At 68.7% G+C, this 57,275-nt stretch carries 46 protein-coding genes, 1 pseudogene and 1 riboswitch; of the genes and pseudogenes, 21 read left to right on the top strand and 26 right to left on the bottom strand.

All coding sequences use genetic code 11. From position 1 onward, the window contains the following. The 4 genes and pseudogenes from BN1056_RS10255 to holA form a co-directional block, all read left to right on the top strand. Positions 1-224 (top strand): annotated as a pseudogene (locus tag BN1056_RS10255) (DegV family protein); the annotation flags it as partial. Positions 225-327: 103 nt separating this feature from the next. After that, positions 328-1,098: a helix-hairpin-helix domain-containing protein gene (locus BN1056_RS10260; RefSeq protein WP_244671648.1), complete on the top strand. Its 771-nt coding sequence runs from the start codon at positions 328-330 to the stop codon at positions 1,096-1,098. An 11-nt stretch (positions 1,099-1,109) separates the two neighbouring features. Next, on the top strand, positions 1,110-2,831 hold the full coding sequence (locus BN1056_RS10265; protein ID WP_244671649.1) for a ComEC/Rec2 family competence protein: 1,722 nt from the start codon (positions 1,110-1,112) through the stop codon (positions 2,829-2,831). 3 nt (positions 2,832-2,834) lie between these two features. After that, positions 2,835-3,869, top strand: coding sequence for a DNA polymerase III subunit delta (gene holA / locus BN1056_RS10270; protein ID WP_210580930.1), 1,035 nt, complete (start codon positions 2,835-2,837; stop codon positions 3,867-3,869). A gap of 37 nt (positions 3,870-3,906) precedes the next feature. Here holA and ribH read toward each other — a convergent pair whose 3' ends face one another. The 7 genes from ribH to BN1056_RS10305 form a co-directional block, all read right to left on the bottom strand. After that, entirely contained in the window at positions 3,907-4,383 is a 477-nt protein-coding gene (ribH, locus tag BN1056_RS10275; RefSeq protein ID WP_210580932.1) for a 6,7-dimethyl-8-ribityllumazine synthase, read from the bottom strand. Further along, a complete protein-coding gene (locus BN1056_RS10280) occupies positions 4,380-5,771 on the bottom strand; it encodes a bifunctional 3,4-dihydroxy-2-butanone-4-phosphate synthase/GTP cyclohydrolase II (protein ID WP_210581018.1) in 1,392 nt (463 codons plus the stop codon). The genes ribH and BN1056_RS10280 overlap by 4 nt, the downstream gene beginning before the upstream one ends. Before the next feature lie 23 nt (positions 5,772-5,794). After that, complete coding sequence (locus BN1056_RS10285) at positions 5,795-6,439, bottom strand: riboflavin synthase (protein ID WP_210580933.1); 645 nt, start codon at positions 6,437-6,439, stop codon at positions 5,795-5,797. Further along, positions 6,439-7,560 (bottom strand): bifunctional diaminohydroxyphosphoribosylaminopyrimidine deaminase/5-amino-6-(5-phosphoribosylamino)uracil reductase RibD, encoded by a 1,122-nt coding sequence (gene ribD, locus BN1056_RS10290; protein ID WP_210580935.1) that lies wholly within the window; start codon positions 7,558-7,560, stop codon positions 6,439-6,441. Before ribD ends, BN1056_RS10285 begins: the two co-directional genes overlap by 1 nt. An 82-nt stretch (positions 7,561-7,642) precedes the next feature. Beyond that, a riboswitch (FMN riboswitch) is annotated at positions 7,643-7,771 on the bottom strand. 79 nt (positions 7,772-7,850) lie between these two features. Further along, positions 7,851-9,338: a DUF1846 domain-containing protein gene (locus BN1056_RS10295; RefSeq protein WP_210580937.1), complete on the bottom strand. Its 1,488-nt coding sequence runs from the start codon at positions 9,336-9,338 to the stop codon at positions 7,851-7,853. A gap of 169 nt (positions 9,339-9,507) precedes the next feature. Beyond that, the gene (gene rpsT / locus BN1056_RS10300) at positions 9,508-9,768 is read right to left on the bottom strand and encodes a 30S ribosomal protein S20 (RefSeq protein WP_073328083.1); all 261 of its coding nucleotides are present in this window, start codon (positions 9,766-9,768) and stop codon (positions 9,508-9,510) included. 228 nt (positions 9,769-9,996) lie between these two features. Further along, complete coding sequence (locus BN1056_RS10305; protein WP_210580939.1) at positions 9,997-10,617, bottom strand: type II toxin-antitoxin system PemK/MazF family toxin; 621 nt, start codon at positions 10,615-10,617, stop codon at positions 9,997-9,999. A 178-nt stretch (positions 10,618-10,795) separates the two neighbouring features. Here BN1056_RS10305 and BN1056_RS10310 point away from each other — a divergent pair, with 178 nt between their 5' ends. The 3 genes from BN1056_RS10310 to BN1056_RS10320 all read left to right on the top strand — a co-directional run bounded on the left by BN1056_RS10310 (position 10,796) and on the right by BN1056_RS10320 (position 12,990). Next, a complete protein-coding gene (locus BN1056_RS10310) occupies positions 10,796-11,182 on the top strand; it encodes a GntR family transcriptional regulator (RefSeq protein WP_210580941.1) in 387 nt (128 codons plus the stop codon). Next, entirely contained in the window at positions 11,183-12,070 is an 888-nt protein-coding gene (locus BN1056_RS10315; protein WP_210580943.1) for an ATP-binding cassette domain-containing protein, read from the top strand. A 743-nt stretch (positions 12,071-12,813) separates the two neighbouring features. Beyond that, positions 12,814-12,990 (top strand): hypothetical protein, encoded by a 177-nt coding sequence (locus BN1056_RS10320; protein ID WP_210580945.1) that lies wholly within the window; start codon positions 12,814-12,816, stop codon positions 12,988-12,990. 66 nt (positions 12,991-13,056) lie between these two features. Here the strand turns inward: BN1056_RS10320 and BN1056_RS10325 are convergent, their stop codons facing one another. Genes BN1056_RS10325 through BN1056_RS10335 form a run of 3 tightly spaced genes read right to left on the bottom strand, consistent with a single transcriptional unit; the run spans position 13,057 to position 15,751 of the window. Then, positions 13,057-13,887 carry an ABC transporter permease gene (locus BN1056_RS10325; RefSeq protein ID WP_210580947.1) on the bottom strand — a complete coding sequence of 277 codons (831 nt, stop codon included), beginning with the start codon at positions 13,885-13,887 and terminating at the stop codon, positions 13,057-13,059. A gap of 5 nt (positions 13,888-13,892) precedes the next feature. Continuing rightward, complete coding sequence (locus BN1056_RS10330) at positions 13,893-14,729, bottom strand: ABC transporter permease (RefSeq protein ID WP_244671651.1); 837 nt, start codon at positions 14,727-14,729, stop codon at positions 13,893-13,895. After that, positions 14,729-15,751: an ABC transporter ATP-binding protein gene (locus BN1056_RS10335; protein WP_244671652.1), complete on the bottom strand. Its 1,023-nt coding sequence runs from the start codon at positions 15,749-15,751 to the stop codon at positions 14,729-14,731. Before BN1056_RS10335 ends, BN1056_RS10330 begins: the two co-directional genes overlap by 1 nt. Positions 15,752-16,041: 290 nt before the next feature. Between BN1056_RS10335 and BN1056_RS10340 the strand changes: the two genes are divergently transcribed. Next, positions 16,042-17,286, top strand: coding sequence for a sensor histidine kinase (locus tag BN1056_RS10340; RefSeq protein WP_244671656.1), 1,245 nt, complete (start codon positions 16,042-16,044; stop codon positions 17,284-17,286). A 5-nt stretch (positions 17,287-17,291) separates the two neighbouring features. Further along, on the top strand, positions 17,292-17,975 hold the full coding sequence (locus BN1056_RS10345; RefSeq protein ID WP_210581022.1) for a response regulator: 684 nt from the start codon (positions 17,292-17,294) through the stop codon (positions 17,973-17,975). 99 nt (positions 17,976-18,074) lie between these two features. On the opposite strand, the gene BN1056_RS10350 is transcribed toward BN1056_RS10345, so the two are convergent. The 7 genes from BN1056_RS10350 to BN1056_RS10380 all read right to left on the bottom strand — a co-directional run bounded on the left by BN1056_RS10350 (position 18,075) and on the right by BN1056_RS10380 (position 27,002). After that, the gene (locus tag BN1056_RS10350; protein ID WP_210580951.1) at positions 18,075-19,280 is read right to left on the bottom strand and encodes a YeiH family protein; all 1,206 of its coding nucleotides are present in this window, start codon (positions 19,278-19,280) and stop codon (positions 18,075-18,077) included. Then, positions 19,280-19,477, bottom strand: coding sequence for a hypothetical protein (locus BN1056_RS10355; RefSeq protein ID WP_210580953.1), 198 nt, complete (start codon positions 19,475-19,477; stop codon positions 19,280-19,282). The genes BN1056_RS10350 and BN1056_RS10355 overlap by 1 nt, the downstream gene beginning before the upstream one ends. Positions 19,478-20,380: 903 nt before the next feature. Further along, positions 20,381-21,250: a tryptophan synthase subunit alpha gene (gene trpA, locus BN1056_RS10360; RefSeq protein WP_210580955.1), complete on the bottom strand. Its 870-nt coding sequence runs from the start codon at positions 21,248-21,250 to the stop codon at positions 20,381-20,383. Between the two features lies 1 nt (position 21,251). Beyond that, positions 21,252-23,531 carry a tryptophan synthase subunit beta gene (trpB, locus tag BN1056_RS10365; RefSeq protein WP_210580957.1) on the bottom strand — a complete coding sequence of 760 codons (2,280 nt, stop codon included), beginning with the start codon at positions 23,529-23,531 and terminating at the stop codon, positions 21,252-21,254. After that, complete coding sequence (trpD, locus tag BN1056_RS10370) at positions 23,528-24,610, bottom strand: anthranilate phosphoribosyltransferase (RefSeq protein WP_108967524.1); 1,083 nt, start codon at positions 24,608-24,610, stop codon at positions 23,528-23,530. Before trpD ends, trpB (BN1056_RS10365) begins: the two co-directional genes overlap by 4 nt. A 75-nt stretch (positions 24,611-24,685) precedes the next feature. Next, the gene (locus BN1056_RS10375; protein WP_210580959.1) at positions 24,686-25,345 is read right to left on the bottom strand and encodes an anthranilate synthase component II; all 660 of its coding nucleotides are present in this window, start codon (positions 25,343-25,345) and stop codon (positions 24,686-24,688) included. 1 nt (position 25,346) lies between these two features. After that, positions 25,347-27,002: an anthranilate synthase component 1 gene (locus tag BN1056_RS10380; protein WP_210580961.1), complete on the bottom strand. Its 1,656-nt coding sequence runs from the start codon at positions 27,000-27,002 to the stop codon at positions 25,347-25,349. A 422-nt stretch (positions 27,003-27,424) separates the two neighbouring features. Here BN1056_RS10380 and BN1056_RS10385 point away from each other — a divergent pair, with 422 nt between their 5' ends. Beyond that, on the top strand, positions 27,425-29,278 hold the full coding sequence (locus BN1056_RS10385) for a glycoside hydrolase family 3 C-terminal domain-containing protein (protein WP_210580964.1): 1,854 nt from the start codon (positions 27,425-27,427) through the stop codon (positions 29,276-29,278). Positions 29,279-29,315: 37 nt separating this feature from the next. Continuing rightward, a complete protein-coding gene (locus BN1056_RS10390; RefSeq protein WP_210580966.1) occupies positions 29,316-30,467 on the top strand; it encodes a glycoside hydrolase family 3 N-terminal domain-containing protein in 1,152 nt (383 codons plus the stop codon). Positions 30,468-30,508: 41 nt separating this feature from the next. On the opposite strand, the gene trpB (BN1056_RS10395) is transcribed toward BN1056_RS10390, so the two are convergent. Both trpB (BN1056_RS10395) and BN1056_RS10400 read right to left on the bottom strand, forming a co-directional pair. Beyond that, a complete protein-coding gene (gene trpB / locus BN1056_RS10395; RefSeq protein WP_210580968.1) occupies positions 30,509-31,834 on the bottom strand; it encodes a tryptophan synthase subunit beta in 1,326 nt (441 codons plus the stop codon). 153 nt (positions 31,835-31,987) lie between these two features. Then, entirely contained in the window at positions 31,988-32,773 is a 786-nt protein-coding gene (locus BN1056_RS10400; RefSeq protein WP_210580971.1) for a hypothetical protein, read from the bottom strand. A gap of 252 nt (positions 32,774-33,025) precedes the next feature. Between BN1056_RS10400 and BN1056_RS10405 the strand changes: the two genes are divergently transcribed. The 4 genes from BN1056_RS10405 (at position 33,026) to BN1056_RS10420 (ending at position 40,414) form a co-directional block, all read left to right on the top strand. Next, positions 33,026-35,938, top strand: a complete 2,913-nt coding sequence (locus BN1056_RS10405; protein WP_210580973.1) for a glycoside hydrolase family 3 protein — start codon at positions 33,026-33,028, stop codon at positions 35,936-35,938. Positions 35,939-36,060: 122 nt separating this feature from the next. Beyond that, positions 36,061-38,514, top strand: a complete 2,454-nt coding sequence (locus BN1056_RS10410; RefSeq protein WP_244671653.1) for a glycoside hydrolase family 3 C-terminal domain-containing protein — start codon at positions 36,061-36,063, stop codon at positions 38,512-38,514. A gap of 49 nt (positions 38,515-38,563) precedes the next feature. Beyond that, entirely contained in the window at positions 38,564-39,205 is a 642-nt protein-coding gene (locus BN1056_RS10415) for a hypothetical protein (RefSeq protein WP_210580975.1), read from the top strand. 120 nt (positions 39,206-39,325) lie between these two features. Then, the gene (locus BN1056_RS10420) at positions 39,326-40,414 is read left to right on the top strand and encodes a glycosyltransferase family 2 protein (RefSeq protein ID WP_210580977.1); all 1,089 of its coding nucleotides are present in this window, start codon (positions 39,326-39,328) and stop codon (positions 40,412-40,414) included. 225 nt (positions 40,415-40,639) lie between these two features. Here BN1056_RS10420 and BN1056_RS10425 read toward each other — a convergent pair whose 3' ends face one another. After that, positions 40,640-41,977, bottom strand: coding sequence for a GHKL domain-containing protein (locus BN1056_RS10425; RefSeq protein WP_210580979.1), 1,338 nt, complete (start codon positions 41,975-41,977; stop codon positions 40,640-40,642). Continuing rightward, positions 41,974-42,708: a LytR/AlgR family response regulator transcription factor gene (locus tag BN1056_RS10430; RefSeq protein ID WP_210580981.1), complete on the bottom strand. Its 735-nt coding sequence runs from the start codon at positions 42,706-42,708 to the stop codon at positions 41,974-41,976. Before BN1056_RS10430 ends, BN1056_RS10425 begins: the two co-directional genes overlap by 4 nt. 274 nt (positions 42,709-42,982) lie before the next feature. Between BN1056_RS10430 and glf the strand changes: the two genes are divergently transcribed. The 4 genes from glf (at position 42,983) to hemW (ending at position 48,381) form a co-directional block, all read left to right on the top strand. Beyond that, complete coding sequence (gene glf / locus BN1056_RS10435) at positions 42,983-44,137, top strand: UDP-galactopyranose mutase (RefSeq protein ID WP_210580983.1); 1,155 nt, start codon at positions 42,983-42,985, stop codon at positions 44,135-44,137. A 145-nt stretch (positions 44,138-44,282) separates the two neighbouring features. Next, positions 44,283-46,154 (top strand): translation elongation factor 4, encoded by a 1,872-nt coding sequence (gene lepA / locus BN1056_RS10440; RefSeq protein WP_210580985.1) that lies wholly within the window; start codon positions 44,283-44,285, stop codon positions 46,152-46,154. 47 nt (positions 46,155-46,201) lie between these two features. After that, positions 46,202-47,110: a tRNA (guanosine(46)-N7)-methyltransferase TrmB gene (gene trmB, locus BN1056_RS10445; RefSeq protein WP_210580987.1), complete on the top strand. Its 909-nt coding sequence runs from the start codon at positions 46,202-46,204 to the stop codon at positions 47,108-47,110. Continuing rightward, positions 47,107-48,381 (top strand): radical SAM family heme chaperone HemW, encoded by a 1,275-nt coding sequence (gene hemW, locus BN1056_RS10450; RefSeq protein WP_210580990.1) that lies wholly within the window; start codon positions 47,107-47,109, stop codon positions 48,379-48,381. The genes trmB and hemW overlap by 4 nt, the downstream gene beginning before the upstream one ends. Positions 48,382-48,394: 13 nt before the next feature. Here the strand turns inward: hemW and BN1056_RS10455 are convergent, their stop codons facing one another. From BN1056_RS10455 to BN1056_RS10465, 3 genes are all read right to left on the bottom strand, one after another. Next, entirely contained in the window at positions 48,395-49,096 is a 702-nt protein-coding gene (locus BN1056_RS10455) for an ABC transporter ATP-binding protein (protein ID WP_210580992.1), read from the bottom strand. Position 49,097: 1 nt separating this feature from the next. Further along, a complete protein-coding gene (locus tag BN1056_RS10460) occupies positions 49,098-50,342 on the bottom strand; it encodes a hypothetical protein (protein ID WP_210580994.1) in 1,245 nt (414 codons plus the stop codon). 110 nt (positions 50,343-50,452) lie between these two features. Next, positions 50,453-51,439 (bottom strand): hypothetical protein, encoded by a 987-nt coding sequence (locus BN1056_RS10465; protein ID WP_210580996.1) that lies wholly within the window; start codon positions 51,437-51,439, stop codon positions 50,453-50,455. Between the two features lie 666 nt (positions 51,440-52,105). On the opposite strand from BN1056_RS10465, the gene BN1056_RS10470 reads away from it, so the two are divergent. Both BN1056_RS10470 and BN1056_RS10475 read left to right on the top strand, forming a co-directional pair. After that, a complete protein-coding gene (locus BN1056_RS10470) occupies positions 52,106-52,873 on the top strand; it encodes a DUF2189 domain-containing protein (protein WP_210580998.1) in 768 nt (255 codons plus the stop codon). A gap of 195 nt (positions 52,874-53,068) precedes the next feature. After that, positions 53,069-54,472, top strand: coding sequence for a sodium:proton antiporter (locus BN1056_RS10475; RefSeq protein ID WP_210581000.1), 1,404 nt, complete (start codon positions 53,069-53,071; stop codon positions 54,470-54,472). An 81-nt stretch (positions 54,473-54,553) separates the two neighbouring features. Here BN1056_RS10475 and BN1056_RS10480 read toward each other — a convergent pair whose 3' ends face one another. Continuing rightward, the gene (locus BN1056_RS10480; protein ID WP_210581002.1) at positions 54,554-56,464 is read right to left on the bottom strand and encodes a subtype A tannase; all 1,911 of its coding nucleotides are present in this window, start codon (positions 56,462-56,464) and stop codon (positions 54,554-54,556) included. Positions 56,465-56,573: 109 nt separating this feature from the next. Continuing rightward, positions 56,574-57,275: DUF3097 family protein (locus BN1056_RS10485; RefSeq protein WP_210581004.1), on the bottom strand; the 702-nt coding region annotated here is incomplete at its 5' end.

A 57,275-nucleotide genomic window follows, 5' to 3' on the forward strand; every position in this document is an offset into this window, starting at 1 on the left:
CCGGCCCGCGGCCACCCGCCGCGCCGGTGCGACTGGCCGTTCACTACGGCGACGATCCGGCCGACGGACGCGCCCTGGAGAACGATCTGGCAGATGCCATGGTCGAGGCCGGAGCCGTCGTCGAGTCCATCATGCGTTCACCCGCCGACCCGGCCAGCCGCGTCCACCTGGGCCCCGGCGCCCTGGGCATCGTCGTCGCCCCGCACCTGGAGCCGCCGCGCTAGTACACGCGCCGCCAGGGTCCACAGGCACCGTTCGCCGCACCCACCGCCGACGCCGTCCACAGTCCCAAAGACGGGGCGACCCCAGTCGCCCTACCGTCGGCGCATGAGCGGCAAACGGGTGGCGGACCGGGTGGGCAAACGCCCCCTGGCGGACTTCGTGCGCATCGCCTGCTCCACCGACCCGATCGAACCGGTGCGGCGCCCGCGGCGACTCGCCCTCGCCCCCAGGGCCGCCATCGGCATCGGCGTCGCCCTGGTGACACTGGCACTCGTTCTCGCCCTGCGCACGGTGCTGGTCGCCCCCAAGCCCCAGAGCCGCGAGGCCGCCACCACTTCGGCTGCCCCCGCGGCGACCGTCCCGGCTACCGATCCACTGGGAACCGTCGCGCCGGCCGGCGCTGAGGCGGGTGGGGAGGTGGTGGTGCACGTCGCCGGCGCCGTCACCAGCCCCGGCGTGGTCGTGCTGCCAGCGGGTGCCCGCGTCGTCGACGCGATCGCCGCCGCGGACGGCGCCCTGCCCGACGCGGACACCGACCAGCTCAACCTCGCCCGCATCCTCTCCGACGGCGAGCAGGTGCGTGTGCCGCACCAGGGAGAGGACGCCTCCAACTGGAACCTGGACGACGCCACCGCGGCGGGAACGAGCGCCGCGGGGAATGGCGGCGGCGCCGAAGCCACCGGCGGCCGCGTCAACATCAACACCGCCACCGCCGCCGAACTGGAAGGCCTGACCGGCATCGGGCCCGCCCTGGCCCAGCGCATCGTCGACTACCGCGCCGAACACGGCCCCTTCACCGCCGTCTCCGAACTCACCGACGTCTCCGGTATCGGCGCCGCCAAGCTCGAGGCACTCCGAGACGAGGCGACCGTATGAACAGCGATCGCATGAGCGCCAGGCCGGCCGGCGCGCGTCGGCACCGCGCCCACCGCAGCGAGACCGCGCCCTGGGACGATCCCGCCACCCTGCGCCGCCTGTCCCCGAACCGGCGTGCGCGGCACGCCATCAGCGACAGTGCCCCACCGCCACTCGACCTGCGGCTGGCCCCCGCCGCGGTCGCTGCCTGGGCCGGCGCCTTCTGGGCGATCGGCCTCGGCGGAGAACGGCCCTGGCTGCCTGCGGCGGTGGGGGCGGCCGGTGCCGTGCTGGCAGCAATCCCCCTGGCCGCGGCCGGTGCCCGCTTCCGTCCTCCCCGGCACCGCCGCGACCCCAGGCCCGGCGCCAACGCCCCCGACGGCTCCGCGATCGGATCGGTGTCCGCCTCACTGCTCGTACTGGTGCTGGCGGTCGCAGCGGTGCTCGCGGCCACCGCGGCCGGCTCCTGGGCTCGCAGCCGCGATCCACTCACCCTTGCCGCCGCGCAGGAGCGCACCGTCATCCTGACCGGCACGGTCACCCGTACGCCGCGCGCCACCGCCACCGCACGCTGGACGACCGTCTTGACCACGCTCGCCGTCGACACCGTCGACGGCGCCCCCTCTCGCCTTACGGCAACCGTCCTGGGAGACGCCGACTGGTTGAAGGTGCCCATGGGCGCACCGGTGCGCGTACAGGCGCGGCTGCGCCCCGCTGACCCCGGCGGCGCCGAGGCCGCCATCATCGGCGCCAACGCCGCAGTGACCACCACCGGCCCCGCTACCGGGGTGCTCGGCACCGTCGCCTCCCTGCGTGACGGGCTCATCACCGCCGTCGGGGCGGAGCCCGCCCGGACGAACCCCGGGAGCGGGACCCGGATGACCTGGCCGCCCGGCGCCCGCGCCCTCGTGCCCGGCGTCGCCCTCGGGGATGACCATGCGCTGCCCACCGAGGTGCGCGAGGACATGCGCACCGTGTCCATGACCCACTTGACGGCGGTCTCCGGTGAGCACGTAGCCATCGTCCTGGGCCTGGCGCTGACCGGACTGGGCATCCTGCCCCGGTGGGCGCGTGCCGGCGTCGGCGCCCTGGTCCTGGTCGGGCTGGTGGTGCTGGTGCGTCCGGACGGCTCCGTGCTGCGGGCGGCCACCATGGGCGCGGTCATGCTGCTGGGCGTGGCGGCGGGAAGACGCTCCGCCTCTCTGCCCGCCCTGTGCACCGGGGTGATCGTCCTGCTGCTGGTCGACCCGTGGCAGGCCCGCGACTACGGCTTCGCCCTGTCCGTGCTGGCCACCGCCGGCATCCTGCTTGGCGCCGCCCCGCTGACCACCGCCCTGTCCCGCCGCCTGCCGCGCCCGCTGGCCGCCGGCCTGGCGCTGCCGGTGGTCGCACAACTCGCCTGCGCCCCGGTGCTGGTACTCCTGCGTCCGAGCGTCGGTATCTGGTCGGTGGCGGCCAATGTGCTCGCCGCCCCGCCCGTGCCCGTAGCCACCGTCTGCGGCATCCTCGCCGCCCTGGTGGCGCCGTGGTGGCCGCAGGCCGCAGCGGTGATCGCGTGGCCGGCGACGGCCTCTTGCGCCTGGCTGGCGCTGGTGGCCCGGGTGTGCGCCCGCCTTCCGGGCGCTGCGCTCGCCTGGCCGGGGCAGTTGGGCGGGGCGCTGTTGCTGGCCGGCATAGAGGCGGCGGCGATCGCGGCCCTGTATCGGCGTGGCCGGCGGCGCGAACATGGCACCGGCCGCCGTGGCAGGCTATGAGCCATGGCAACCTCCCGAACCTCCCGCGGCAGCCGCCGCGCCCCCGCCGGACCCGCCTGGGACGAGGTCGAGCTCGCGCCGATCGTGCTGATCCGGGCGGGGGAGGAGCTGCTCGCCGACCGGGCCGTATCGCGGCTCGAGGCCCAGGCGCGCCGACGGGACCCGGCCACCGAGGTCACCACCGTCCAGGCCGCCACCTACGAGGCCCACCAGCTGGACACGCTGGTGTCGCCATCCCTGTTCGGCGAGCCCAAGCTCGTGCTCATACCCGCCCTGGAGCAGATGACCGACGCGCTGCTGACGGACCTGCTCGCCTACGTGCCCGCGCCCGCCCCGGATGTCACCGTGATCCTGCGGCACAACGGCGGCCAGCGCGGCAAGAGGCTACTGGACGCGCTCGCCAAGTCCCCCTACCCGGTCTGCACGATCCAGGCCGTGAAGTCTCCCAAGGACAAGGCCGCCCTGGTGAGCGCGGACGTACGGCGGGCCGGGCGCCGCATGGAGCCCGACGCCGTCGGGGCGCTGGTTGACGCGCTCGGAAACGACCTGCGGGAACTGTGTGCGGCCGCCGAGCAACTCATATCCGACACGCAGGGCACCATCACCGTTGACATCGTCAACACCTACTACGCCGGTCGCTTCGAGGCCACCGGCTTCACCGTCGCCGACGCCGCCGCGGCCGGGAACGTCGCCCAGGCCGTCACCGCCCTGCGGCACGCCCTGGCCACCGGCACCGACCCGGTGCCCATCGTCGCCGCCCTGGCCATGAAGATCCGCCAACTCGCCCGGGTCGCCGCCATGGGTGGTCGCCGTGGCATGACCGCTCGCGACCTGGGCATGGCGCCGTGGCAGGCAGACCGCGCCCGCCGCGAGCTGGCCGGCTGGTCCGACGACGCCCTCGCCGTGGCGATCCAGGCGGTAGCCCGCGCCGACGCCGAGGTCAAGGGCGCCTCCCGCGACCCCGTCTACGCCGTCGAGCGGGCCGTTATCACCATCTGCGACGCCCGCCGCGGAAGAGTGCCGGGGCGCTCCTCCTAGCGCCGGACCCAACGCCGGGTGGCGGGCCGCCCGCTGCTCAGGACTGCGCGATGGCGGCCAGAGTCAGCGCGGTGCGCATTGCCGCGCACGCCGCCTCGTAACCCTTGTCCTCGTCAGAGCCGGGGCCACCGCAGCGGGCGAGCGCCTGGGCCTCGTCGTCGCAGGTGAGCAGGCCGAAACCCACCGGCACCTCCGTGTCGAGGGCAACCCTGCTCAGCCCGTCGGTGGCGGCTCGGCACACGTAGTCGAAGTGCGGAGTGCCGCCGCGGATGACCACCCCCAGTGCCACGACGGCATCGGCCCCGCCTCGCGCCGCGGCGGCGGCGAGGATCGGCAACTCGAAGGAGCCGACGGCCCGCACAACGTCCGCCCGCGCTCCGGCGTCCTCGATAGCGCGCAGGGCCCCCGCGAGCAGACCGTCCATGACCTGCTCGTGCCACTGGGCGGCGACAACCGTCACCTTCATTCCATGCGCGCGCGGTGCACTCTGCTCCGGTGCCCCGGTTCCACTCATCGTGCTGCTCCTTCGGTCTCGTTGATGCTGCTGTTGCCGGTGCGGTCGCCGCTGTCGTCCAGCGCCGGTCGGTCACTGGAGGCCGTCTCCTCGGAGGGCGGTGCAGCCGACGGGGGAGGTGTCCCGCCGGCGTCGAGCCCCGTGAACAGGTGCCCCATGCGATCACGTTTGGTACGCAGGTAGGTGAGGTTCTCCCCGTTGGCGAAGGTCGGCGTCGCCCGCCGGGCCGACACGCTCACCCCGTAGCGCTCCAGGCCCGCGACCTTGTCCGGGTTGTTCGTCATGAGCTCGACCGAGCGCACGCCGAGGAATCTCAGCACCTGGGCGGCGGTGGCATAGCTGCGCGCATCGGCCGGCAGCCCCAGTGCGACGTTGGCGTCGAGGGTGTCCATGCCCTCCTCCTGGAGCGCGTAGGCGCGCAGCTTGTCGATGAGCCCGATGCCGCGCCCCTCATGATCGGAGGCATAGACGAGCACGCCGCGTCCGCGGGCGCTGATCGTCTCCATGGCGGCGCGCAGCTGCGGCCCGCAGTCGCAGCGCAGGGAGGAGAGGACGTCGCCGGTCAGGCAGGCGGAATGCACCCTGGTGAGGACGTCCTCGCCGTCGCCGATGCTGCCGCACACGAGCGCGAGGTACTCGGCGCCGTCGACCCGGCTGCGCAGGGCATGAGCGGTGAACTCTCCGTGGGCGGTGGGCAGGTGCGCCGTGACGACCTCCTCGACGAGCTCCTCGTGCAGCCACCGGAAGTGTTCGAGCTCGCCTACCGAGATCATGGGTATGGAGTGCGCGTCGGCCATCTGGCGCAGCTCGTGGCGGCGCGCCATGGTTCCGTCGTCGTTGACGACCTCGACGAGGACCCCGACCGGGCGGTGACCGGACAGGCGCATGAGGTCGATGGCGGCCTCGGTGTGCCCGCGGCGCGCAAGAATCCCTCCCCGGCGGGCGCGCAGCGGGAAGACGTGGCCGGGGTGGACGAGGTCGGTCGGTACGGAGTCCGGGTCTGCCAGGACGCGGATGGTGCGTGCCCGGTCGGCGGCGCTCACGCCGGTCGTAACCCCGTTGCGGGCGTCTGCGCTCAGCGTGAAGGCCGTTCGCTTGGGGTCGGTATTGCGCTCAGTCATCATGGGGATGTCCAGGCGTTCGAGCTCCTCTGCGGTCGTGGGCACGCAGATGATTCCCGTTGAGTGGCGGACGGCGAAGGCCAGTTGCTCGGCGGTGGCCGTCTGTGCCGGGAAAATGAGGTCCCCCTCGTTCTCCCGGGCCTCGTCGTCGACGACGATCACCATGCGGCCTGCGCGGAGCGCGCCGAGGGCCTGCTCGACGGTGTCGAAGCGGATGCCGGCAGACGTGTCCGCGGGACCGGCAGTCGGATCGTCCCGGTGCTCCATGGGGCGGGTGCTGTCGGGCATGCTCACGCCTTCTCCCGATCCGACCCGGCGGCGAGGAGCCGTTCGACGTACTTCGACATGACATCGACTTCCAGGTTCACCCGATCGCCCGGCGCTCTGATGCCGAGGGTCGTGCGGCGCAGAGTCTCTGGAATGAGGCCGACGGTGAAGGACGGCCCGCCCCGGTCCGGGGCCTTGCCATTCCCGGTACCGTCGTCGACCTCGACCACGGTCAGGGAGACCCCGTCGAGGGCGACGGAGCCCTTGCCGGTGACGTAGCGGGCGAGATGCCGGGGCAGGCCGAGGCGCACGAGGTCCCAGTGCTCCCTGTGCCGGCGGTCAAGGATGTTGACGGTTGCGTCGACATGTCCCTGGACGACGTGCCCGCCCAGGCGGTCACCCGCGCGCAGCGCCCGTTCGAGGTTGACGTGGTGGTCGGGGGCCAGGTCGCCCAGGTTGGTACGGGCGAGCGTCTCCGCCATGAGGTCCGCGGTGAAGGCGCCGTCGTGCAGTTCGGTGACGGTCAGGCAGCAGCCGTTGACGGCGATGGAGTCGCCCTCCCGCGCGTCCCGGGTGACCGTCGGCGCATCGACCGTGAGCCGGGCGGAGTCCGCCATGGTCTCGAGCCGGACGACCCGTCCGAGCTCCTCAACGATTCCCGTGAACATCAGTGATTCTCCTCAGCGTGTTGTGGGGTAGTGGGTGTAGTCATGGATGAGGGGACGGTTGTGGTGGCGCGGTCTGTGCCGCCGAGATCACCGGTCACGCGGATCGCAGGATCGCCGCCCGCGTCTAGAACCTCGACGTGAACCTGCCCGAGGCGCAGGATGTCGGCGATCGTCGACACTCCGAAGTCAGCTGTGGCGGCGGGCCCGGCGCCGAGCAGCGCGGGGGCGATGTAGGCGACCACCTCGTCGATTACGCCCGCGCGCAGGAAGGCGGCCGCGAGGGTGGGGCCGCCCTCCAGGAGGACGTGGCGGATCTCGCGGGCCGCGAGGGCGGCGAGTACGGCGTGCGGGTCGCGCTCCGACAGCAGGAGGTGATTGTCGTCGGCGAGCACCTGCGCGGTCGGTGGGACGGGACGCGAGCCGACGACGACGCGCAGCGGCTGGAGTCGGGCCGGAGCCGGCTCGCCCGCGTCGTCACGGATGGTGAGTGCCGGGTCGTCGGCGAGTACGGTGCCGGTGCCCACCATGATGGCATCACAGTCGCGGCGCAGGCGGTGTGCGTCGTGTCGGGCCGCCGGAGGGGTGATCCAACGGCTTGTCGCATCGGCAGCGGCGATGCGGCCGTCGAGGGTCGCCGCGAGCTTCCAGGTCACCATGGGACGGCCGGTCCTGACGGCGAAGAGCCAGGGGCGCATGAGCCGTGCGGCCTGCTCGGCGCACAGGCCGCGCTGGACGCGGACCCCGGCGGCTGCGAGGGCGGCCGCACCGCCCCGAGCCTGCGCGGTGGGATCGTCCAGGGCGTAGACGACCTTGGCGACCCCCGCGTCGAGGAGTGCCTGAGAGCAGGGGCCGGTGCGGCCCTGGTGATTACAGGGCTCAAGCGTGACGACAGCGGTGGTGCCGCGCGCGCTGAACCCCGACGCCGTCAGGTTCTTCAGGGCATCGACCTCGGCGTGGGCGGTGCCGGCGCCGCGGTGGTGGCCCTCGGCCAGGACGTCTCCCGTGCGGGAGAGAATGACGCAACCGACCCGGGGATTGGGACCGGCGGGGACGTCGGGGGAGGCGGCTGCGTCGAGGGCGCGGTGCATCGCGGCCGTCTCCGCAATCGAGAACGCGGTCATGTGGTCCTCTCCCTCGGGTGCACTGGGGGAGAGGACGCGCGGGCGCGTCGGCCAACGGCCACATGACGCGACACCACGTGTCCCGTGTGCGCTTCCCATCCGGACTTTTACCGTCGGTCCAGGAGTTCCACCTGGTCAGCCGACCGCAGAAGCGGACGGGTCGCGGACTGTCACCGCCGGTTCGGACTTACACCGACCCCAGAGCACACGAGAATGTCTCGTTGCGGCGAATATACCGAGACATGGCGATTGAAACCAGCGGTTTCGGTGGGGAGAGGGAACAGGCCGTGCTACTTCTTGCGATATAGGGACTTCGTGGCGAAGACCGGCTCGTTGGTCACCTGAATCCCCAGGGAGCGGAAGATGCCCTCGTCCACCGGTCCCAGGATGGTCGAGGTGTGCACGTCGCAGCCGCGCAGGCTGCCCAGCTCGTCCAGTGCGCGGGCGGCGTTGGCATCCCCGTTGGCTGACACCGCCAGCGCGATCAGTACCTCGTCGGTGTGTAGGCGCGGGTTGCGGCTGCCCAGGTGGCGGGTCTTGAGCGTCTGGATCGGTTCGATCGACTCCTTGGCGAGCAAGTCGACCGTCGGGTCTATGCCGGCCAGGCGCTTGAGGGCGTTGAGCAGCATGGCGGAGGAGCATCCCAGCAGCGGAGAGGTCTTGCCCAGCTCGATGGATCCGTCAGGCAGCTCAATGGCCGCGGCCGGCGCATCGGTCGCAGCGGCCAACTCCAATGCCGGTTTGACGACGGGACGGTCCTCCTTGGCAATGCCGAGCTTGCTCATCAGCAGGGCGATCCGCCCGGACTGGACCGGCTCGAGCATGTCCCGCTTCTCCGCCACCAGTGCCTTGTAGTAGCGGCGGATCACCTCCTGTTTGGAGGCCTCCCGGCACACGTCGTCGTCGCTGATGCAGTAGCCGGCCATGTTCACCCCCATGTCGGTGGGGGAGGCGTACGGGGAGCTGCCCATGATCTGCTCGAACAGGCGCGAGAGCACCGGGAACACTTCGACGTCGCGGTTGTAGTTGACGGTCTGCACGCCGTGGGCGGCCAGGTGGTAGGGGTCGATCATGTTCACGTCGTCAAGGTCGGCGGTGGCGGCCTCGTAGGCGATGTTGACCGGGTGGTCCAGCGGCAGATTCCAGATGGGGAAGGTCTCGAACTTGGCGTAGCCGGAGGAGATGCCGCGCACGTGGTCGTGGTAGATCTGCGACAGGCAGGTGGCCATCTTTCCCGATCCCGGCCCCGGCGCGGTGACCACCACCAGGTCGCGGGACGTCTTGATGTACTCATTGCGCCCGTACCCCTGGTCGGAGACGATGCGCGCCACGTCGTTGGGGTAACCGGGGATCGGGAAGTGGCGGTAGACGGTGATGCCGAGCTTCTCCAGTTTGCGCTTGAACTCGGCGGCCTGCTGGTTGTCGTCGGTCCACTGGGTGATCACCACGCTGCCCACATACAGCCCGTAGTCGCGGAAGGCATCCACATGGCGGAGTACCTCGTCCTCGTAGGAGGTGCCGTGGTCGGCGCGGATCTTGTGGCGGGCGAAGTCCTTGGCGTTGACGGCGACGATGATCTCCACGTCGTCGGCCAACTCGGCGAGCATCACGATCTTGTTGTCGGGGGTGAAACCGGGCAGGACGCGGGAGGCGTGCATGTCGTCAATGAGCTTGCCGCCGAACTCCAGGTAGAGCTTGCCGCCGAACTGGGCCCGGCGTTGTGCGATTCGCTCGGACTGCAGTTTGAGGTATTTGTCCCGGTCGAACCCGATGCGCATGCGTTCTCCTCACGGTCGCCTGAATGTGCGGCCGGGCGGGAGGGCGCCGGCCTGAGGAATCGTAACGCCGTCGGAGCGGGCCACGAGCTCAGGTCCGGAAGACGGAAACCAGGAAGGGCGCCTCCCAGTTGGGAGACGCCCTTCCAGACGCATTCGTGCGCGCGCCGGGTCACATGGCGTTGACGCGCTTGGCCAGCTTCGACTTGCGGTTGCGGGCCTGGTTGCGGTGAATGACGCCCTTGGAGACGGCCTTGTCCAGCTTGCGGCAGGCCTTGCGCAGGTGCTCCTCGGCGGCCTGCTTGTCGCCGGCCTCGACGGCCTCGCGCGTCCGGCGCACGTAGGTCTTGAGCTCGGACTTGACGGACTTGTTGCGCAGGCGGGCCTTCTCGTTGGTCTTGATGCGCTTGATCTGAGACTTGATGTTCGCCACTGTGAGTGAAGCTTTCTGGTGTCTGAATGGTCAATGGCCGGAGAGAGGGTTGGCGCCGCGGGCGGACTTGAGGTGGTGGAAGCACCCGGCAGGCCCGATCGCCGGACCCCGAAGCCGGCCAGGCCAGAGGTCCAAGCGCACTTTAGCACCGGATACACCGGCAATACTCGGTCGAATACCGGCCGACGACGTGAAGTGCGTCGCGCCGCAGCCACCCGTGGCGGGTGATCAGGACCAGTGCGCCCGCAGAGCGGTAACGACGCCGTCGAAGGTTGACCGCTTCATGGTGGCGCCCTCGCGGCGCACCACATCCGGCTCGACGAGCAGCAGGCGGTCCAGGCGCACCTCGCTGGGGCGGCCCTTGGAGTCCCAGGGCCCGGTGCCGACGTCGTGCCAGTAGCGACCCCAGCGGGCCTCCTGGGCGGCGTCAAGGTCGTGGTCCTTGCTGGTCAACTGGGCGGCGACGAGCCGCTTGCCGTGGTGGGCCAGGACGAGCACGGGACGGTCCTTGCCCTGGGTGGCGTCCTCCTCGAAGGGCACCCAGGTCCACACCACCTCGCCGGGATCGGCGTCGCCGTCGGGATCGGGGGAGTAGGTGAAGTCCGGAAGTCCCAGGGAGGCGACGTCGTAGACCCCGACGCCGTCGTGCGCGCCCGTGCGGGGGCTGTGTGCCGGCGTCCGGGAGGCGGCACCCGCGGGCACGCCCTCCCGCTTCGTCTCAGGCCGGGACGAGCTGCGCTTGCGCGACTTCTCCCGGGTGCTCAGCTCCTCCTCGAGGGCGTCGGTTACGGTCCGTTTGGCGCTGGAGGTAAGAATCCGGGCGATCCGCTTGAGCAGTGGGGATGGCATGAGCCGACCCTACCGGCACGCATATGAGTCCGGGGCTTTTCTGGTCGGTAGGCGCGGGGAAGTCGCCACGATGCCCGCGTCAGAGAACCGTTGGGGCTCGGAGCGTAGCGAGACGGTTTGACACCCCTATGGTCATATGGTTCAGTAGTTGTGTAATGAACCGGCGAGGGGGTGTTCTGTGGAGCTTGATTCGACCACGCCGATCTACAAGCAGATAGCTGACGACATTCGCCACCAGATCCTCATTAGGGCGCTGACTGACGGGGATCGGGTGATGTCGACCACACAGTACGCCACCAGCTACCGGATCAACCCAGCCACTGCTGCCAAGGCGTTCGCTCAGCTGATCGAGGAAGGGCTTCTCGTCAAGCGCCGAGGCCTTGGCATGTTCGTAGCTGAAGGCGCCCGTGACCGTCTGATCGCCGCCGAGTACACCGGATTCATTGATCAGACCTTCTCCGCGGTCGTCCGTCAGGCGTTTGCACTCGGTATCGACGCGAACACCCTCATCGAACACATCCGCGCCATTTCTGCCGAAGGCGCAACGGACCAGACCAAGGAGTGAATGATGATACACATCGACTCCCTCACCCACACGTACCGGGGTTCGAAGGCTGCCGCCCTCGACAACGTCTCCATGGACATCGCCGAGGGCTCGATCACCGGAGTGCTCGGCCCCAACGGATCCGGCAAAACCACGCTATTCCACGCTCTTGTCGGTTACCTCGAGCCGGCCTCTGGCGCCATCATCATCGATGGTCAGGAAACATCGCGAGACCAACGGATCGCCCTGGGGGTATATGCCGGCAACTACGCGGATCCCGCTAGTGTTTCTACTAAGTCCTTGCTGCGTCTGGCCAGTTGTCGGCCCACCTGGGATGAGGGCAGATTCGCCCGGCTCAGTGATCGTTTCCAACTCGAGCTCGGCGGCAGTCTCGGCAAACGCTCTCAGGGTGAGCGCTCGCTCTTCGTGACGGCGATTGCTTTGGCCTGCGGCGCTCCGATCACAATGCTCGATGAGCCCACCGACGCGCTCGACGTTCCTACACGCATGGCGTTGACGGAGGAGATCATTCGCGCTTCGGCCGATGCTGCGGAGGCGGGGGCTCCGCGTACGTTATTGGTTGCCAGCCATCTGGTATCCGAGCTGGAGTCCCTGATTGAGAACGTCATCGTCCTCGCTGAGGGCAGGGTCGTCTGTGTGGATACCGCTGAGCACCTTCGTGCCTACGCGCTGGCGCTTGTCGGTCGGCCCGAGGTGATCCATCGGATCCTCGATGCCGACGCCGAGTCCCGCGTCCTCTCCGAGCGCCAACTCGGTCGCTTTGCTCGGATCGTCGCGACGGGGCTCACCGATGCCTGTCTGGAAGCCCTCGCCGCCGCCGACGTCGAGGTTCAGCCTCTGTCGTTCCAGGACAGTTTCGTATCACTCATAGACCACAACATGGCCTGATGACCTGCGCTGTCATGGTGTTGCGCGGCTGCGGTCGAGCAGCGGACAAATCGTGGTTGGCTCGGCGTTGTCGGGCTTGCGGCCGGGGCATTTGTCCCCCAGGTCCCCTTAGGTTCACCTAATTCCCAGATCAACTTAGGAGTATTCACATGACTATTGTTCCTCCTGGCTCAGGCCGTAGCGTTCTTGCAGATCAGGGGCTGCGGAGCAACTTGCTGCCGTTGCTCAAATATGCTCTCAGTGAGACGTGGTGGCTATGGCTTATGGCCGGCATTGGAACGTTGTGCAGCGGATTGTTCAATTATATGGTCCCGGCGTTGACCAATGGGGCTACTAGGCCCCTGGACGGTTTTGCTTTCGCGGCGAATTCAACTTGGTTCTTTGGGTGGATGCTCCTGCTGTTCGTGAACGGTATGCTGCAGGCCACGTCTGCGATACCGCGCATGTCGTTGGCGGGGGTCGGACTTAGTAGGATCCGTATCGTGCACGCCCTGAGCACCCTGATCACTGTTGCTGGAGCGCTTATAGTCTGGGCCATCGGCTTCCTGATCCTGCCGACTCAGCTGCATTTCACAGGCGGGATAACACTTGACTCGTTGAAGCTGGGTCCCGTGAGTGGGTGGACCTCCGGCACTTGGTGGCAGGTTCTCATTATGGCGTTCGTTTGGACCGTGTTCGCCGCTTTCGGGCAGGCAGTGGGACATGCGTACAGGCGAGGCCCTCGGCTCACGCTAGTGGTGGCCATGACATATGCAGTAATTCTCATGGCATGCGTCGGAGCCCTCATTCTCTTCCTCACGGACGGCGGCAGTGTTATCACCCTGGTCCTGTGCTTGGCTGCGCTGTCGTCGATCCTGCCGACGGCATGGGTGCTGGCGGGGGCGGGGCCGATCCGCTTCGCGCAGGTGGGGCGTGACTGACCCGCTGACGATGGCGCCACTGGTTGGTCTGCCCCGCTTCCTTGAACGACCGGCCAACCCATCCGGTCAGACCCGAGGCGTTGCAGAACCTGCCATGCGTGCCAGCAGCGTCCAGAAGACTGCGCCGCCCGCCACGGCCCAGGCCAGGACCGGACCGATGCCGGCCCAGTCCAGGCCGCCGGCGTCGGTGAGGGCGTTCGAGCCGAGCGTCAGCGCCCGCGTTACCAGCGAGTACGGCCACAGCCCCGCCACTGCCCGCGACTGGTAGGCCACGGCAATGCCGATGACCGTTCCCGCCAGCCCCAGGGCCACGGGAGCGGCGAAGGACCGCATCCGCATCGACAACAGGGACTGCAAGCCAACCAGCGGCACCGCTGCCACCACCGCCAGCAGTGCCGAGACCGCGAAGCCGACGGGCAGGCCCCCACCCAGGTGCAGGAACACAATGCCGGACAGCCAGGTGAGTGCGATCAGCAGCAACTGCATGGCGGCCACCGGCATCAGGATCACCCCCGTCTTCGCCAGGGCGACCGCGGCTGGAGAGTGCGGTGTCGTGGCCATGTAGTTCCAAGACGAACCCCGATGCTCCGGGCGCCACGCCGCCGCCAGCAGCAGGGCGACCGCGATCGAGAAGAAGAACAGGCCGTAGAACAGGGTGACTTGGCCGGCGAAGGTCTCCCAAGTAGGCGCCAGCACCTCCTGATTCATTGCGAAGTTGACCGATCCGGAGATGACGGTGAGCACCGGCAGTACCGCCACGACCCACCACACCAGGGACCTGCGCAGCTTGAGGGCCTCCACGGTCAGCAGGGCCGGCCAGGTGCCTTTTTTGGCGGTCGGCGTCTGGGTAACCGAAATGGGGGCGGGAGTGCCGCGTGAAACACTGGTTGCAGGCATGGGTCTCACCTTTCGATGCGGTCGAGGCGGGAAGTGATTGCGTAGAAACAGGCGGTGGCCAGCCCCAGAAATCCGGCTATCCAGCCCAGGGGTGGGCGGGCGACCATGAGGTCGCCGGGGCCGCCCTGGGAGATGGGGCAGATCATTGCCCAGTACCCCCACGGCAGCAGCCGCGCGAGCCAGGCCGGGGCGAGGAACATGTACACGCCGATGAAGGCACCCACCAGCCCGAGGCCCACACACGCAAGCTGGTTGTCGAGCACGGCCGCGAGCAGAACGTGCAGCGCGCACATGGCCAGGTCGACGCCGATCAACAGGGTGGTGTATCCGGCCCACATCCCGATTGACAGCGGCACGGTGGCACCGGCGGCGCAGGCCGCGACTATCAGTGCCAGCGTCTGCAACGCGAGCACCGGCACCAGCATGAGTGCCAGGGCGGCGAACTTGGCCCGACACAGCCGCCCGGGCGTCAGGCCGGCCGTTGCAGACAGGTACCAGCCGCCGGACGCGTGCTCAATGTCGGTCAGACGGCTGGCCAGCACCGCCACCAGAATCGGTGAGAACAGGGCATTGACCAGCGCATACTGCAGCAGGATCCCCTCCCACGGGTGGGCTGCCGGATCGGCCAGGCCCGCCCGGGAGGACGCGGACAGTGGCGCGGCGAACGCCACTGCGGTCACGCCCAGTACGATCACGATCGGCATGGTGCGTAGGCGCCGCAGCTTGGCCAGTTCCAGTCGCACGGCGACGCGGAAGGACCCGCCCGAGCGCAGCGGCGGTGCGTAACCACTGTAGCCGCGGCGCCCGCGGGAGGACCTGGCGACTGTCGGCTGTGTACCCATCACAGCGCCCCCGCTCCGCCGGTCAGGTTCATGAAGACGTCCTCCAGGCTTTGGGGCTCACGTCGCAGCTCATACACGGGGACCTCCGCGGCTACCAGCCGCCGCACCAGCTCGGCGGCGGCCCCGGGAGACAGGCCGGGAATTCGTACACCGGCTTCGGTCACGGCCACCGCCGTGGGCGGCTCCGGCGTAGGCCGGTTACCTGCGGCACCGTCCAGTCCGGCCAGCATCGTCGGGGTGAGGTCCTGGGGGCGGGGCGTGACCAGGAGCAGGTCCGGCACCGAACGGCGCATGAGCTCGGCACGCGTGCCCTGGAAGACGAGCCTGCCGGCCGACAGGATGCCGAGCACGCTCGCCATGCGGTCGATCTCGTCGAGCAGGTGACTGGAGACCATCACCGTCACGCCCTCACCCGCCAACGACACCAGCAGATTGCGCACCTCCTCGATGCCGGCCGGGTCAAGGCCGTTGGTCGGCTCATCCAGGATGAGCAGCTCCGGCTGCCGGGCCAGCGCCATGGCGATGCCCAGACGCTGCTTCATGCCCATTGAGTAGGTCTTCACCAGGCGGTCCCGATGGCCGGTCAAACGCACCAGGTCAAGGGCCCGGTTCACCTGGGCGTCGCTGAGCCCGAGCATGCGCTGCACCAGGCGCATGTTCTCAGCGCCGGTCAGGTGCCCGTAGCCGGGCGGCTGCTCGATCATGGAGCCGGTGCGCGCCATGAGCCCGCCGCGACTGCGCCGATCCAGCGGGACGCCGAACAGGTTCACACTTCCAGACGTCGGTGTCAGCAGGCCGAGCAACAGCTTCATGGTTGTGGACTTGCCGGAGCCATTGGGGCCCAGGAAGCCGTAGACGACGCCGCGGGGAATGACCAGGTCGAGGTGGTCGACAGCGGTGCGGGCGGCTGCGCCCCTGCCGAAGGTCTTGGTCAGGGCACTGGTGGTGACGACGGCGTCCGGGAACCGCGTTGCGGCCTCGCCCCCGGTGGGTCCGGGGCGGGTGAGGGTGACTGTGTTCATGCCTTGCAGCATTCCCGCGCCCGCGGTCGTCGGCATCGGGCCCGGGGCGGAAGTTCGGGCGCTCTCGGTCGCCGGACTCATACTCGGGTATGAAGACCCGGCTCGCGCCGTGCCGCTACCGTCGCATACCGGATAGCGCTCCGCGGAGGGCGGGCCCCTTACACAGGTGGGGAGAGGCGGGGATGAGGATGCGCGACGGCGAGGCGGCGGGGCGTGGCCGGCGGGCGCCGGCCGTGCCGGACAGCGGTGTGCGGCGGTGGCCGCCAAGGGGGCGTCCGGGTGTGGCCGACATGCTGCTGGCCGTCTCCCTGGCCTATGTGTGCGCATGGAATCCGCCCATGATCACGGAGCAGCCGGCCGGCGCTCTGCGCAACGCACTCGTCGACTCCGGTGCCTACATCATCATCCTCGCCGTGTGCTGCGTGGCCATCGCGCTGCGCCGCCTCGCCCCGACCGTCGCCGTCGTCGCCGTCGGAGTGGCGCTTGCCGCTCACGTACTGATCTTTGACGGGCTCTCCATCCTCGCCATCGTCGCCTGCCTGGTGGCGGTGGAGACCTGCACGAGTCGTGTCCCGCGCCCCCACGCCTGGCCGCTGGCGGCCCTGGGGTACCTCGGTGGCGCGGTCGGCGCCCTGCGCGCGGACAAGCTGATCGACCCGCCCACCCCGGGCGCCGAGCTGATCGTCCTCGCGGTGAGCTGGGCGTTCATCACCGTCGCCTTCCTGACCGGCCTGCTGCGCCGACGCGCTCGCGAGCGGATCGAGCAGGCCCTGGAGCGGGCAGAGGTACTGGCCGCCCAGCAGGAGGCCGAACGACGTCTGGCCGTGGTGGCCGAGAGGCAGCGCATCGCCCGGGACGTGCACGACCTGCTGGGGCACTCGCTGTCCGTCATCGGCATGCAGGCCGAGGGCGCCCGGGCCGTCCTGGCTACCAATCCCGCGGCCGCCGCCGAGGCGCTGGCGGTGATCGGGCGGACGAGCCGGCGCTCCGTCTCCGAAGTACACGCACTGGTCGACATGCTGCGCGCCGACGTCGACGAATCCCCCATGGCCCGGCCCTCGCCGCAGTCGGACGGGAGCGCGGCACCGGCCGGCTCGAGTCCGGGCCTCGACGACGTGCCACGGCTCGTTACGGGTGCGCGGCGGGCGGGCCTGCCGCTCACCCTCGACCTGCGCTGCGACGCCGAGCCGCCGGCCCCGGTGGGGGAGGCGGCGTACCGCTGCATACAGGAGGCCCTGACCAACGTGATGCGCCATGCCGCATCCGCGCCGACCAAGGTCCGGGTGCGGGGCGAGGACGGCGGAGTCGATATCGTCGTCGAGAATGCGGAGCCCATATCGGCCGGAGGCGGTGCCGCAGGCGCGCTGGACGACGACACCCGGCGGGGAACGGGGCTGCAGACCATGCGCGAACGAGTGGTGGCGCTCAACGGCCGGTTGTGGGCCGGGGAGCGGTCGGAGGGCGGCTGGCGCGTGCACGTCACCCTGCCGGCGCCGCCGCACCTCACCCAGGCGCAGCCGGGACAGGCCGCATGAACGGCATCATCAGGGTCGCGCTGGTGGACGACGAGCCGCTGTTCACCGCGGGGCTGGCCATGCTGCTGGGGGCGCAGCCGGACATCGAGGTCGCCTGGCAGGCCGGCGACGGTGGCCAGGCGCTGCGGTGTGCACAGAGCGATCCCGTGGACGTGATCCTGCTGGATGTGCAGATGCCGGGCCTTGACGGCCTGGCCACGACCCGCCGCCTGATTGAGGCGGGAGCCCAGGGCCGCATCGTCATACTCACCACCTTCGACACCGACGGCTACGTCATGGGTGCCATCGAGGCCGGCGCGGCCGGGTTCCTGTTGAAGAATACGGCCCCGGAGCGGCTGATCGAGGCGGTGCGCACCGTCCATGGCGGCGACTCGGTCATCTCGCCCGGACCGACGCGGCGGTTGTTGACCGCCGTACGCGCCGGCCAGGTGGAGCAAACCCGGCCCCAGCCGCCGCCGCTGCCCGGTGGGCTCACCGAGCGGGAGACGGAGGTACTCGCGCTGGTGGCCCGGGGGCTGACCAACCAGGAGATCTGCGACCGGCTGTGGCTGTCCATGGCGACGGTGAAGACGCACATCTCCCACCTGTTGGCCAAGACCGGGGCGCGCGACCGGGTGCAGCTGGTGCTGCTGGCGCTGCGCACCGGCGTCGTCGAGCTAGATGAGCTGCTGATCGAGACAGAGGCGTGAGCCAGTCCTGAGACAGCTCCGGCACGCGATGGGGCCTCGGGGAGGTCGCGCAGGCCGTCCTGATCTGCGTCGGCGGCTGCGGCCGAGCCGCCGACGGGCTTAGAACAGTCCTCCGAAGACCCAGCCGAACAGTGCCTGGGCGTAGAGCAGGCCGGCCACCAGGTTGCAGACTGTGCCGGCGAGGAACACCAGCACGGGCTTCCAGCCGGCCTCCCGCAGGGCACTGACCCGGAACTCCAGGCCGATCGACACGAAGGCCAGTGTGAAGAACAGGGTCTGGAGCGCCTTGGCGGAGGCCAGACCGGTGCTCAACCAGCTGCTCTCGTCCGCGACCAGGCCGGGCGCGGCGGCGGCAATGGCGGAGACCAGCACCGACGCGGCGATGAAGCCGAGAACGAACTTCGGGAAGCGCTGCCAGACCTCGCGCCAACCGGGGCGGGTAGCAGAGGCGGCGGTGCCGTCGGCGTCACGGCGGTCCACGCGCAGGGTGAACCAGAGGGACAGGCCCACGGCAACGAAGCCGATGAGAGCGTTCTGCGTCATCTTCACAATCGCGGCGAACTCGAGCACGTCCTCGCCGGCGACGGCCCCCGCGGCGGTGACCGCCGCCGTGGTGTCGATGTTTCCGCCGATCCAGGCCCCCGCCACCGGCGCGGACAGTCCCAGGAGGGCGGCGAGCCACGGCAGCAGGAAGATGCTCGGCAGGGCGAAGACCACGACGAGCCCGGCCGTGTAGGCGAGCTGCTCGCGCTTGGCGTTGACGGCACCTGCCGCCGCCACGGCGGCCGAGACCCCGCAGATCGACAGGGCCGTGGCCAACAGGGCCTTGAGGTGCGGTTCGACGCGCAGCAGGCCGGCGATCCACCAGGTGAACAGGAAGACCGTGGAGATCATGAGCAGGGCCTGAATGATCGCCGGCGCCGCCGCGGAGACGATTACGTTGATATTGACGGTCGACCCCAGGAGTACGAGCCCCGTCTTGATGAAGAACTCGGTGCGGAACGCCGCCGAGAGGCGGTCGATGATGCCGAGCGCCGACAGGAGGGCATTGGCGACGAATCCCAGGGCGATGGCGTAGACGGGGAACTCGATCGAACCGGCGATTCCGCCGAGCCAGGTCCCCTCGCTCCAGAGGGGGACGTGACTGTCCAGGTAGTCGACGGCGGCGGCCAGGCCGACGACGACGATGAGGCCGAACAGCGTCCAGCCCGGGGAGGCGGCCTCCGGGCGGGCGTCCGGGGCGGGCTCGGCGCCGGGGCCGGCAGCAGTGGGTGTGGGCGTGTTGACGCGGGCGGGAGCACTCATCACAACCACCCCGAGATGCTCGGGATGACGCCAAGCAGGGCCAGAACGAGCAGGCCGAGTCCGGTGATGGTGGCCACCCAGTCCTCGCTCAGGGAGAACTTTCCGTCCCCATCGGGCGGGATGACGGTGGTGGGTGGGACGTCCACGTGGCCGTCCGCGGCCTTGGTATTGCGGCCCGTGTTACTGGTAGGGGGCATGGGCAGACCTTTCGGGTACTGCTGCGTACACGTCAGGACCTGCCCCGACAAGTGGGGCCCGTTAGAGGGACAGACACAGGAGGAGTCGTCGGCAGGCACCTGCCGACGCAGCTCGTGTCAAGGGAAGGGCGTGTCAGTCGGCAGCGGTGATGCGGATACCGCGACACATACACATCTCGGCCACGCCGAAACGGCCGCCGGCTGCGCCGATGACCGAACGGAGCGGGAGAGTACTGAACACGGCTCGGACCATAGGACAGGGCGGAGCCGACAATCCAGGCCCGTCCGCATGGCGAACTGCGGTGATTCTCGGCACGCAACTGGCTGTTTGTGTTTGTGGGTGCGGTGGTTCGGGCGCGGCTGGTGGTGTGGTGGTCGTGTTCGGGGCCCTGTTCGACGTGAACCGGCCCGCCAGGCGGTCGGGTTCGCGTGTGGGAGGTCGTGTTCGGGCCGCCGAGGTCGTATTCGGCCGATCAGAGGACGTCGTCGGGCCGCCGTGGGGTGGACGGTTCGTGTGTTCCTGTGACGGTTCGTCACCTAGCAGCAACGGTTCGGCATGAACCACGACGGTTCGTACACCTACCCCACGAACCGTCGTCGGATGTGCCGAACCGTCGACCGCAACGTACGAACCGTCAATGGAACGCACGAACCGTCGACCGCAACGTACGAACCGTCAACGGAACGCACGAACCGTCAGGCGAAGGCGTGAACGTTGACCCGAACGCACGAGCCGTCGTGCCTGGCCCACCGTGCTCCAACGCGCACCCCCACCAATCGCGCCACGCGCCACGCAACCGGCACGCGTGCGCCAACGACCCCCGGCGAACCAACGCCCATCAGCTCACCACACCCGCAAGCGCGAAGAGCCACGTAACTTCTACCGATCTCGGCACGTAACTTTTACCGATCTCGGCGGGTGGCGGCCTTCATGGTGGCGACGAAGTCGCGCAGCTCGGTCTGCAAGGCCTGAACCGCAGCGGCGTACTCGGGGGAGTCCTCGCCGGACTCCTGCGCCAGGCGGGCCAGCGTCGGCACGTGGGACTCGATGATCTTCACGGTCGCCGATCCGGAGATGGCCCCGTCGGCGCCCGCGGCAATCGCCTCGGCAACCTGCTCGGGGCCGGAGATGCCGAAGCCCAGCATCACTGGTGCGGCCGCATCCTGCCGCAGCCGCGCCACCGACTGCGCCAGGCCCACGGTGGAGGAGGCGCGCTCGGTCCCGGTCACCCCGGCCCGGGAGACCGCGTACACGTAGCCGCGGGAGGCCTTGGCCACCGCGTCGAGGGTCTGGGCGGTCGCCGACGGCGGGGCGATGTACACGGCGTCAATCCCGGCGGCCTCGGCGGCGGCGGAGAACTCCGCCGACTCGCGCACCGGCACGTCCGGCAGCAGCACCGAGTCGATGCCGGCAGCGGCGCAGCGGGCGTAGAACTCCTCCAGGCCGATCGCGAAGGGCACATTGCCGTAGATGAGCATGCCGATGGGCAGCTGAGGGTGGCGTGCACGCACGCGCGCCACCACGTCCAGACAGTCGGTGAAGCTCACCCCGGCGTTCAGCGCGCGCAGGTGTGCGCGTTGGATCGTCGGCCCGTCGGCCACCGGGTCGGAGAAGGGCGTGCCCAGCTCCAGGGCATCAGCACCGCCGTCGATCAGCGCCTCGATAATCGCCTCCGAGGCTGCGGGGGTGGGGTCGCCGACCATGACGAAGGGCACGAAGGCACCCTCACCGGCGTCGGCCAGGCGGGAGAACATGGCGGGATAACGGCTCATCTCAGGCCTCCTCAGACTGGTGAGTCGGCGCTGCCGACTCTGCGTTCGCCCCGGCACGTGCCAGCGACAGGTACTCGGTGCGCTTGCCCATCTGCTCCACCATGGCGGCGGCCCGGGCGACGGCGGAATCCTCGGAGAAGCTGCCGCCCAGGCGCATGCGCACCTGCTCCAGGTCCTTGTCCCCGCGCCCGGATAGGCACACCAGCAGGTGCGGCGTGGGGGCGTCGGGCGGAGTCTCGCGGGCGATCTTGAGGGCCTGTGCGAGCGCGTGGGCGGACTCCAGGGCCGGGATGATGCCCTCCCAGCGGCTCAGCAGGCGGAAGGCCTCCACCGCCTCGTCGTCGGTGATCGCAACGTACCGGGCCCGCCCGGAATCGGCCAGCCAGGCGTGCTCGGGCCCGACGCCGGGGTAGTCCAGCCCCGCCGACACGGAGAAGGACTCCCGTACCTGCCCCTCCGGGGTGCGCATCAGGTAGCTGCGTGCCCCGTGCAGGATGCCGGTGGTGCCGTTGTTGATCGGGGCGCCGTTGCGGGGCGTGTCCAGCCCCTCGCCGGCCGGCTCCACGCCGATCAGGCCGACGCCGACGTCGTCGATGAACTCGGAGAACATGCCGATCGCGTTCGAGCCGCCGCCCACGCAGGCGATCACCTGATCGGGCAGGCGCCCGGTCAGGGCCAGGATCTGGGCGCGCGCCTCAAGGGAGATGCAGCGGTGGTACTCGTGCACGATCGTGGGGAAGGGGTGCGCGCCTGCGGCCGTGCCCAGCAGGTAGTGGGTGGTGGCGAAGGAGGCGGTCCAGTCGCGCAGGGCCTCGTTGACGGCGTCCTTCAGGGTGCCGGCGCCGCTGGCCACGGGCACCACCCGCGCCCCCATCAGCTCCATGCGCTCCACATTGGCGGCCTGCCGCACCACATCGGTGGCGCCCATGTATATGGTGCAGTCCAGGCCCAGCAGCGCGCACACCATCGCGGTGGCGGTGCCGTGCTGGCCGGCGCCCGTCTCGGCGATGATGCGGGTCTTGCCCATGCGCCTGGCCAGTAGCGCCTGCCCCAGCACCTGGTTGCCCTTGTGGGCGCCGCCGTGCACCAGGTCCTCCCGCTTGAGGAAGATGCGGGCGTTGCCCTCGCGGGGCAGGTTGTGCAGCTCCGTCACCGGGGTCGGGCGCCCCAGGTAGCGGCGCATGAGCTCGTCCAGCTCGGCGGCGAAGGATGGGTCCGCCTGGGCATCGATGTAGGCATCCTCCAACTGATCCAGGGCGGGGATCAGCAGCTCCGGCACGTACTGGCCGCCGTAGGGGCCGAAGTAGGCGCTCAACCGCGGGTGCGTGTGGTCGGCGTGCTCCCGCTGCGCCCGGGCGGCATCCGCCCCGGCCACCCGTTCAGCGGGTTGGGCGGCGTCGCGTGCCTGACCGCGTTCGGGCACCGGCACGGCGGTGGCCAGCACCTCGGCCACCACGCCCGGGTCGGGCGCCGCCGACAGGGCCGAGCCGATCAGCAGGGCATCCACCTGCCCGGCCAGGCGCCGCACGTCGTCGGCCGTCTCCACCCCGGACTCGCCCACCAGCACCACGCCGGACGGCGCCAGCGGTGCCATCTGCTCCGTGCGGGAGATGTCGGTGGCCAGGGTGCGCAGGTCGCGGTTGTTGATGCCGATCACCTGCGCCCCCAGGGCGGCGGCCCGGTGCATCTCCGCGGGCGTGGACACCTCCGTGAGCACCTCCATGCCCAGCGAGTGCGCCAGCTCCGCCAGCTCGGCGTAGACGTCGTCCGGCACCACCGAGAGCATCAGCAGGATCGCGTCCGCCCCCAGGCTGCGGGCGGCCAGCACCTGCACGGGGTCCACGATGAAGTCCTTGCACAGCACCGGCACGTCCACCGCGCCGCGCACGGCGGCCAGGTCCTCGAAGGAGCCGTTGAAGCGGTCCGGCTCGGTCAGCACGGACACCGCCGCCGCCCACGGCGCGTAGGCGCGCGCCAGCGCGGCCGGGTCGTAGCTGGAGCGAATCGTGCCGCGTGAGGGGGAGGCGGACTTGCACTCCATGATCAGGGCGGGCCGCGGGCTCGCGTGATCGCCGCTGCGGGTGCGCAGGGCGTCGGCGAAGGAGCGCCGGGAGGGCTCCAGCTGCTCGGCGCGCAGGTGCCCGAAGCGGGCGCGCAGTTCGGGCAGGCGCTCGCGCCGTGCGGCCACGATCGCATCCAGTACGGTGCCGGTGGCGATCAGCCGCTCGTCCACCGGACGGCGCTGAGGCCGGGCACCGCCGGCGTTGGGGGCGCCGCTCATCGGGCCTCACCCTCCGCGGCGGCCTTGGTCATGGAGTCCAGGTGCTCGGCGACCCGGCCGCTGGCCAACTGGTCCAGGGCCATCCGGGTGCCGTCGGCCAGGTTGTCTGCCGGACCGGCCAGGTACAGCAAGGCGCCGGCGTTGACGGCGATCGCGTCGCGGTGGGCGGGTTCGCCCCGACCGGCGAAGACCTCCCGCAGCAGGGCGGCGTTCTCCTCCGGCTCGCCGCCCAGCACGTCGGCAAGATCGTAGGTGGACACCCCCAGCTCCTCGGGGGTGACCTCGTAGGCCTTGACCCCGCGCGGGGTGGCCTCCCGCACCTGGGTGGTGCCGTGCACGGCGATCTCATCGGTGCCCGCGCCGTGCACGATCAGGGCGCGCTTGCGGCCCAGCTTGACCATGGTCTCGGCGATCATGTCCAGGATGTCCGGGTCGGCCACCCCCATCAGCTGGTAGGTCAGGTGGGCGGGGTTGAGCAGGGGGCCCAGCACGTTGAAGATCGTCGGGGTCGCCAGGGCCTTGCGGATCGGGGCCACGTGCCGCATGGCCGGGTGGTATGCCTGGGCGAACAGGAAGGTGAAGTGGTCACGGGCCAGGATCTCAACGGCACGCTCCGGAGCCACGTCCAGGGGCAGGCCCAGGGCGGCGACGACATCGGCGGCGCCGGTCTTGGAGGACACGGCCCGATTGCCGTGCTTGGCGACGGATACGCCCATGGAGGCGGCCACGATGCCCGCGCCGGTGGAGATGTTGATGGTGCCCACGCCGTCGCCGCCGGTGCCGACGACGTCCACCAGCGGGAAGGTGACCTCGGGGAAGGGACGGGCGGCGTCGCGGAAGGCGCTCGCGGCGCCGGCCACCTCATCGGCGGTTTCGCCGCGGGCGTGCAGGGCGGCCAGTAGGGCGGCGGTCTCGGCCTCGGACAGGTCTCCGGCGCCGAGCGCGGCGAAGACGATGCCGGTCTCATCCTGGGTCAGGCGCCGGCCCTGGATGACGCCGCGCAGCAGGCGGTGCGCGTCCTCGGCGTCGGCCACCGCGGGGGTATGCATGGCGTTGTTCTCAGCGGGTGCGGGGGTCATGGTGTGCTCCTAAAACAAACAATGGGGTTGATGATTCGGTTTTGAGGAATTGCGTGGGGGTGGGGACGGCGCCGGTCAGGTGATCGCGGCGGCGGCCAGGCCGGCGGTAAGCGCGTGCAGGATGGTGGGGCCCTGTGGGGTCAGCACGGACTCGGGGTGGAACTGCAGCCCGACGACGGGGCGGGAGCGGTGGCGGGCCGCCATCACAATGCCGGGGCCGGCGGGATCCTCCGCCCCGGTCACCGCCAGCGCTTGCAACGGCGGCGGCAACTCCCGCGTGCCCAGGGAGTGGTAGCGGGCCACGTCCAGGCGACCGTCGGGCAGGGCCCGGAAGGCCGGGTCGGCGCGCCCGGCCTCGGTCAACTCCACGCGCACGCTGCGGCCGTGCACGGGCCCGACCCGGTCGATGGAGCCGCCGCAGGACTCGACGATCGCCTGGAAGCCCAGGCAGATGCCGAGCGTGGGGATGCCGCGGTCCAGGGCGGCGTCGATCAGTTCCATCAGGTTGCCGGAGGCGCGCGGGTGACCGGGGCCGGGGGACAGGCACAACACCGGGCGCTCGCTGCGGGCCGTTTCGGCGTGTGCGTCGCCACCGACGGCGGGTTCAAGCGCGTTCAACACCGTGGCGGCGGGGGCCGTGTTGCGGTAGACGGCGATATCCGCTCCCAGGGAGGCGAACTGGTCCACCAGGTTGTAGACGAAGGAGTCGCGGTTGTCGAGCAGGACTACGCGCATTTCAGCGCCTCCCTTCCGGCCGGGCGGCGCCATTGCCGGAGTCGATGACGAGCTGGGCTCCCTGGGCGGCGGCGACGGCCGCCAGCACCGCGCTGGCCTTGTGGACGGTCTCGGCGGCCTCGGCGGCCGGCACCGAGTCGGCGACCACGCCGGCCCCGGCCTGCACCAGCGCCGTACCCCCGCGCACGAAGGCGGAGCGGATGACGATGCAGGTATCCAGTTCGCCGTCGCCCCGGAAGTAGCCGACCGAGCCGCCGTAACTGCCGCGCCGCACCCCCTCGGCGTCGCGGATCAGCTCGGCCGCCCGCAGCTTGGGGGCGCCGGTAAGGGTGCCCATGGTCATGGAGGCGCGGAAGGCGTCCAGCGCATCCAGGTCCGGGGCCAGTTGCCCGGATACCTCCGAGACCAGGTGCATGACCCGGCTGTAGCGGTCCACACGCATCAGGTCCCCGACCCGGCGCGTTCCGGGCACGGACACCCGGGCGACGTCGTTGCGGGCCAGGTCCACGAGCATCACGTGCTCGGCGACCTCCTTGGCGTCGGTACGCAGCTCAAGTTCCAGGCGCGTGTCCAGCTCGTGGCTGATCCCCCCGTCTGGGACCAGTCCGCGCGGGCGGGTGCCGGCGATCGGGCGAATGGCGACCTGTCCGGTCTTGGCCGAATGCAGTAGGGCGGACTCGGGGGAGGCGCCGAGCAGCTCGAAGTCGGGAGCGCCCACGTAGAACATGTACGGGCTCGGGTTGGACTCGCGCAGCGCATGGTAGGCGGCCATCGCGTCCGGGCAGGGCAGGGTGAAGCCGCGGGCGGGCACCACCTGGTACACGTCCCCGGCGGCGATCGACTCCTTCATGGACTCCACCACTGCGGCGTAGTCGGCGTCGGACTGGGTGGGGGCGGCATGCAGGACCGGATGGGCGGCCTCCTCAGCGGCGTCCTGCGGGGCGGGGGGCGGCGTGGCCGCGTCCCCGGCGGCGAAGGCGTCCGCGGCGGCGGCCAGTGCGTCCAGGCGTGCGGCGAGACTCGCGGCATCCACCGAGGCACCCACCAGGGTCGCCACACGGGTGGGATGGTCGATCACCAGGATGATGCGGGCGTCGTAGAACAGGTAGTCGGGGCAGGTGTTGGCGCCCATGGCGACCTCGGGCAGCGTCTCGAAGGTCGCCAGGTAGTCGAAGGCGAAGACTCCCGCCTCCAGCGGCAGGTGCGGGTGATCCACGTCGGCCGCAGCCAGCACGCGCAACGGCTCGATGGTGGAGATCGCCTTTAGGCGCTCGCGCTCCTCCAAATCGTTCGCGACGGGAGGGAAGGTGAGGGTGAGGCTGTCCGCGGCGTCGTCGGCGACATGGGCGGCCAGGGCGGTGCGCAGCCGGTCCAGGGCGGCGGCGCCGTCGGCGGGCGCCTGGGGGAGGACCTCGGCCACGACGGCGTTGCCGCGGCAGGTCAGGCGGGTCGAGGACTCCAGGACGGCGATCGTCGTGCGGGAGGCCTTGGTGGCGATGTCCACCGACTCCAGCAGGACGGTGTCCAGCGGCCGCGGCTCGCCGGTGTCCGCCGTGGTGGCGACCAGGCCGGTGCGGGCCAGGTGCTCCAGCAGGGTGCCGCCGTCGTGCTGGTAGCGCACCGACCGCGTCAGCACGGTGGGTGGGGGAAGCGTCATCGGTTGCCTTCCTGTTCGTGCCACCGGTGGGATTCGCCCCGTATGCGAAGAGCCCGCCTGGTGACGAGCTCTTGTGATCCGGCGCCGGCTACGCGGCGTGAGTGGCTCGCCCATTGGGGAGCCACCACCACTGGCTGGTGCGGAACGCGGTCATGGCGGCAGGTTAGACCGGCGTGCGGGCCGGGCCAAATCGGTGACACGTGGTGAGACGGGCCGGGCGGGCGGCGATCAAGCAGAACATGTGCCCGGGCCGACAGATTGTGCGGCATCGGGCCCGGGCGCGTGATCGGGGCCATAAAGTCTTGGGTGCCAACGATGGCCCGCTCGCCGCCGCGCCGACGACCGACGCGCTCCCGCTGAGCCGCAAGCCCCTCGGGGCACGACCCGAACGACCCGAACCCAACCTGTCCGAGGAGACCATTGTGCTCCAGCTCATCATCAACATCCTGACGCCGATTCTCGGCGGCATGGGAGTCTCATCGGCCGACGTCGAAACGTATGTGCACAACTGCGCCGGCTACATCTACGCGCTCCTCGCCATCATCCTGGTTGCAATCGCGGTGGCGATCGGCGCCCACTGGCTGGCCAAGAAGGGGGACCGGCACTTGTGGCGCTGGGGCGCCGGCCTGACCGCCGTCGTGGCCGTCGTCGTGATTGGCAATCTGGTGATCTTCGGTCCCCTGTACTCGACCGTTTCCATCCTCGTCAACGCGCGGGGATCGGTTTCCGACGCCTCGCGCGCCGCGTCGGAGGAGATCATCGGCCGCGTCGGTGACGAGGGCTTCGTCCTGGCGGAGAACGACGACGACCTGCTGCCGCTGCCCGCCGAGACCACCAGCCTCAACGTCTTCGGGTGGGCCTCCACCGTCCCGATCTACGGCGGCACCGGCTCCGGCGCCGCCGACATGTCCAACGCGACCGGCGTCCTGGACTCCCTGCACGACGCCGGCTACACGACCAACGACACGCTGACCTCGCTGTACACCAGCTACCGGGACAGCCGTGAGGTCCAGGAGACCGGCACGATCGGTTTCACCGACTGGACCCTGCCGGAGCCGACCGCCGACGCCTACACCGACGAGGTGCTGGACGAGGCCAAGAACTTCTCCGACACCGCCGTGGTGGTCCTGTCCCGCTCCGGCGGTGAGGGACAGGACCTGCCCACCGACATGAAGGCCGTGATCGACGGCGACTACGCCAAGATGGCCGAGACGGTGGCCGGCGGCAACGAGCGCTACTCCTACTTCAACGCCGAGTACACCAACAACGGCGACTACGACGACTTCGAGGCGGGCGAGCACTACCTGCAGCTCTCACGCACCGAGAGGGACATGCTGCAGATCGTCAACGACAACTTCTCCCAGGTGATCGTGCTGATCAACTCCAACAACACGATGGAGCTGGACTGGCTGGACGACTACCCCTCCATCAAGTCCGTGCTGCTCGCCCCCGGAACCGGCCAGAACGCCATGGGGGCGCTCGGGCGCATCCTGTCCGGCGAGGTCAACCCCTCCGGGCACACCGTGGACATGTTCGTCAACGACCTGACCGCCACGCCGGCCTACAACAACTATGGCAACTTCACCTACACGAATGTGGATGACCTGGTGGAGCAGTACACGGCCGCGGATCCCGGATTCCAAGGTGTACTCGGCCGCGTGAGCTACAACGAGGGCATCTACGTCGGCTACCGCTACTACGAGACCGCCCACGACGACGCCGTGGAGGGCTTCGACTACGACGCCGCCGTGCGCTACCCCTTCGGCTACGGGCTGTCCTACACCGACTTCACCCACGAGATCACCGCCTTCAATGCTGACGGGGACGACGTGCAGGTGACGGTGACCGTCACGAACACCGGTGACGTGGCCGGCAAGGACGTGGTCGAGCTGTACTCCACGCCGCCGTACATCGATGGTGGCATCGAGAAGGCCTCCGTGAACCTGGTCGACTTCGCCAAGACGGAGCTGCTCGATCCCGGTGCAACCCAGGCGATCGACTTCGTGATTCCCAAGGAGGAGCTCGCCTCCTACGACTCCTCCGCCCTGAAGACCGCCGACGGCGGCTACGTGCTGGAGGCCGGCGAGTACACCATCTCCGCGCGCTCCGACTCCCACACCGTGTTGGACTCCGAGACCTTCACGGTGGACGCCGACGTGGACTACTCCGCCGGGGGACGCGCCTCCGACTTCGAGGTCGCCACGAACCGCTTCGAGGATTACTCGGCGGGCGGCGTCACCTATTCTCTCCCGCGCCGGCGGATTCGCCAACTATGACGAGGCCACCGCCGCGCCGAGTGCCGAGGACCTGACCATGACCGAGGAGGAGAAGGCCTTTATCGACTCCTACTCGGTGGCCAACTACAACCCGGCCGATCATGAGGATCCCGATGCGGTCATGCCCACGACCGGTGCGGACGGCGACCTGAGCCTGCGAGATATGACCGGCTTGGCCTACGACGATGAGCAGTGGGAACAACTGCTGGACCAGCTCACCGTCAAGGAGATGTCCGAGCTGGTCGCCGTCGGCGGCTTCCAGACCGTTGGCATTGGCTCCATCGACAAGCGGGCCACACTCGACTCCGACGGGCCCGCCGGCCTGAACGACTGGGTCATCGGCGTGATGGGCACCCCCTACCCGGCCGAGGTACTCATCGCCCAGACCTGGAACACCGAGCTGGCAGGTGAAGTCGGCGGGGGCATCGCCCAGGAGTACGCCGACGCCCACATCTACGGCTGGTACGGCCCCGCCATGAACACCCACCGCACCGCCTTCGGCGGGCGCAACTTCGAGTACTACTCGGAGGACGGCGTGCTCGCCGGCAGGATCGCCTCGGCAACCACCAACGCGGCGGCGGCCAAGGGCGTGTACGGCTACATCAAGCACTTCGTGATGAACGACCAGGAGATCAACCGCTGCACGCTGCTGCAGACCTACGCCACCGAGCAGACCATGCGGGAGATCTACATGAAGCCCTTCGAGATCGTGGTGAAGAACCGGGCGGAGGGGCCGTACGCGGTGATGTCCTCCTTCAACTTCATCGGCAACCGGTACGCCGGCGCCAACGCCGACCTGCTCAACGGCGTCCTGCGGGACGAGTGGGGCTTCGAAGGCATGGTGCTGACCGACTGGTACGGCTCCTACGGCTACCAGATCACCATGGACTCGGTACTCAACGGCAACGACATCATGCTGGGCATGGGTTCCCAGGCCCGCTCCGAGATTGAGAACCCGGACTCGCCGACCATGGTGACAGCGCTGCGGCAGGCCTCGAAGAACGTGCTGTACACGGTGGCCAACTCCGGCAACTACACCGTGGAACCCGACGACAGCGGCCTGGACCGGCTCACCACCATGGCGATCATCATCGATGCGGTGACCGGTCTGCTGTGCGTGGGCGCGATGACCGCCGTCGTATTGCGGTGGCGTTCCAAGCGGGCCAAGGCCCGGGCGAGCGCCGACTGAGAAAACGGAGCGATCAGGCAGGTGCGCGGGTACCTCGTCCGTCAGGACAGGTACTCGCGCACCTCGCCCATGTCCTTGTCGCCGCGGCCGGACAGGTTCACCAGCAGCAGCGGTTCGGCGGCGTCGGGGTGGTCGGTCTCGGCGTGTTCTCGGGCCAGTTTGAGTGCCTGGGCGACGGCGTGCGCCGACTCCATGGCCGGAATAATGCCCTCGTGGCGGCTCAGCAGCCGGAAGGCCTCCAGCGCCTCGGCGTCGGTGACGGCCACGTACTCGGCCCGCCCGGTGTCGGCCAGGTAGGCGTGCTCCGGCCCCACCGAGGGGTAGTCGAGTCCGGCGGAGACCGAGTGTGAGGGCAGGACACTGCCGTCGTCGTCGAGCATGACGAAGGAGCGCATACCGTGCAGCACCCCGGTGCGGCCGGCGTTGATGGGGGCGCCGTGCTCGCCGGTGTCCAGTCCTCGTCCGGCCGGCTCCACGCCGATCAGCCGCACCGACGGGTCATCCAGGTAGGCGGCGAAGGCGCCGATCGCGTTGGAGCCGCCGCCCACGGCGGCAATGACGGCGTCGGGCAGGGCGCCGTAGCGCTCCAGCACCTGGCGGCGAGACTCGACGGAAATGACCTCTTGGAAATGCCGCACGATCGTGGGGAAGGGGTGCGGCCCGGTGGCCGAGCCCATCAGGTAGAAGGTGTCCTCCAAGCGGGTGCACCATTCGGCGAGGGCGGCGTCGATCGCATCCTTCAGGCCCGCTTGTCCGGCGGTCACCGGCACCACGGTGGCCCCCATCAGCTCCATGCGCTCTACGTTGGGGCGCTGCCGCTCCACGTCGTGCGCACCCATGTAGATGGTGCATTCCATGCCCATCAGCGCAGCCACCATCGCGGTGGCGGTGCCGTGCTGACCGGCGCCGGTCTCCGCGATCAGCCGTCGCTTGCCCATGCGCTTGGCCAGCAGCGCCTGGCCAAGCGCGTTGTTGCCCTTGTGGGCCCCGCCGTGAGCCAGGTCCTCCCGCTTCAGCAGGATGCGGGCGCCGCCGGTCAGCGGCAGGTGACGGCACTCGAAGACGGGTGTCTCGCGCCCCAGGTAGGTTGTCCGCAGGTCCGCAAGCTCGGCCTCGAAGGCGGGGTCTGCGACGGCCTCGGTGTAGGCGGCCTCGAGTTCGTCGAGCGCGGGCAGCAGCTCGGCGGGGACCTCCTGGCCGCCGAAGCGACCGAAGTAGGCGGGTAGAAGCGTGTGGCGCGGAGTGTCGGTGCCGGGTGCGGGCGGGGTGTAGCCGGGCGCGTCGGGTCCGAGCGGCCCGGTCGGCACACGGTTGGCGGTGGGGGCCGCCCCGGGAAGGGCGGTTTCGTGGTCTGCGGGGGTGCGCATGGGTGCCTCCTTGCTGTCTCCAGCGCTCGACGGCGGTCGCGTGCGTGAGGGTAAGGGCGCCGCGGGCGGTGGGCAAAAGGACACCCGGGCGTCTCACATGACGGGACTACGGTCGGGGGCTAGTCGGCATCTCTCCGACTCGCACAGCACGACCTAGCTCCAGAAGATGGTGTTCACCGTATTTGCCCACGCCTGATACTCCGGGCCGGTCCAGCCGGTGCCCTCCGGCGCGGTGGGGTCACGGCGGAAGGCCGCCGGATTGGCGGCCGGCCCCTGGAGCAGTACCTCCCGCAGGGGTTTGGCGCACTGGAAGTTGAGCGCGGACTGCACCCGGTTCAGACCCCGGTTGAGCTCCCGCGGGTCGCCCGGACGCTTGCCCGGGAAGCGGCCCTCGGCGGTGGCACGCAGCAGGTAGAGGGCCAGGTTGGGGGCGGAGAACCAGTTCATGTTGAGCTGCACCTTCCTTCCGTGCCGGTCGCGCACGACGGAGGAGCGCTGGCCGGTGTTCGAGAAGGAGGTGATCTCCTGGTGGGGGATCTGTACGGCACGGCCCCGCCAGTCGGTGCCGGCGATCAGCGTGGGAGCGTCGATGAGGCTGCAGTTGCGATAGGCGGCCAGGGAATAGCAGCCGAAGCCGATGGATACAAGCGCGAGGGCGGCGAATATCCCGACGGCCTGCAGACTGTCAACGGCGGGCAGGGCGAGGAGGACGAGGAAGAGGACGCCGCATCCTAACAGGATGACCAGGGCGACATTGACCGCCGCACTGGGACGCTGGACGGGGTACTCGTAGGTGGTCGTTCCCGCCCCGGGCACGGGCTCGGTGATGCGTGCCTTGTCCGGGCGGGCTCCGCCGCGCAGGAGGGGCAATGTCAGCAGCACCATGATGATGCTGAGCGCGTAGACGGCGATCAAGATGAGTATGCGTGTGGTGCTCATGGATCCTCCTGGGCCGTTCGATGATCGCGAAGCGGACCCGGACTGGCGTTTGACAGGTTATGCGCACGAACCGACAGATCGAGCGGTCAAGACGGTGTAGCGGACTGATATCGGCCGAGAATACGACTGCATGTCAATGGCCGGTAGTACGCGGCCCCGGACGCCGAGTGGTGGTTCGAGGCCCGTCCCGCCGGTGAGCATCCCCATCCCCCTCGCAATCCCATGCGGGGAACACAGAGAGGTGTCCCGACAGTGTTGTCGATCAACTGGAACGACGTCTGGAACGTGGTGGCGAGCCTGCGGCCGCAACTGATCGCCATCGGTGTGGCGCTGCTGGCAGCGCTCATCATCACGATTGCCGTGCGCAGGCTCAACAAGCCGACCCGCAAGCTCGTGCGCTCCACCACCTGGATCGCCGCGGTAGCCGCCATCGCGGTTGCCGTGACCGGCATGATGTACGGCGGTCTGAAGACCATCCTTGACCTTTCCTCCGGCTCCGGCACACTGACCGAGCAAACCAAGGCCTCCGTCGAAGAACTCGGCAACACGATCTCCGACGAGGGCATGGTTCTGCTGAAGAACGACAACGCCGCCCTGCCGCTTGAAGACGGTTCCGCCATCAACGTGCTCGGCTGGGCCTCCACCAACCCCGTCTACGGCGGCACCGGATCCGGCTCTCTCTCGCCCGACAACCCCACGACCTCTCTGCTGGACGGCCTGCACAACGCCGGGTTCGAGACCAACGCCGAACTGAGTGACCTCTACACCGACTACCGCGCCGAGCGCCCCGAGGTCGGCATGTTCGCCGCCGACTGGACCCTGCCGGAGCCCACCTCCGAGGCGTACACCGACGCCGTCGTGAGCTCCATCCAGGACTTCTCCGACACCTCGGTGGTGACCATCGCCCGCTCCGGCGGGGAGGGCTTCGACCTGCCTCAGGACGTCAACGCCGAGGTTGCCGCCAACGGCGCCTTCTCATACACCGACAACTCCACTGACCAGCCCGACTTCGCCGACGGGCAGGGCTACCTGGAGCTGACCGCCCCCGAGCGCGACCTCATTCAGCTCGCCAAGGACAACTCCGAGACCGTGGTCGTCGTCTACAACGGCGCCAACGCCTTCGACCTGTCCGATCTGGCCGCCGACCCCGAGATTGACGCCATCATCTGGGCTATCCCCGGTGGGCAGGTGGGCTTCAACGCCCTGGGTCGCATCCTCGACGGCGAGGTCAACCCCTCCGCCAAGACTCCAGACACGTTCGCCGCAGACCTGAAGGCTTCTCCGGCCGCCAACAACTTCGGCGACTTCACCTACACCAACATGGAGGAGTACGGCCAGTCCTCGCCCTTCACCGACGCCACCACCTACCCCGCCTTCGTCAACTACGTGGAGGGCATCTACGTCGGTTACCGCTGGTATGAGACGGCTGCCGTCGAGGGCGTCATCGACTACGACGAGGCCGTCACCTATCCCTTCGGCTACGGCCTGTCCTACACGACCTTCACCCAGGAGATGGGGGAGATCAGCCGCGACGCCGACGGCACGATCAGCCTCGACGTGACCGTCACCAACACCGGAGACACGGCCGGCAAGGACGTCGTGGAGGTCTACTACACCGCGCCCTACACCAACGGCGGCATTGAGAAGTCGGCCGTGAACCTGGCCGCCTACGGCAAGACCGGCCTGCTGGAGCCGGGCGCCTCCGAGACCGTCACCGTCACCTTCGCCGAGGACGACATGGCCTCCTACGACTACCAGAACGCTCGGGCCTATGTGCTCGAGGCCGGCGACTACACCATTTCCCTGCGCTCGGACTCCCACACGGTGATCGACGAGCAGACCCTCACGGTCGATGCGACCATCACCTACGACTCCGACGACAACACGCACAGCGGTGACGCCATCGCCGCCACCAACCAGTTCGACGCCGCCGCCGGTGACGTCACCTACCTCTCCCGGGCGGACTCCTTCGCCAACTACGAGGAGGCCACCGCCGCTCCGGCCAGCCTGGAGATGTCCGAGGAGCACCGGGCGGCCTTCGTCGCCAACTCCAACTACGACTCCACCGCCTTCGACAACGACTCCGACCAGATGCCCACCACCGGCGCCGACAACGGCCTGGTCCTGGGCGACATGTACGGCCTGGACTACGACGACCCCAAGTGGGATCAGCTGCTCGACCAGCTGTCCGTCGCCGACATGAACAGCCTGATCGCCAACGGCGGCTACGGTTCCGTGGCCGTGGACTCCGTCGGCAAGGTCCGCGTGTCCGACGTGGACGGGCCCGCCTCGCTGAACAACAACTTCACCGGCGTCGGCTCCATCGGCCTGCCGTCGGCGGTGTCCGTCGCCGCCACCTGGAACCAGGAGCTGGCACACGAATTCGGCACCGCCATCGGCACCATGGCCCACGACATGGACGTGGCCGGTTGGTATGCACCGGCCACCAACACTCACCGCTACGCCTACGCGGGCCGCAACTTCGAGTACTTCTCCGAGGACCCGGTCCTGGCCGGCACCCAGGTCGCCCAGGAGATCCAGGGCGCCAAGGAACTGGGGGTGTACGCCTTCATCAAGCACTTCGCCATGAACGACCAGGAGACCAACCGCACCAACATGCTGGCCACCTGGTCCAACGAACAGGCGATCCGCGAGATCTACCTCAAGCCCTTCGAAATCGGCATCAAGGACGGCGGCGCCGGCGCGGTGATGACCGCCTTCAACTACATCGGCACCACCTATGCCGGAGCACTGCCCGAGCTGCAGCAGACCGTGCTGCGTGACGAGTGGGGCTTCCGCGGCATGACGCTGACGGACTACTTCGCCGGCTACGGCTACCAGAACGCCGACCAGCTCACCCGCAACGGCGGTGACATGATGCTCGCCACCACGGACATCACCGTCAACTCCGTGCAGAACACCTCCGCCACCGGAGTGATCGCCATGCGGGAGTCCGCGCACAACATCCTGTACACCGTCGCCAACTCCTGGATCTACCAGGACGGTCAGCCGGATGTGCAGCGGGCCTCCTGGGAGTACCTGACCTGGGGCGTCCTGGCTGTGCTCGGCATCGGCCTGCTCGCGCTCGAGGCACTCGCCATCCGCCGCTACCGGCACCGCCGGGCGGAGGCAACCGCCGCCGTCGAGAGCTCCGAGATGAAGTAGTCGGCGCATGGGGCGGGGCGAGGAGGCCGCTTCTCGCCCCGCCCCAGTCGGCGAGCCGCACTGGAGCAACACGCTTCGGTACCCAACCCATTCAGACCACCCGTCAAGGTAAGGAACACGCCGTGACCGCCACCGCCTCGGACCTCACCCTTCTAGAGGCAGCCGCCCTCCTCTCGGGAGCCTCCGAGTGGGACTCCCGCGCCCTGCCCCAGCGCGGCATTCCCTCCTTCGTCCTGTCCGACGGGCCGCACGGCGTGCGCCGCCAGCTCGGCAGCGGTGACCACCTCGGTATCGCCGCTTCCGAGCCCGCCACCTGCTTCCCGACGGCGGCCACGGTCGCCAACTCCTGGGACCCGGAACTGGCCGAGCAGATGGGCGCCGCGCTCGGACAGGAGGCACTCGCACTCGGCGTGGACGTACTGCTGGGGCCGGGGATGAATATCAAGCGCTCCCCGCTGTGCGGACGCAACTTCGAGTACTACTCCGAGGACCCCATCCTCGCCGGCCGCATGGCCGCCGGCCTCGTCCGCGGCATCCAGTCCCGGGGCGTGGCCGCCACCCCGAAGCACTTCGCCGTCAACGGTCAGGAACTGCGCCGCATGGCCTCGGATTCCGTAGTCGACGAGGCCACCATGCGCGAGATCTACCTGACCGCATTCGAGGTCGTCGTGCGTGAGGCGCACCCGCGCGCGCTGATGAGCTCCTACAACCGGGTCAACGGCACCTACGCCAACGAGCACCCGCAGCTGCTCGCCGAGATCCTGCGCCGGGAATGGGGCTTTACGGGACTGGTGGTCTCCGACTGGGGCGGCTCCAATGACGCCGCCGCGGCCGCCGCGGCCGGCTCCTCCCTGGAGATGCCCGCACCGGGGCTGCACTCCGCACGGGAGGTCGTCGCCGCCGTCGAGGAGGGGCGCATCAGCCGTGAGGCCGTCTATGCGCGGGCCGCCGAGGTCATTGCCATGGCCACGTCCGCACCCTCGGCCAGGACCGCCCCGGAGGACCGGCCGACCTTCGACGTCGACGCCCACCATGCCCTGGCACGCCGGGTGGCCGAGGAGTCCATCGTGCTGCTGCGCAACCAGGACGGCATCCTGCCGCTGGCCCCGGGCACACGCGTCGCCGTCATCGGCGACATGGCCTCCACGCCCCGTTACCAGGGCTCGGGCTCCTCGCAGATCAACCCGACCCGGCTGGAGACCACCCTGGAGGAGATTGCCGGTACCGGTCTGGAGCTGGTCGGCTACGCCCAGGGCTACGACCGCCAGGGCAAGCCCGACCAGGCCCTGCTCGACGAGGCGGTCGCCCTGGCCGGGCGGGCGGAGGTGGTACTGGCCTACATCGGGCTGGATGAGCTGTCCGAATCCGAGGGCCTGGATCGCCCCCACATGCGCCTGCCGCAGGCACAGACCCGGCTGCTTGCCGCCGTCGCCCGTGCCAACCCCAACGTGGTCGCCGTCGTCTCCGCCGGATCCGCGGTGGAAACCGACTGGGAGGAGCACATCCGGGCCGTGGTCCACACCAGTCTGTCCGGGCAGGCCGGTGCTGGCGCCGCACTGCGGGTGCTCACCGGCGCGGTCAACCCCTCCGGCCGCCTGGCTGAGACCTACCCGGTGCGCTACGAGGACAACCCCACCTCCGCCTGGTTCCCGGCCACGGGGGAACTCGCCCTGTACAAGGACGGCCCCTACGTCGGCTACCGCTACTACACCACCACCGGCACGCCCGTGGCCCACCCATTCGGCTTCGGACTGTCCTACTCCAGCTTCGAGTACTCCGGACTGAGCGTGGACGTGACCGGCGCGCACCTGACGGTCACCAACACCTCCGCCGTCGACGGCACCGAGGTGGTCCAGCTGTACGTCACCGCCCCCGACGGCGTGTGGGGGCCGGACCGCGAGCTGAAGGGCTTCGCGAAGGTCCCCGTGGCGGCGGGGGAGACGGCGACAGTGACCATCCCCTTCGATGACTACACCTTCCGCCGCTACTCGGTGCGCGAGGGGCGCTGGGTGCACCCGGCCGGCACGTGGCGCGTGCGGGTGGGGCGCAACGTCGATGACCTCCCGCTCGAGGCCCCCTGGGAGGTGGACGGCGACCCGGTCGCCCCGGCCGACCCGGTCCTGGGCCACTACCTGGACGGCACCGTCACCGAGGCCACCGACGCCGAGTTCGCTGCGCTGCTGGGACGACCGGTGCCGCAGCCGGAGACATCCGGCCGCATCGGTCTCAACAGCCCCATCTCCGACCTCGCCCACGGCCGCAGCCGCATCGGCAAGCTGGCCGTCAAGATCCTGGAACGCCAGAAGGCCAAGGCCGACGCCTCCGGCAAACCCGATCTGAACATCCTGTTCATGCTCAACATGCCGCTGCGCGCCATGGGCAAGATGACCGGCGGCATGGTGTCCGCCGAGATGGTCGACGGCATCGTCGACTTCGCGGGCGGCCGTGGGCTGCACGGCCTGCGCACCATCGTGGGTGGTTTCTTCCGCAACCGGCGCCAGGACAAGGCCACTCAGAGACGGCTTGATAGCCCCGCTGACTCCGTAGGGCCCGGGGGATACCGGTCCGGCCTCTAATCCATCCAGTTCCCATCGCTAAAAGAGACAACAGAAACCGAGACCACGCATGAAATCGATCACCGCCTGGTGGCACCGCTTCGAGGAGCGGCACGAGACCATCGCCCAGTTCATCGTCTTCTTCATCCTGTCCAACGGCGTGACCCTGCTGCAGCTGATCCTGATGCCGGTGTTCCGGTGGATCTTCGGATTCACCTCGCTCCAGGGCACCACCTTCCAGTTCCTCCCGGTCGGGTCCTCGGGTGGCAGCCCCGTATACCTGTTCGACTACGTGGCCGGCCCCATCCAGGCCGACGGCTCCGGCGGCGGTCTGGCCTACTTCCTGGCGGTTGAGATCACCCTGCTGATCGCCCAGGTGATCAACTTCTTCGCCCAGCGCTCCATCACCTTCAAGTCGAACTCCTCCATCTGGAAGGCGGCCTTCTGGTATGCGCTGGCCTACGTGGTCATCACCATCGTGGCCGCCGCCCTCCAGGTGCTGTACAAGGAGCCCATCTACTCCTGGTGCAAGGGCACGCTCGGCGCCTCCACCGGTGAGACCGTGGCGGACGTGGTCACCATGATCATCAACGCGGCCATCTCCTTCTGGGTCTTCTTCCCGATCTTCAAGGTCATCTTCAAGCGCGTGCCCGAGGATGCGGAAGCACAGTCGGAAGCAGACACCCAGGCCGGGGTGCCGTCGGTACACTGAGCCGGGCACGGTCCGGTAGGGTCATGCACGTCAATCACCAGGAGCGCCTCGGGCGTGGGTCGGGCGACTGCCCGATGACCGCGGTACGCCGGGACTCCGTCTAACAAGGAGATCCGCACGGTGACCGCTAGCCCGCTAATCACGGTCGTAGTCCCCGCGTATAACGCCGAGGACTGCCTGGGTCGTTGCCTGTCCAGTCTCGTGGCGGCAGACGATGGGAGCGGCGCCCTGGAGATCATCGTCGTCGACGACGGCGCCACGGACGGAACCGGAGCCCTCGCCGACGCCTACGCCCAGGCGCACACGGCCATCGAGGTGATCCACCAGGACAACGGAGGCCACGGCGGTGCTATAAACACCGGGGTCGCCGCGTCCCGGGGCACCTGGCTGAAGGTGTGCGACGCTGATGACGCCATCGATCCCGGTGCCCTGCGCACCCTGCTCGCGGCCCTGCGCTCGTGGCAACGGGAGGGCAACGAGCCGGACCTGGTGGTTACCAACTTCGTGTACGTCCGTGAGGGCACGCCCGCCTGGTACCGGCTCAGCCACGGACCCGCCCGCCGGGGCCCGCGGGGGATCAGGCCCGGCCGCCACGTCGTGCGCTTCCGGGGGCTGCTCCCGAGCGGACGCATTGGCGGCTGGGACGACGTCGGACGCTTCCGCCCCGACCAGTACCTCATGATGCACTCCCTCGCCTACCGACGGGAGGTGCTGGAGCGCTCCGGGATGCGGCTGCCCGAGCACTGCTTCTACGTGGACAACCTGTTCGCCTTCGAACCGCTGCGCCACGTGCGCACGCTGACCTACCTGGACCTGGACCTGTACTACTACACGGTGGGGCGGGCCGGGCAGTCGGTCGCCGACGACGTGATCGTGGCGCGCCTGGACCAGCACGACCGGGTGAACGCGCTCATGCTGGAGGCGATGCCCCACGAGGGCGACGTGCCGAAAGCACTGCTGCGCTACCTGGTACACATCTACACCATGAGCGCGGTGGTGATCACCACCATGGCGCTGCGCTCGGGTACGCCCCGCAATATCGCCATAAAGCAGCAGCTCTGGGAGCGGCTGGATGGCACGCGGCCTGACGTGGCCCGGCGGGTGCGCGGCTCCGTCATGGGACGGCTGATGACGCTGCCGGGGCGCCCCGGCAACTGGGTGCCGGTGGCCGGTTACCAGGTGGCTCGCCGAGTATTGGCCCTGAACTGAGAACGGGACCGGTGTGGGACTGCCACACCGACCTCGGCGGTAATAACGCCGGTTTTTCGCTGGTTCGGCCGGACCAGTCGTTGCGGGCCCGGACTCGTTCTTCTGGGCGTCCAGTCTTTGTGGCCCGGGAGCCTTCCTTGGGGTCGGGAGTGGGGCTTCACCACACCCCAAACACAGAATCACAACGCCCGACCTCGGCACGTAGCTTCTACCGGTCTCGGTGTGTTACCGACGCCGGTCTCGGTGAGGGAGCGCGGTGGGGATCGGCAGCAGTACGCGCAGCATGAAGGTGCCTTGTGCACTCTCTCCCGCGGTGACCTGCCCGCCGTAGGCCTTGGCGGCCGCGCGAATGGCGCCGAGGCCGTAGCCGTGCGCGCCGCCACTCGCCCCGGCGCGCCGTGGGGGCTCGTCGTCGGTGGACATGAGTTGCCCGCGCGCCAGCGGATTCTCCACCTCGATCAGTACGAATCCGCGGCGGGCGCGCACATCCACGCGGATCCACCGGTCGGCGTCCCCGCTGCTTGAGACCGCGTCCAGGGCGTTGTCCAGAGCGGTGCCAACCAGCGTGGCCAGGTCCGCGGCGGCCATGAAGCCGAGCGCGGCGCCATCGGCGATCGTGGTCATGGTGACGCCGGCCTCCAGACAGACCTGCTCCCGGTCGGTCAGGATCACATCGAGCACGGGGCTGCCGGTACGCACGAACACCTCGTAGGGGCGCACGGACGCCTCCAGGTCGCCGAGCCGGTCCAGGCGAATCGTGGGGTCCGGCTCTGCGCGCACCGAAGCGATCATGTGCCGCAGGTCGTGGTACTTGCGGTTGACGATGTCGATGGCCCGCTTGGAGGTCAGGTACTGCTCGTACTGTGAGCGCAGCAGCGCCTCGGTGCCGGCCAGTTCGAAGGAAGCCCGGTTTTGCAGGTCCACCTCCCGCTGGGCGTACAGGATGATGAATCCGCACAGATCCACGAGTGTGCGGATGTAGAAGACCTCGGCTCCCAGGCGCCCGGAGAAGGGGGTGGCCGTGCTGAGGAAACTGAGATTGGACATGGCGAAGGTGATCGCGGCGATTGCCGCCGCCGCGGCCACGGTAGCGGTGGTGGGAAAGACCTCGCTGCGGAACCGGGGCCGCTCCAGTAGGTAGACGGCCCCGAGTACGACGCCGTCGACGACGATTGCACAAAGCACGGCCGGCCGCGTTCCGGCATGCCCGTCGAGGAGGAACACCTCCAGTTGCCACTCGAGGGAGGCCACCATCTCGGCGGCGACGAAGGCTCGCACTACCAGATAGGTGGACCGGCGCAGTGAGCCGTTGAGCGCCAGGTGCAGGATGCTCCACATGGCGGCGACCGCCCCCAGCATGCCGGCCAGCCACAGTGAGATCGGAAGGCGCGCGGCAAGCACCTGGTAGACGCACAGCGCCGGCAGCGCCGCCGTCATCACGGCGGCCCCGCGGCGTCGGGAGTCCTGCGGCCGCCACGTAGCCAGCACGTACAGCAGGCATGCGCCCCACTCGGCCAGTGCCGTCCACAGTCGGGGGATGTCTGGCAGCGCCTCCTGAATCACGTAAGAGTCCCGGATACGTGCTCGGTCAGGGCGCGCATGAACTCCTTCTTGCGGGGACGGGAGATGCGCAGCGCCTCGCCGGTGCTCATAACGGAGTCCTGCTCCCGCACTGCTACCACATGGCGCAGGTTGACGATGTAACAGGAGTTGGAACGAAAGAAGCCGTGGGGCGCCAGCTGCGGCTGCATTTGCTTGAGTGATCCGGTAAGAGTGATGACACCGTCGGCCAGGTGCACGTCCAGGCGGTGACCCGAGGACTCCAGGTAGACGATGTCACGCACGTGCACGCGCCGCAGTTCCTGCCCGTCCTTCAGCACGACGCTGGCGTTGTCCTGCCGGCTCAGTAGCGCCAGGGCGCGGTTCAGCTCGCGGGCCAGGGAGGCGTAGGGGAAGGGCTTAACCAGGTAGCCGAGGGCGGAGACCTCGTAGCCGTTGATCGCGTACTGCTGTGCGGCGGTGATGAAGATGATGACGACGTCCGGGTCGGTACGACGCACTGCCCGGGCGAGCGCCAGGCCGTCGGTTCCCTCCATCCGGATATCCAGCATGAGGATGTCGTAGACCGGGCGGAACCCGTCCAGGAGAGTCCGCCCGTCGTCGAACACGGATATTCGCAGTTCCAGTCCTCGCTCGCGCCCGAAGCGGTCGAGGTAGTCGGACAGGACACGGCGGTGCCGGGCATCGTCTTCAACGACGCCCACGCGGAGTACGGGAATGGGGCTCGTATTCACTTTCATTGGCGGCTGTAGGTGGTGCGTGGATGCTGATACCGGCGCTGGGGCGCGATGGCAGGCGGAATGTCAGGGCCGCGCGTTCTGAGGAGCGCCGAAAGTAACAGTTAGACCGTGTTAGTGTACCGGCGCTGCGGGGGGACCGCGGTCTCGGCGGAGTCCGCAATCACTGGCGGACACCCACCAGGCCGAATGTTCGGCGGGTACCAGTGTCAGGAGTTACTGGCAGGCGATCGGTGAGGCGATCGTTGAGCTACGACGGAGGGCGCTAGCGATGCGGGCGGATCTAGTAGTGGTCGGTTCGGGGCTCTTCGGTGCCACGGTCGCCCAGCGTGCCGCCGAGGAACTGGGCGTGCACGTGGTCGTGGTCGAGTGCCGCGAGCACGTAGGCGGGAATGCTTACTCCTACCGGGATGCGGACACCGGCATCGAGGTGCACCGCTACGGCTCACACATCTTCCACACCTCCAACGAGCGGGTCTGGGCCTACGCCAATCGGTTCACCGCCTTCGACGACTATCGACACCACGTCTACGCCAACCATGCCGGCGAGATCTACCCGCTGCCCATCAACCTGGGCACCATCAACCAGTTCTTCCGCGCGGCCCTCGGACCGGAGCAGGCCCGGGATCTGCTCGCCCAGCACGCCGCCGAAATCACCGGCGAGCCCGCCAACCTGGAGGAGAAGGCCATCAGCCTGATCGGGCGGCCCCTGTACGAGGCCTTCATCCGCGGCTATACCGCCAAGCAGTGGCAGATCGACCCCACCGAGTTGGACGCCGCCATCATCACCCGCCTGCCGGTGCGCCTGAACTACAACAACCGCTACTTCTCCGACCGCTACGAGGGCATCCCCGTGGGCGGCTACGGTGCCTGGGTCGAGCGGATGCTCGATCACCCGCGCATCGCAGTGCGGCTGGGGGAGGACTTCCTGGCAGGCGACGGTCCGCTCGGCCGCGACGCCTGTGTGGGGCGGGTTCCGGTGGTCTACACCGGCGCCGTGGACCGCTTCTTCGGTCACCGGCTCGGGGCCCTTACCTGGCGCACCCTCGACTTCGAGACCCGCATCCTGCCCACGGGTGATTACCAGGGCACCGCGGTCATCAACTACCCCGATGCCGAGGTCCCCTACACGCGCGTGCACGAGTTCCGTCACTACCACCCCGAGCGCTTCCATCCCGACGACGCCACCGTGATCATGCGGGAGTACTCGCGCATGGCCGGCCCCGACGACGAGCCCTACTACCCGGTGGGGACGCCGACCGACCGCGAACGGCTGAGCCGCTACCAGCAGTCGGCGGCCGAACTGGAGGCGCAGCGGGTCGTCTTCGGCGGCCGCCTGGGCTCCTACCAGTATCTGGACATGGACCGCACCATCGCGGCCGCTCTGGACTGCTTCGAGCGCCGAGTGCGTCCGTGGTTCGGCTGAGTACCCGCCGCACACCACCGCATGTCACATTGACCCGACGCGGGAGGCGGTGATGGTCCGTGGGAGACTAGACGGCGTTTAAACCGGCGGCACCAGCCGACCGGGCATCCACACTGACCGCAGGAAGAGCCAGGAACCGATTCACGTGCCACCGATCCCCACGTCCGAGCAGGCCACAAGCGTCGCCCCCGCGTCCACCGAGCAGGCCCAGATCCGCAACTTCTCGATCATCGCGCACATCGACCACGGCAAGTCCACCCTGGCGGACCGCATGCTCCAGGCCACCGGCGTCGTCGCCCCACGCGACATGCGCGCCCAGTACCTGGACCGCATGGACATCGAACGCGAACGCGGCATCACCATCAAGTCCCAGGCCGTGCGCATGCCCTGGGCCGTGACCGGGGAAGACGGCGTCACGCGCGCCTACGCGCTGAACATGATCGACACCCCCGGGCACGTCGACTTCTCCTACGAGGTCAACCGGTCGCTGGCCGCCTGTGAAGGTGCGGTGCTGTTGGTCGACGCCGCCCAGGGCATCCAGGCACAGACCCTCGCCAACCTGTACATGGCCATGGAGGGCGACCTGACCATCATCCCGGTGCTGAACAAGATCGACCTGCCCTCGGCCGAGCCGGAACGGCACGCAGAGGAGATCGCCTCCCTGATCGGCTGCGAGCCCGAGGAGGTACTGCGCGTATCCGGCAAGACCGGGGCGGGCGTTCCCGAGCTACTGGACCGGATCGTCGAGGCCGTCCCGCCGCCGTCCGGCGACCCCGACGGCGCCGCCCGAGCCATGATCTTCGACTCCGTCTACGACGTCTACCGGGGCGTGGTCACCTACGTGCGCGTCGTCGACGGTGCCCTGAAGTCGCGCGAGCGCATCAAGATGGTGTCCACCGGCGCCGTCCACGACCTGCTGGAGATCGGCGTCATCAGTCCCGAGCCGGCCCCCACCCAGGGCCTACGCGCCGGTGAGGTCGGCTACCTGATCACCGGCGTGAAGGACGTGCGCCAGTCCAAGGTCGGCGACACCGTCACCTCCGCAGCCGCCCCGGCCACCGAGCCGCTGTCCGGCTACCAGGACCCCAAGCCCATGGTGTTCTCCGGGCTGTTCCCCGTGGACGGCTCCGACTTCCCGGCGCTGCGCGACGCCCTGGACAAGCTCAAGCTCAACGACGCCGCCCTCACCTACGAGCCGGAGACCTCGGTGGCGCTGGGCTTCGGCTTCCGCTGCGGCTACCTCGGCCTGCTGCATTTGGAGATCATCCGCGAGCGCCTGGAGCGCGAGTTCAACCTGGACATCATCTCTACCGCCCCATCCGTGGTCTACGAGGTCACCATGGAGGACCGCAGCGTGCACACGGTCACCAATCCGAGTGAGTTCCCCGAGGGCAAGGTCCGCGACGTCCAAGAACCGGTGGTGCGCGCCACCATCTTGACCCCCAGCGAGTTCATCGGCCCGATCATGGAACTGTGCCAGGCCCGGCGCGGCACCATGCTCGGCATGGACTACCTGTCCGAGACGCGCGTGGAGATGCGCTACCGACTTCCGCTGGCGGAGATCGTCTTCGACTTCTTCGACGCCCTGAAGTCCCGCACCCGCGGTTACGCTTCCCTGGACTACGAGCCCGACGGCACCCAGAGCGCCGACCTGACCAAGGTGGACATCCTGCTGAACGGGGAGCGGGTGGACGCCTTCAGCGCCATCGTCCACAAGGACTCCGCCTACTCCTACGGGCAGAAGATGACCCGCAGGCTCAAGGAACTCATTCCCCGCCAGCAGTTCGAGGTGCCTGTGCAGGCCGCCGTCGGCAGTCGCATCATCGCCCGCGAGACCATTCGCGCCCTGCGCAAGGACATGCTCGCCAAGTGCTACGGCGGCGACATCACCCGTAAGCGGAAGCTGTTGGAGAAGCAGAAGGAGGGCAAGAAGCGCATGAAGGCCGTCGGCCGCGTGGAGGTCCCCCAGGAGGCCTTCATCGCCGTGCTGGGCGCGGATCAGCCCACCGGCAAGTAGCCGTCGGCGGCAATGCAGTAAGAACACCAGCGGAAGGAGACGGTCCCGTGCCGCAGCAGCATCCACCCCGCTCGCATGCCATCCACGCCCGCGTGCGCTCCTACTCGCGGGCCGGGGGTCGCCTGACCGACTCACAGGCTCGCGCCTTGGAGCGTTACGGGGACCGCTACGTCATCGACGTGCCCCGCGCTGACGCGATCCGCACCGTCGATCCGGCCTTCCGCCTGGACCCGGCCGCCGCCTTCGGCCATGTCGGCCAGCTGCGTCCACTGATCGTGGAGGTGGGCTCCGGGGCGGGGGAGGTGATTCTCGCGCATGCCGCCGCCCATCCGGGGGTGGATTACCTGGCGGTGGAGGCGTGGGAGACGGCGATCGCCAAGCTGGTGGCCGGTGCCGCCAAGGCCGGTCTGCGCAATCTGCGGGTGGTGCCCGCCGACGCGGCCCAACTGCTGGCCACTGCCCTGCCGGTGGGCTGCGCCAGCGAGGTTTGGGTGTTCTTCCCGGACCCATGGCGCAAGCCCAGGCACCGCAAGCGGCGCCTGGTCACGGCCGCCTTCGCCGACTCCGTGGCCCGGGTACTGCGACCCGGCGGGGTGTGGCGGCTGGCCACCGACTGGGCGGACTACGCCTGGCAGATGCGCGACGTGCTGGAGGCCGCCTCCGCCCTGCCCGAGGGCCTGGAGGCGGACTGCACCGGCCCCTACTTCCGTTTTCCCGACGCCGGGGCCCGCCCGGACCTGGGCGCCGACACCGCCGAGGAGGGCAGCCTGGGCAACGGCTTCGACCCCGGCTCCCCGGCCGGCGTGCGTGGCGGCTGGTCGCCGCGCTATCCGGGCCGGGTGCTGACCCGATTTGAGGAGAAGGGCATACGTGCCGGCCGCACCATCCGTGACCTGACCGCGGTTCGCACCGGCGAGATATGGGTACCCCTCCGGCGTGAGGCGGTGGCGCTTTGAGCCCTGCCCAGCCCGACGGCGCACCCCTGCCCGGCGCGGCCGATTTGCCGGCGCAGGTCCGGGCGGACACCGGGGGAGAGACGGGTCGGGGACGCCCCTTCTCGGTGTACCTGCACGTGCCCTACTGCCGGGTGCGCTGCGGCTACTGCGACTTCAACACCTACACGAACCTGTCCATGGGCGGCGGGGCCTCGGCAGGGGATTACGTGGACACACTCGCCGGCGAGCTGCGTCTGGCCCACACCGCGATGGAGCGGGTCGGCCTGCCGCAGCGGGCGGCACGAACCGTGTTCGTCGGCGGCGGCACCCCCACCATGCTGCCGGCCGGGGACCTGGCCCGCATGCTGACCTTGGTGCGGGACACCTGCGGCCTGGCCGACGGCGCGGAGGTGACCACGGAGGCCAATCCGGAGACCGTGGACGAGCGCTACCTGGCGGCCCTGGCGCAGGCTGGCTTCACCCGGGTGTCCTTCGGCATGCAGTCCGCGGTGCCGCAGGTGCTGCGCATCCTGGACCGGGCCCACACCCCCGAGCGGGTGCTGCAGGTGGTGTCATGGGCGCGGCGGGCCGGACTGGCCACGAGCCTGGACCTGATCTACGGCACGCCGGGCGAGTCCCTGGACGACTGGCGCCGCTCGCTGGAGGCGGCGGTGGAGATCGGCCCGGACCATTTGAGCGCCTACGCCCTGGTGATCGAGGAGGGCACGCGCATGTGGTCCCAGGTGCGCCGCGGCGAATTGCCCCTGCCTACCGACGACGACGAGGCGGCCAAGTACGAGTTGGCCGATGCGGTGCTGGGCCGTGCCGGCTACGCGTGGTACGAGATCTCCAACTGGGCGCGGCCCGGGCATGAGTGCGTGCACAACCAGGCCTACTGGCGCGACTGGGACTGGTGGGGCGCCGGCCCGGGGGCGCACAGCCACCTGGGGGACGTGCGCATGTGGAACGCCAAGCATCCGGTGGCCTGGGCCGGACAGGTGACGGCCGGGAGACTGCCCGTCGCGGGGCATGAGGTCGTCGATGCCGACTCGCGAGAACTGGAGCGGGTAATGCTCGGCATTCGCATGCGGGAGGGTCTGGAGTTGCGGAGTCTGACGCGGCCGGGGGAGGCCGCGACGGCGTCGGGAACCCCGCGGCGGCTCGTGCCGGTGGTGGGAGGTTTCGTCGCACAGGGCCTGCTCGAGGGTGCCGCGGCCATGGCCGGACGCGCCGTGCTGACCCTGCGGGGACGGCTCATGGCGGACACGGTCACCCGCGAGCTCGTCGACTGACGTGTTACTGGGACTATCGGGTGGTGTAGGGCTGGAGGTCAACGGTGCCGGAGCAGGTGGCGATGACGGTTTCGTCATGGCTGGCCACGATGATCGTCTTCCCTCGATCCCGCAGTTCCTTCAGTAGATCGAGCACTGCGTCCCGGTTGGTGCTGTCCAGAGAGCCGGTGGGTTCGTCTGCCAGGATGATGTCGCAGGGCTTGAGTAGCAGCCGCGCGATAGCGGTGCGCTGCTGCTCGCCCCCGGAAAGGGTGTAGACCTTGCGCGATTCGAAGCCGGGAAGGCCCACTGCGGCCAGAGCCTCGGATATGAGGTCGGCCTTGGCCCGGCCCTCGTTGTCGGCGTAGGTGAGGGCTAGGCGCAGATTGCTCTCGACCGACTCATGGTCGATCAGTGCGTAGTTCTGAAACAAGTAGCCGAGGTGGTAGCGGATGAAACGGTTGGCGGCGCGGGTGCGGGGCCGAGGCGAAGGGGAGCCATTCAGGAGGACGGCACCGCTTCCGGGTGATTCCAGCAGACCGAGGATGTTGAGTAGTGTCGACTTGCCCGACCCCGATGGGCCGGTGACGGCGAACATCTGCCCGGCGCCGACGGTGAACGAGATGTCGTTCAGGACCCGGTGCTTGCCATAGGCCTTGTCGAGGTTGCGAACATCGACGGCCACGCTGTTCTGCGCGCCGCTCGGCGCGGTCTGAGTGCTTGTTACGGATGACATCTCACAGTTCCTTCAATCGTCTCGTCAGGCTTACCCGCTCGGTGGCCAGCGCGGTGAGGGCTCCGATCCCGGCCTCAATCGCCGCGGCGGCGCCTAAGATGGCCGTCACCAGCAGGAGTCCCTGAGCACCGAGCGCGCCAAAGGTGTACTGCAACGGGTGAAGGTACGGCAGCGGAAGACCGAGAGACTTGAGTGCTCCCAGAACGGTCGCGAATACGAGGGCGACTAACCAGCTGCATCCTGACACGCGGAACAGTCCGGAGTAAGTCCGGGGCAACGATGCGCCGTGCAGCCTGTGAACGGCAATCGCGCGGTACTGCGAGTTGAAGTAGATGACTGTTGCGGAGGTGCCGAGCAGAACCACCAGTACGAACAGTGAGGAACCCGTCGTCACAGCGTCCCAGAACATCTCGCGCTCACCGAGCGCGAGCTCGAAGCGCTGGGCGTCACTCGTGGTGACCAGGTGGGTGAAATTGTCGTCAAGGCTGAGCTCCTGGAGGGTGGGGAGCAGTCTCTCGTATGTGGACTCCGGATCCCCATCGGTAAAGATCTTGAGAGCGGTGTCGGGATCGCCGGTAATCGAGTTCAGCCTGTCGCCGGCGAGGCTGTTGGAAGGCGTCATGATCTCGATGATGGGGTCGCGTACCGTGTTCCCCGATTCGGGGGAGATCTTGGAGTTGAACGTGAACACGTCCTGTCCGGGTGCGGTCCAGACAATGATGACGTCCTGTTCGTGTAGATCCTCCGGCACGGGTAGGCCCATGCGCTCATCGGCCTGAATAACGCCTTCTACTTCGGGGGTCCCGTTGCGAGACACATAGTAGGTCCGGCGGATGTGCTCCTCCTGGCTTTTGAGAGTTGAGGGGGCGGCGACGATCCAGGAGTCCTCGGAGGGGTCGATTTCTAATGGTTGTCCGTCCTCTGCGTATACCGGGTAGCGTGCCAAGTAGTTCAGATTCACGGTCAGTGACTGCGTCATCGGGTCGTCGGGCTGTGGGTAATCTGGCTCGTAGTTGAACGATTCTATGTACAACGCTCCTGCCTGATCCACCATGGGATACAGGTCGCGCGCTACGGTCACTTCGGTGGTGTAATCACCGGAATCGATATCCTGCTCGTTGTCGCCCACATAATAGGGGAAGAGCACTCCGTAATCATCTGTGTCTCCCCAAGCGGACAGGTGCTGGCGCTCGTCACGCGAGTCGAGAATCGACGCGGACGCCTGGGCGATGACAATAATCAGCATCGTGGTTATCAGTGTTTTTACCGCTAATGACAGTAAAAGCGGGGTTGAATGGGGTGACATCGGTTCTCTCTGAGGGTGTGCTTATATTCTTCCGGGTGCGGGGTGGTGTGTTAGAGGCGCCCTTTAACGAGATCTGACACCTTGAACCTGCTTATCGTCGCCATGCCGACGCCGTAGGTGACCAGCAGAACGGCGGCGGATGCTAACATGTATCGCAGAAACATGGTGTGAACCAGAATTCCACTCATCTCGGGAACTGTTAACGCGAGAACAATGGTGACGGCGAGTCCCGCCCCGAGTGTTATTAGTGTGGGTCTACCGGTGGTGGTGTACCAAATACGATTGTTGGGATAGCCGTGCAACGATAGTACTCCGAGTTGCCTGCCCGCGCGTGTCACCGTGGCGGGGATCAGCGCGGCGGCGATCAGTGTCAATAGGTAGGGCGCGTACAAGAAGAACCTGGATGCAGTCGTTCGTAGCTTGGCGCTGGCGATTTCGGACGGATCCACCGGGTTCAAGTCGGCGGGTTTGTACTCCTCTCCGCTCATGTCTGTGAGTGCACCGGCAATGAGCTGAAGGAACTCGTCCCGAGCATCTCGCGTAGGAGCCTCGACGGTGTAAGTGCCCTCGGCTGGCAGCCTGTTATAGGCGGTCTCGAGAGGCTCGACGCTGAGGTCGTATCGCCCCGCTACAACATTCGGCACGCCCACCACTCCGGGGTTGGTCGGTTCTATGGTGGTGGCGGTCTCGCCGTGCCGCAGGCCGGATGCGGAGGGCCAGTTGCCACGGCTCAGCTCGATGATGTCGAACAGTTGCGTGTCTCGGCCGCCCAAGTAAACATAGTAGTGGATATGCCTGCGATCGCGCCCGGAGGAATCGATCGATACTCTCAGGACGTTGACTCCGGACTCCGCTGCGGCTGTAGTAAGTGTTTCGAGTGCGTCGTCGGGCTCGGCGAGGTTGCGAGCTGCGGGCCAATTAAAGCGTGTGCCCAGCTGCTCCGCGGCGTGCAAGTGTTGCTGCTCCTGATTGTGTGCGTAGTCGACTGCGGTCGATATCGGCACTAAGGCCAATATGACAGTCAGGAGGATGTGCAAAGACGCTCTCATGGTTCTTGTCAAATGCTGTGTTGTATTGTGTTCTCCGTGCTGGCATGGAGTTGGCCCGGCGGCCGTGGTAGTGCATTCGTCGACCGCCGGGCGGCTCCGTTGGCGACCTGTCTGTCAGTATGTGTAGCAGGTCGGCTTGGTGTTGCTGGAGTTGACTGAAGCCAGTGCCGTTTTTCCGGCATCTACGGTGCTTGTTCTGGTCGTGTTCCCCATTTTGGCGGTGGCGCTGGTGCGTGTTGGCCCGGTGCGCATTGTTGCTCCTCAGGAATCTTACTTCGTGGCTGATTCAGGGTGTGCTCGATCCATTCGTGGAACACGTCGAGGCATGCATGAGCGTAGACATGCCGGATGTGGTTGTCAACACAATAGTGTGGTGAGTGACATGTTACTCGCGTTGTGTGTCGCCTCGTATCGCTTGACGCACCCTTGGAGAAGGCGCGTGGACACTGACACGTCGTTCCTCGAGGGCGATGTCGTGTGGATCGACCTCTCGCCGGTCGTCGGTGGGGAGCGGAGCGGCAGACGGCCGATCGCTACTGGAGCACCTTGTGATCCGCCAGTCGTAGCGGCGGACGCTTGACGCCTCCGCCGGCGTGGCGGCCTCCACAGTATTTCGGCGGGACATACAAGGTGTCGATTTGGCATCCTGGAGTCATGAGCACAGGTATGCCCAGTTACGGAGCACCCCAGAACAACGGATATGGAAACACCGGCCAGGGATACGGCTATGGCGCGTCGCAGCCTGGCGCCTCCGGGCCGTACGGTTCCATGCCCCCGGTTCAGCCCACCCTCACGATTGGTGACGGCCTGTCCTGGGCGTGGTCCCGCATCACCGACAACCCCGTGGTCCTGCTGGTCGGCTTCGGCATCTGGACGATCCTCACCGGCCTCGGTGCGCAGGCGAGCTACACGGTCGACGGCGTCGAGCACACCTACGGCCTGGGAATCCCCGGCGGCAACATCATCTCCCTGGCCGCCATGCTGATCGGGCCCATCGCCATGGCGCATGTGGGGCTGCTGACATCCTCCGGTCGCAAGGCGCGCTTCGCCGACTTCTTCACCTTCCCGAACTTCCTGCAGGGCTTCCTTGCCATGCTCCTCTCGGGCCTGGCCACCGTGATCGGCTCCATCTTCCTGATCGTCCCCGGCATCATCCTGTACTACCTGTTCACCTTCGTCAGGTACGCGGCCGTCGAGTACCACCTGAACGCGATCGCCGCCATGCGCCACTCGATGCGCCTACTGTCGGCCAACGTCGGCGTGCTGCTGCCTTTCGCATTGATCGGTTTCCTCCTGCTCGTCGCCGGAACCGCCACCGTCATCGGTTGGATCGTCACCGTTCCCCTGGTGGCCCTGATGACCACCTACGCATACGTGCGCGTCCAGGGACGGGACGTGGCCCGCTACCCGAGCCAGGGCTGACCCGCGTCGACGACGGTGGGCGGCGACGTCGTCGCCCCTCACCGGCGTCGGAGCCCGACGTGCTTCCGGTCACCTTGTGCCCGGGACACGCCGATGTCTCGCGATATGGGACGGATGTCGTCATAGGGTGAAGCTAGCGTCGTCGCATCTTTGATGGGGCGACGAGCACGCCTGCCCCGAACTGAGGAGTCTCACGTGGAGTTGCAGTGGTGGTCCATACTGCCCTTCGTCGTCATGCTGGCATCGATCGCGGTCCTGCCGCTCGTGCCGGCGACGTCCCATTGGTGGGAGAAGAACTCCCACCAACTGCTGGTCGCCCTGGTCCTGGGACTGCCCGTCGCGGTCTGGATGCTGGTGGCCATTGGCTGGGAGCCCGTATTCGCCTCCGTGGTGGAGTACATCCAGTTCATCTCCCTGCTTTTGGCGCTGTTCGTCGTCTCCGGTGGCATCTTCCTGAAGGGTGACATTCAGGCGACCCCGCGCAACAACACCATCTTCCTGGCGATAGGCGCGCTGCTGGCCAGCTTCGTCGGCACGACCGGCGCCGCCATGCTGCTGATCCGCCCGCTGCTGAACACCAACCGCGAGCGCGAGTACCGCGTCCACACCGTCCTGTTCACCATCTTCATGGTTGCCAACTGCGGCGGCCTGCTGACCCCGCTTGGTGACCCGCCGCTGTTCCTCGGCTTCCTGCGCGGCGTCCCCTTCACCTGGACCTTCAGCCTCGCCGTCGAGTGGCTGTTCGTCAACGCCATGCTGCTGGCCAGCTACTTCGCCCTGGACTCCTGGTACTACTCGCAGGAGCCCGCCGCCGACATCCTGGCCGACAAGACGGACATCGAGCCCCTCGGCCTGCGCGGCGCCAATAACCTGATCTGGTTCGTGGTCATCATCGCCGCCGTCGCCTTCGCCCCCTCCATCGACGCCGAGGCCATAGAGGAGGGGCACGCCACGCTTATGAACTGGATTCCAGTGCGAGAGATGATCATGCTCGCCGCGGCCGCCGCCTCCTTCAAGTTCGGCGACAAGCGCGCCCGTTTCGAGGATAACCAGTTCGAGTGGGGGCCGATTGCCGAGGTGGCCGCGCTGTTCATCGGCATCTTCCTGACCATGATTCCGGCCCTGCGCTACCTGGATGAAGTCGCCGGCAGCCTGCCGCTGAACGAGATCACCTTCTTCGTGTTCACCGGCGGCCTGTCCTCCCTACTGGACAACGCCCCCACCTACGCCACCTTCTTCGAGATGGCCGGTCAGATCCCTCACCCCGGCGGGGCCACGGTTGCCGGCGTGCCAGAGTTGTACCTGCGCTCCATCTCGCTGGGCGCGGTCCTGTGCGGCGCCCTGACCTACATCGGCAACGGCCCGAACTTCATGGTCAAGTCCGTGGCGGAGGCGCGCGACGTCGAGATGCCGTCCTTCGGCGGCTATATCGGCCGCTCCTTCATGTACCTGGTGCCCGTGCTGGCCGCCATGGTCCTGCTGTTCATCGCCAACCCGCTGTGGGCCAAGCTCCTCGGCGTCGTGCTGGTAGTCGTGCTGCTGGCCAACAATGTCCGGCTGCTGCGCTCCAGCCGCCGCCTGGCGCTGGCGGACGCCTGACGACGGCGCTCCCCGCCGCCGATACGAGCGGACCGGGGCCCGGACACCCGCAGGTGTCCGGGCCCCGGTGTGCCTATCGGGTCAGGAGGTGGCCCGCTCGGTGACCCAGGCGATGAAGTTCTCCTCGCCGGTGCCGGTCAACTCGGCCATGGTGTGCCCCTGACCCCAGACGGTCGCGAAGTCCACCGCCTGGCCGGCCGCCTGCAGCGCCAGTGCCAGGTTCACCTCCACCGTGCTGGCCGTGTCGCCCTGGGTGATGCCGGTGCGGATGCGCCAGGAGGGCGCCACCGTCGACGTGCCGGCACCCTCGTAGGCGGTGGATAGGAAGTACATGGGGTTGTACATGTGCTCGCGGGTGAGCACGTCGACGCCTAGCGCGTCGGTCTGCACAAAGTCCGAGTCGTACTCGGAAGAGCCGTACTCGTCGGACCAGTCGGTCAGGGAGGCGTAGGCGTCCTGGTTGGCGTCGACCACGTCGCGGGAGAGCTTCGAGAAGTGCATCGCCGTCTGCCCGACCCCGAGGACCGTGTTCTCCGTCTGACCGCGGTCGACGCCGTCGAGGGCGCCGACGTCCTTGGTCGCCGCCTTCTGACTGGCGACGAAGCCCTCCAGGCCCGTGATGGTCGCGGTATTGCTCGAGGGGTCGTAGGAGACCCACTCCACATCCTGGTTCAAGGCGGCGATGTAGTCGTCCACCGTCTCATAGGTGACCGACTCGGAGGAGTCTTCGGAGGATCCTCCGGGCGCGCCATCTGTGCTGCCGCCATCGGTCGGGGCGCCGTCGGGGGCCTCAGCATCGCCGGGGGCGCCGGAGGGTAGCCCAGGGGCTTCGCCACCCGCCCCGTCCGGGCCGCCCTCGCCGTCGCCGGGCGCACCGGCTCCGCCCTGGGCCTCCATGCCGGCCATCTCGGTGGAGTTGGGCGTGTAGGGGAACTCGGTGGCGGCCAAGAAGTCGTTCAAGGACTGCTCGACCACCGCGACCATGTGGTTGTAGTAGGTGCCGGCCAGGTACTGCCCGTCCGCGGACTCCTCAAGGGTAAGGGCATTGCCGTCGGCGTCGACCAGCCCCAGGCCGTTGAGGTGGCTGGCGTAGGCGGCGGCCAGATCCTGGGAGTATGCCCGCGTCCAGGTGCCCTCCGCACGGGTGCCGGTGGTGGCGAACTGGCCCATGTTCCACTCGTAGGCGGCGTTGGCGGCGTCCAGGCTGGTGATCGGGCACCAGCACATGGCCCCCGCGATTGCGTCCGACAGTGCCTTGCCGTCGGCGTCCGTGGTGGCGGCGCCGAGCGCCTCCAGGTAGGGGGTGTACAGCGCGGAGTCGCCGGAGGCCCCCATCACCGCGGACTGGGCGCCGCCGCCGGAGTGGCCGAACACGAAGATCTGCTCCGGGTCGCCGGGTAGGGCGGAGGCGTTGTAGCGCAGGTAGCGGACGGCGGCCTTCAGATCGGTCACGCCCCAGGGCGCATTGCCGGGGGCCGCGTCGGTGGTGGAGTCCTTACCGCGCAATCCCGCCTGCACGTAGACGAAGCCGGCCTCCATGTAGGCCGCGACCGTGTCGTAGGAGTACTCGCTGGGAGGCTGCTGGGCCGCGTAGCCGGGGGTGTTGACCGGCAGCACGATTGGCGCCGTCGCCGCCGTCCATTCGCCGACCGCGCCGTCGCCGGCAATCTCGGCGGTGAAGGTGCCGTCGCCGTTGTCGATGGCGGACATGTAGGCGCCGGGCACGAAGACGCCCAGGGTCTCGTAGCTGCTGTCCTGTGGGGAGGCGACGTAGGTCAGGCCCAGCTGGTAGTACACGTCGCCGTCGGCGTCGTAGCTCCATGCCGCCGAGTCGAGAGCCAGCGCGGTGCTGGTGGTGGGGGCGGCCGAGGCCGACTCGCCCGTGGCGCCGCCAGCGCCGCCGGAGTCGTTGGAACAGGCGGCCAGGCCCGCGGCCCCGAGCAGTGCGGCCACCGGCACCGCATGCATGACGGCACGTCGAGAGATATTCATCAGCGGATTCCTTTACGTTGGCATCAGGGATACGCACATCATGCAACCCGGGCAGTCTGGGCATAAGCCGGGAACGACGCTGTGCGCCGCGTGTGAGAACGGTGAACCACTAGCGGGTGCCGGGGGCGGTCACGAAGTCGATCAACTCTTCCATGCGGCCCAGCAGACTCGGCTCCAGATCCTTGTAGGAGCGCACCGTCGCCAGAATCCGCTGCCAGCCGCGGGCGATATCCGCCTGGTCGGCATGCGGCCAGCCCAGTGCCTCCAGGGTGCCGTGCTTGATGTCGGTGCCGCGGGGAATCTCCGGCCAAGCCTGCAGACCCACCCGCTCGGGCCGCACCGCCTGCCACACATCCACATACGGGTGCCCCAGGATCAGCACGTTCTCGCCGCCGGGCATGGCCCGCACCTGCTCGGCTATGCGCGACTCCTTCGAGCCGGGCACCAGGTGGTCCACGAGCACTCCCGCCCGCCGCTGAGACGAGGGGCCGAAGGCGGCCATGACCTCCTCGAGGTTGTCGACGCCGTCCAGCATGAGCACCACCACGCCCTCATGGCGCAGGTCATCACCCCACACCTTCTCCACCAGCTCGGCGTCGTGCTTGCCCTCCACCCAGATGCGCGAGGCCCGCGCCACCCGGGCCCGCTCGCCCTCGACGGCGTAGGAGCCCGAGGCGGTCAGCCTGCGTCCGCCGGCGCTGACCGGACCGGCGGGGGGACGCCTGCGCGGGGCCGGCGGGTCCACGATCACGGGCCGGCCCTCCAGCCAGAAGCCCGGCCCGAGTGGGAAGGCGCGCTGCACGCCCCGCCT

It is taken from the genome of Actinomyces succiniciruminis (genome assembly GCF_900002405.1).
Taxonomy (GTDB): domain Bacteria; phylum Actinomycetota; class Actinomycetes; order Actinomycetales; family Actinomycetaceae; genus Actinomyces; species Actinomyces succiniciruminis.

Excerpts from the sequence above, each read along its gene's own strand:
- BN1056_RS10350 (WP_210580951.1), bottom strand. The coding sequence starts at position 19,280 with ATGAGTGCTCCCGCCCGCGTCAACACGCCCACACCCACTGCTGCCGGC.
- BN1056_RS10315 (WP_210580943.1), top strand. The coding sequence starts at position 11,183 with ATGATGATACACATCGACTCCCTCACCCACACGTACCGGGGTTCGAAG.
- BN1056_RS10470 (WP_210580998.1), top strand. The coding sequence starts at position 52,106 with ATGAGCACAGGTATGCCCAGTTACGGAGCACCCCAGAACAACGGATAT.
- BN1056_RS10380 (WP_210580961.1), bottom strand. The coding sequence starts at position 27,002 with ATGACGCTTCCCCCACCCACCGTGCTGACGCGGTCGGTGCGCTACCAG.
- BN1056_RS10325 (WP_210580947.1), bottom strand. The coding sequence starts at position 13,887 with ATGCCTGCAACCAGTGTTTCACGCGGCACTCCCGCCCCCATTTCGGTT.
- BN1056_RS10455 (WP_210580992.1), bottom strand. The coding sequence starts at position 49,096 with ATGTCATCCGTAACAAGCACTCAGACCGCGCCGAGCGGCGCGCAGAAC.
- BN1056_RS10265 (WP_244671649.1), top strand. The coding sequence starts at position 1,110 with ATGAGCGCCAGGCCGGCCGGCGCGCGTCGGCACCGCGCCCACCGCAGC.
- BN1056_RS10355 (WP_210580953.1), bottom strand. The coding sequence starts at position 19,477 with ATGCCCCCTACCAGTAACACGGGCCGCAATACCAAGGCCGCGGACGGC.
- trpB (WP_210580957.1), bottom strand. The coding sequence starts at position 23,531 with ATGAGCGGCGCCCCCAACGCCGGCGGTGCCCGGCCTCAGCGCCGTCCG.
- BN1056_RS10460 (WP_210580994.1), bottom strand. The coding sequence starts at position 50,342 with ATGCTGATTATTGTCATCGCCCAGGCGTCCGCGTCGATTCTCGACTCG.
- BN1056_RS10295 (WP_210580937.1), bottom strand. The coding sequence starts at position 9,338 with ATGCGCATCGGGTTCGACCGGGACAAATACCTCAAACTGCAGTCCGAG.
- BN1056_RS10375 (WP_210580959.1), bottom strand. The coding sequence starts at position 25,345 with ATGCGCGTAGTCCTGCTCGACAACCGCGACTCCTTCGTCTACAACCTG.
- BN1056_RS10340 (WP_244671656.1), top strand. The coding sequence starts at position 16,042 with ATGCTGCTGGCCGTCTCCCTGGCCTATGTGTGCGCATGGAATCCGCCC.
- BN1056_RS10480 (WP_210581002.1), bottom strand. The coding sequence starts at position 56,464 with ATGAATATCTCTCGACGTGCCGTCATGCATGCGGTGCCGGTGGCCGCA.
- BN1056_RS10400 (WP_210580971.1), bottom strand. The coding sequence starts at position 32,773 with ATGAGCACCACACGCATACTCATCTTGATCGCCGTCTACGCGCTCAGC.
- holA (WP_210580930.1), top strand. The coding sequence starts at position 2,835 with ATGGCAACCTCCCGAACCTCCCGCGGCAGCCGCCGCGCCCCCGCCGGA.
- ribD (WP_210580935.1), bottom strand. The coding sequence starts at position 7,560 with ATGACCGCGTTCTCGATTGCGGAGACGGCCGCGATGCACCGCGCCCTC.
- BN1056_RS10280 (WP_210581018.1), bottom strand. The coding sequence starts at position 5,771 with ATGGAGCACCGGGACGATCCGACTGCCGGTCCCGCGGACACGTCTGCC.
- ribH (WP_210580932.1), bottom strand. The coding sequence starts at position 4,383 with ATGAGTGGAACCGGGGCACCGGAGCAGAGTGCACCGCGCGCGCATGGA.
- glf (WP_210580983.1), top strand. The coding sequence starts at position 42,983 with ATGCGGGCGGATCTAGTAGTGGTCGGTTCGGGGCTCTTCGGTGCCACG.
- BN1056_RS10335 (WP_244671652.1), bottom strand. The coding sequence starts at position 15,751 with ATGAACACAGTCACCCTCACCCGCCCCGGACCCACCGGGGGCGAGGCC.
- BN1056_RS10330 (WP_244671651.1), bottom strand. The coding sequence starts at position 14,729 with ATGGGTACACAGCCGACAGTCGCCAGGTCCTCCCGCGGGCGCCGCGGC.
- BN1056_RS10390 (WP_210580966.1), top strand. The coding sequence starts at position 29,316 with ATGACCGAGGAGGAGAAGGCCTTTATCGACTCCTACTCGGTGGCCAAC.
- BN1056_RS10305 (WP_210580939.1), bottom strand. The coding sequence starts at position 10,617 with ATGCCATCCCCACTGCTCAAGCGGATCGCCCGGATTCTTACCTCCAGC.
- trpD (WP_108967524.1), bottom strand. The coding sequence starts at position 24,610 with ATGACCCCCGCACCCGCTGAGAACAACGCCATGCATACCCCCGCGGTG.
- BN1056_RS10415 (WP_210580975.1), top strand. The coding sequence starts at position 38,564 with ATGAAATCGATCACCGCCTGGTGGCACCGCTTCGAGGAGCGGCACGAG.
- BN1056_RS10285 (WP_210580933.1), bottom strand. The coding sequence starts at position 6,439 with ATGTTCACGGGAATCGTTGAGGAGCTCGGACGGGTCGTCCGGCTCGAG.
- BN1056_RS10260 (WP_244671648.1), top strand. The coding sequence starts at position 328 with ATGAGCGGCAAACGGGTGGCGGACCGGGTGGGCAAACGCCCCCTGGCG.
- trpA (WP_210580955.1), bottom strand. The coding sequence starts at position 21,250 with ATGAGCCGTTATCCCGCCATGTTCTCCCGCCTGGCCGACGCCGGTGAG.
- trpB (WP_210580968.1), bottom strand. The coding sequence starts at position 31,834 with ATGCGCACCCCCGCAGACCACGAAACCGCCCTTCCCGGGGCGGCCCCC.
- BN1056_RS10320 (WP_210580945.1), top strand. The coding sequence starts at position 12,814 with ATGACATATGCAGTAATTCTCATGGCATGCGTCGGAGCCCTCATTCTC.